Origin of the sequence: Staphylococcus sp. GDY8P119P (assembly GCF_017892075.1) — a bacterium.
Lineage (GTDB): Bacteria > Bacillota > Bacilli > Staphylococcales > Staphylococcaceae > Staphylococcus > Staphylococcus ureilyticus.
Map to the genome: position 1 here is coordinate 173015 of NZ_JAESKJ010000004.1, position 57671 is coordinate 230685.

At 33.4% G+C, this 57671-nt stretch carries 49 protein-coding genes and 1 pseudogene (2 of these 50 running past the window's edge); 22 read left to right on the forward strand and 28 right to left on the reverse strand.

Going from position 1 to position 57671, the window contains the following annotated elements; all coding sequences use genetic code 11:
- The 6 genes from metE to KA830_RS03635 all read left to right on the forward strand — a co-directional run.
- On the forward strand, positions 1 to 608 hold the 3' portion of the coding sequence (gene metE / locus KA830_RS03610) for a 5-methyltetrahydropteroyltriglutamate--homocysteine S-methyltransferase (protein WP_107520574.1). It extends 1639 nt beyond the left edge of the window; 608 of the gene's 2247 nt are visible here — the last part of the coding sequence; its start codon lies off the left edge, out of view; it ends in the stop codon at positions 606 to 608.
- 24 nt (positions 609 to 632) lie between these two features.
- Positions 633 to 1373 carry a cyclase family protein gene (locus KA830_RS03615; RefSeq protein ID WP_064209688.1) on the forward strand — a complete coding sequence of 247 codons (741 nt, stop codon included), beginning with the start codon at positions 633 to 635 and terminating at the stop codon, positions 1371 to 1373.
- 445 nt (positions 1374 to 1818) lie between these two features.
- Complete coding sequence (locus tag KA830_RS03620) at positions 1819 to 3720, forward strand: diflavin oxidoreductase (RefSeq protein WP_204180343.1); 1902 nt, start codon at positions 1819 to 1821, stop codon at positions 3718 to 3720.
- 215 nt (positions 3721 to 3935) lie between these two features.
- Positions 3936 to 4376 (forward strand): LytTR family DNA-binding domain-containing protein, encoded by a 441-nt coding sequence (locus KA830_RS03625; protein WP_052722064.1) that lies wholly within the window; start codon positions 3936 to 3938, stop codon positions 4374 to 4376.
- Positions 4373 to 4843: a DUF3021 domain-containing protein gene (locus KA830_RS03630; RefSeq protein WP_046207138.1), complete on the forward strand. Its 471-nt coding sequence runs from the start codon at positions 4373 to 4375 to the stop codon at positions 4841 to 4843. Before KA830_RS03625 ends, KA830_RS03630 begins: the two co-directional genes overlap by 4 nt.
- Entirely contained in the window at positions 4836 to 5294 is a 459-nt protein-coding gene (locus KA830_RS03635; protein WP_046207139.1) for a DUF4188 domain-containing protein, read from the forward strand. Before KA830_RS03630 ends, KA830_RS03635 begins: the two co-directional genes overlap by 8 nt.
- Positions 5295 to 5498: 204 nt before the next feature.
- Here KA830_RS03635 and KA830_RS03640 read toward each other — a convergent pair whose 3' ends face one another.
- From KA830_RS03640 to KA830_RS03685, 10 genes are all read right to left on the reverse strand, one after another.
- Positions 5499 to 6683: a thiolase family protein gene (locus tag KA830_RS03640; RefSeq protein ID WP_046207140.1), complete on the reverse strand. Its 1185-nt coding sequence runs from the start codon at positions 6681 to 6683 to the stop codon at positions 5499 to 5501.
- Between the two features lie 34 nt (positions 6684 to 6717).
- Positions 6718 to 8973, reverse strand: coding sequence for a 3-hydroxyacyl-CoA dehydrogenase/crotonase FadB (fadB, locus tag KA830_RS03645; RefSeq protein WP_204180342.1), 2256 nt, complete (start codon positions 8971 to 8973; stop codon positions 6718 to 6720).
- 44 nt (positions 8974 to 9017) lie between these two features.
- Positions 9018 to 10226 carry an acyl-CoA dehydrogenase FadE gene (gene fadE / locus KA830_RS03650; protein WP_046207142.1) on the reverse strand — a complete coding sequence of 403 codons (1209 nt, stop codon included), beginning with the start codon at positions 10224 to 10226 and terminating at the stop codon, positions 9018 to 9020.
- Positions 10227 to 10298: 72 nt separating this feature from the next.
- Positions 10299 to 11825 (reverse strand): long-chain-fatty-acid--CoA ligase FadD, encoded by a 1527-nt coding sequence (gene fadD / locus KA830_RS03655; protein WP_204180341.1) that lies wholly within the window; start codon positions 11823 to 11825, stop codon positions 10299 to 10301.
- A gap of 18 nt (positions 11826 to 11843) precedes the next feature.
- Complete coding sequence (gene fadX, locus KA830_RS03660) at positions 11844 to 13418, reverse strand: fatty acid degradation protein FadX (protein WP_204196303.1); 1575 nt, start codon at positions 13416 to 13418, stop codon at positions 11844 to 11846.
- Positions 13419 to 13817: 399 nt separating this feature from the next.
- Entirely contained in the window at positions 13818 to 14165 is a 348-nt protein-coding gene (locus tag KA830_RS03665) for a MerR family transcriptional regulator (protein WP_046207145.1), read from the reverse strand.
- 45 nt (positions 14166 to 14210) lie between these two features.
- Positions 14211 to 14531 (reverse strand): hypothetical protein, encoded by a 321-nt coding sequence (locus KA830_RS03670; RefSeq protein ID WP_046207146.1) that lies wholly within the window; start codon positions 14529 to 14531, stop codon positions 14211 to 14213.
- A 33-nt stretch (positions 14532 to 14564) separates the two neighbouring features.
- Complete coding sequence (locus KA830_RS03675) at positions 14565 to 15323, reverse strand: SDR family oxidoreductase (RefSeq protein ID WP_204180339.1); 759 nt, start codon at positions 15321 to 15323, stop codon at positions 14565 to 14567.
- 194 nt (positions 15324 to 15517) lie between these two features.
- Entirely contained in the window at positions 15518 to 15898 is a 381-nt protein-coding gene (locus tag KA830_RS03680; protein ID WP_103161311.1) for a DUF3021 domain-containing protein, read from the reverse strand.
- Between the two features lie 20 nt (positions 15899 to 15918).
- Positions 15919 to 16377, reverse strand: a complete 459-nt coding sequence (locus tag KA830_RS03685; RefSeq protein ID WP_204180338.1) for a LytTR family DNA-binding domain-containing protein — start codon at positions 16375 to 16377, stop codon at positions 15919 to 15921.
- A 598-nt stretch (positions 16378 to 16975) separates the two neighbouring features.
- Between KA830_RS03685 and KA830_RS03690 the strand changes: the two genes are divergently transcribed.
- Positions 16976 to 17881 (forward strand): PhzF family phenazine biosynthesis isomerase, encoded by a 906-nt coding sequence (locus KA830_RS03690; protein WP_073345423.1) that lies wholly within the window; start codon positions 16976 to 16978, stop codon positions 17879 to 17881.
- Between the two features lie 250 nt (positions 17882 to 18131).
- Positions 18132 to 19675, forward strand: a protein-coding gene (locus tag KA830_RS13880; RefSeq protein ID WP_481906232.1) for an IS3 family transposase whose coding sequence is annotated in 2 segments (ribosomal slippage) — positions 18132 to 18806 and positions 18809 to 19675 — 1542 coding nt in all. Because the reading frame shifts where the segments join, the coding sequence is not laid out codon by codon here.
- A gap of 140 nt (positions 19676 to 19815) precedes the next feature.
- Here the strand turns inward: KA830_RS13880 and KA830_RS03705 are convergent.
- The 3 genes from KA830_RS03705 to KA830_RS03715 form a co-directional block, all read right to left on the reverse strand.
- Complete coding sequence (locus tag KA830_RS03705; RefSeq protein WP_397610380.1) at positions 19816 to 21192, reverse strand: MFS transporter; 1377 nt, start codon at positions 21190 to 21192, stop codon at positions 19816 to 19818.
- Between the two features lie 121 nt (positions 21193 to 21313).
- Positions 21314 to 22114: a Cof-type HAD-IIB family hydrolase gene (locus KA830_RS03710; RefSeq protein WP_204180336.1), complete on the reverse strand. Its 801-nt coding sequence runs from the start codon at positions 22112 to 22114 to the stop codon at positions 21314 to 21316.
- Positions 22115 to 22195: 81 nt separating this feature from the next.
- Positions 22196 to 23083 carry an AraC family transcriptional regulator gene (locus KA830_RS03715; protein WP_204180335.1) on the reverse strand — a complete coding sequence of 296 codons (888 nt, stop codon included), beginning with the start codon at positions 23081 to 23083 and terminating at the stop codon, positions 22196 to 22198.
- Positions 23084 to 23188: 105 nt separating this feature from the next.
- On the opposite strand from KA830_RS03715, the gene KA830_RS03720 reads away from it, so the two are divergent.
- On the forward strand, positions 23189 to 24106 hold the full coding sequence (locus KA830_RS03720; protein ID WP_204180334.1) for a DMT family transporter: 918 nt from the start codon (positions 23189 to 23191) through the stop codon (positions 24104 to 24106).
- Between the two features lie 186 nt (positions 24107 to 24292).
- Positions 24293 to 24964 (forward strand): LPXTG cell wall anchor domain-containing protein, encoded by a 672-nt coding sequence (locus KA830_RS03725; protein ID WP_204180333.1) that lies wholly within the window; start codon positions 24293 to 24295, stop codon positions 24962 to 24964.
- 280 nt (positions 24965 to 25244) lie between these two features.
- On the opposite strand, the gene KA830_RS03730 is transcribed toward KA830_RS03725, so the two are convergent.
- Positions 25245 to 26669: an APC family permease gene (locus KA830_RS03730; RefSeq protein WP_210134073.1), complete on the reverse strand. Its 1425-nt coding sequence runs from the start codon at positions 26667 to 26669 to the stop codon at positions 25245 to 25247.
- A gap of 269 nt (positions 26670 to 26938) precedes the next feature.
- A complete protein-coding gene (locus KA830_RS03735) occupies positions 26939 to 27580 on the reverse strand; it encodes an FMN-dependent NADH-azoreductase (protein ID WP_046207157.1) in 642 nt (213 codons plus the stop codon).
- A gap of 79 nt (positions 27581 to 27659) precedes the next feature.
- On the opposite strand from KA830_RS03735, the gene KA830_RS03740 reads away from it, so the two are divergent.
- Entirely contained in the window at positions 27660 to 28595 is a 936-nt protein-coding gene (locus KA830_RS03740) for a helix-turn-helix transcriptional regulator (protein ID WP_070038525.1), read from the forward strand.
- A gap of 231 nt (positions 28596 to 28826) precedes the next feature.
- On the opposite strand, the gene KA830_RS03745 is transcribed toward KA830_RS03740, so the two are convergent.
- Positions 28827 to 29126 (reverse strand): hypothetical protein, encoded by a 300-nt coding sequence (locus KA830_RS03745; protein WP_046207159.1) that lies wholly within the window; start codon positions 29124 to 29126, stop codon positions 28827 to 28829.
- Positions 29127 to 29514: 388 nt separating this feature from the next.
- On the opposite strand from KA830_RS03745, the gene KA830_RS03750 reads away from it, so the two are divergent.
- The 3 genes from KA830_RS03750 to KA830_RS03760 are packed head-to-tail and all read left to right on the forward strand — an operon-like array spanning position 29515 to position 31900.
- Positions 29515 to 29751: a FeoA family protein gene (locus KA830_RS03750; protein WP_046207160.1), complete on the forward strand. Its 237-nt coding sequence runs from the start codon at positions 29515 to 29517 to the stop codon at positions 29749 to 29751.
- The gene (gene feoB / locus KA830_RS03755; RefSeq protein ID WP_204180332.1) at positions 29744 to 31738 is read left to right on the forward strand and encodes a ferrous iron transport protein B; all 1995 of its coding nucleotides are present in this window, start codon (positions 29744 to 29746) and stop codon (positions 31736 to 31738) included. Before KA830_RS03750 ends, feoB begins: the two co-directional genes overlap by 8 nt.
- Positions 31739 to 31750: 12 nt before the next feature.
- Positions 31751 to 31900 (forward strand): FeoB-associated Cys-rich membrane protein, encoded by a 150-nt coding sequence (locus KA830_RS03760; RefSeq protein ID WP_204180331.1) that lies wholly within the window; start codon positions 31751 to 31753, stop codon positions 31898 to 31900.
- 448 nt (positions 31901 to 32348) lie between these two features.
- On the opposite strand, the gene KA830_RS03765 is transcribed toward KA830_RS03760, so the two are convergent.
- The 11 genes from KA830_RS03765 to rpmH form a co-directional block, all read right to left on the reverse strand.
- Complete coding sequence (locus KA830_RS03765; RefSeq protein ID WP_225792164.1) at positions 32349 to 33944, reverse strand: BCCT family transporter; 1596 nt, start codon at positions 33942 to 33944, stop codon at positions 32349 to 32351.
- Positions 33945 to 34275: 331 nt separating this feature from the next.
- A complete protein-coding gene (locus KA830_RS03770) occupies positions 34276 to 34707 on the reverse strand; it encodes a universal stress protein (RefSeq protein WP_204180330.1) in 432 nt (143 codons plus the stop codon).
- Positions 34708 to 35117: 410 nt separating this feature from the next.
- Complete coding sequence (gene glpT / locus KA830_RS03775; RefSeq protein ID WP_064209817.1) at positions 35118 to 36476, reverse strand: glycerol-3-phosphate transporter; 1359 nt, start codon at positions 36474 to 36476, stop codon at positions 35118 to 35120.
- 239 nt (positions 36477 to 36715) lie between these two features.
- Positions 36716 to 37282, reverse strand: a complete 567-nt coding sequence (locus KA830_RS03780; protein ID WP_064209816.1) for a helix-turn-helix transcriptional regulator — start codon at positions 37280 to 37282, stop codon at positions 36716 to 36718.
- Positions 37283 to 37550: 268 nt separating this feature from the next.
- Complete coding sequence (locus tag KA830_RS03785) at positions 37551 to 39011, reverse strand: carbon starvation CstA family protein (protein WP_204180329.1); 1461 nt, start codon at positions 39009 to 39011, stop codon at positions 37551 to 37553.
- A 261-nt stretch (positions 39012 to 39272) separates the two neighbouring features.
- Entirely contained in the window at positions 39273 to 40109 is an 837-nt protein-coding gene (locus KA830_RS03790) for a ParB/RepB/Spo0J family partition protein (protein WP_046207167.1), read from the reverse strand.
- Positions 40110 to 40144: 35 nt separating this feature from the next.
- Positions 40145 to 40870 carry a 16S rRNA (guanine(527)-N(7))-methyltransferase RsmG gene (gene rsmG, locus KA830_RS03795; protein ID WP_046207168.1) on the reverse strand — a complete coding sequence of 242 codons (726 nt, stop codon included), beginning with the start codon at positions 40868 to 40870 and terminating at the stop codon, positions 40145 to 40147.
- A 1-nt stretch (position 40871) separates the two neighbouring features.
- On the reverse strand, positions 40872 to 42749 hold the full coding sequence (gene mnmG, locus KA830_RS03800; RefSeq protein WP_046207169.1) for a tRNA uridine-5-carboxymethylaminomethyl(34) synthesis enzyme MnmG: 1878 nt from the start codon (positions 42747 to 42749) through the stop codon (positions 40872 to 40874).
- A 16-nt stretch (positions 42750 to 42765) separates the two neighbouring features.
- Positions 42766 to 44145: a tRNA uridine-5-carboxymethylaminomethyl(34) synthesis GTPase MnmE gene (gene mnmE, locus KA830_RS03805; RefSeq protein WP_103161350.1), complete on the reverse strand. Its 1380-nt coding sequence runs from the start codon at positions 44143 to 44145 to the stop codon at positions 42766 to 42768.
- Positions 44146 to 44305: 160 nt separating this feature from the next.
- The gene (gene rnpA, locus KA830_RS03810) at positions 44306 to 44653 is read right to left on the reverse strand and encodes a ribonuclease P protein component (protein ID WP_046207171.1); all 348 of its coding nucleotides are present in this window, start codon (positions 44651 to 44653) and stop codon (positions 44306 to 44308) included.
- Between the two features lie 145 nt (positions 44654 to 44798).
- On the reverse strand, positions 44799 to 44936 hold the full coding sequence (rpmH, locus tag KA830_RS03815) for a 50S ribosomal protein L34 (RefSeq protein ID WP_000240855.1): 138 nt from the start codon (positions 44934 to 44936) through the stop codon (positions 44799 to 44801).
- Between the two features lie 721 nt (positions 44937 to 45657).
- Between rpmH and dnaA the strand changes: the two genes are divergently transcribed.
- The 7 genes and pseudogenes from dnaA to KA830_RS13660 all read left to right on the forward strand — a co-directional run.
- Entirely contained in the window at positions 45658 to 47025 is a 1368-nt protein-coding gene (gene dnaA, locus KA830_RS03820; RefSeq protein WP_046207172.1) for a chromosomal replication initiator protein DnaA, read from the forward strand.
- Positions 47026 to 47265: 240 nt separating this feature from the next.
- Complete coding sequence (gene dnaN / locus KA830_RS03825) at positions 47266 to 48396, forward strand: DNA polymerase III subunit beta (protein ID WP_046207173.1); 1131 nt, start codon at positions 47266 to 47268, stop codon at positions 48394 to 48396.
- Positions 48397 to 49008: 612 nt separating this feature from the next.
- On the forward strand, positions 49009 to 49242 hold the full coding sequence (gene yaaA, locus KA830_RS03830; RefSeq protein WP_174894798.1) for a S4 domain-containing protein YaaA: 234 nt from the start codon (positions 49009 to 49011) through the stop codon (positions 49240 to 49242).
- Positions 49239 to 50354 (forward strand): DNA replication/repair protein RecF, encoded by a 1116-nt coding sequence (gene recF / locus KA830_RS03835; protein WP_046207175.1) that lies wholly within the window; start codon positions 49239 to 49241, stop codon positions 50352 to 50354. Before yaaA ends, recF begins: the two co-directional genes overlap by 4 nt.
- A gap of 12 nt (positions 50355 to 50366) precedes the next feature.
- Positions 50367 to 52307 carry a DNA topoisomerase (ATP-hydrolyzing) subunit B gene (gene gyrB / locus KA830_RS03840; RefSeq protein ID WP_176745302.1) on the forward strand — a complete coding sequence of 647 codons (1941 nt, stop codon included), beginning with the start codon at positions 50367 to 50369 and terminating at the stop codon, positions 52305 to 52307.
- 35 nt (positions 52308 to 52342) lie between these two features.
- Positions 52343 to 55030: a DNA gyrase subunit A gene (gene gyrA, locus KA830_RS03845; RefSeq protein WP_210123005.1), complete on the forward strand. Its 2688-nt coding sequence runs from the start codon at positions 52343 to 52345 to the stop codon at positions 55028 to 55030.
- Between the two features lie 312 nt (positions 55031 to 55342).
- Positions 55343 to 55506, forward strand: a pseudogene (locus tag KA830_RS13660) (IS5/IS1182 family transposase); the annotation flags it as partial.
- 119 nt (positions 55507 to 55625) lie between these two features.
- Here KA830_RS13660 and KA830_RS03855 read toward each other — a convergent pair.
- Entirely contained in the window at positions 55626 to 56441 is an 816-nt protein-coding gene (locus tag KA830_RS03855) for an NAD(P)H-hydrate dehydratase (protein ID WP_371090911.1), read from the reverse strand.
- Positions 56442 to 56815: 374 nt separating this feature from the next.
- On the opposite strand from KA830_RS03855, the gene hutH reads away from it, so the two are divergent.
- Positions 56816 to 57671, forward strand: the 5' portion of a protein-coding gene (gene hutH, locus KA830_RS03860; protein WP_204180326.1) for a histidine ammonia-lyase. The gene runs 647 nt beyond the window's last position; 856 of the gene's 1503 nt are visible here — the first part of the coding sequence; it begins with the start codon at positions 56816 to 56818; its stop codon lies beyond the right edge, outside the window.

The following is a 57671-nucleotide window of genomic DNA, read 5'->3' on the forward strand; positions in this document are numbered from 1 at the left end:
TCTTGAATTGGTCATTTGAACGTGTAGACTTGCCACGCGAAACCGTACAAGACCAAATTGCATTAGCGATTAATGAAGAAGTTTTAGCTTTAGAAAAAGCTGGTATCCAAATTATTCAAGTTGATGAACCTGCATTGAGAGAAGGTTTGCCATTACGTTCAGAATATCATGAAGATTACCTTAATAAAGCTGTGCACTCATTTAAATTAGCTACATCATCTGTTGCCGATGAAACGCAAATTCATACACATATGTGCTATTCTCAATTTGGCCAAATCATTCATGCTATTTATGATTTAGATGCAGATGTTATTTCAATAGAAACATCTCGTAGCCATGGCGACTTAATTAAAGATTTTGAAGATATTACTTATGACTTAGGTATTGGATTAGGGGTATATGATATCCACAGTCCACGTATCCCTACTGAAGCAGAAATCACAGAAGCAATTAACCGAGCGCTACAAGAAATTGATCGTTCTTTATTCTGGGTTAATCCAGATTGTGGTTTAAAAACACGTAAAGAAGATGAAGTGAGAGAATCATTGACTGTGCTTGTAAATTCAGTAGACAAATTACGTAAATCAACAAACCCTGCAACAGTTTAATCATTAATGACGAAGGTGATACCAATGACATATCCACTATGGGAACAGTTAGAACAATTAAAAACTGCAACATGGGTAGACTTAACCCATACTTTTGATGAAACAATTCCGTGTTTTAGTGAATTTGAACGCGCAAAAGTTTCTACACTATTTAATGTTGCCGACGATGGTTTCTATGTCCAAAACTGGAATATTGTGACTCAGTATGGGACGCACATAGATGCCCCGATACATTTTGTCGAAAAAACGCGCTATCTTCATGAAATTGATCTAAAAGAACTCGTATTACCATTAGTTGTTTTAGACTTTTCACAAGAAGTGGCAGCTGATGCTGACTTTATTTTAACGCGTGATCATATTAAACAATGGGAAACTGAACATGGTTCAATCGAACCTGGCACATTTGTTGCGTTTCGCAGTGATTGGTCCAAACGTTGGCCAGATATTGAACATTTTGAAAATAAAGATGCAGAAGGACAACTACACTTACCTGGTTGGGGCTTGGATGCCTTACAATATTTACTTGAAGATAGACAAGTCCAATCTATCGGTCATGAAACGTTTGATACAGATGCTTCAGTAGATGTTGTCAAAAATGGTGATATTGTCGGTGAACGTTACGTATTAGGTCAAGATACCTACCAACTTGAGTTACTAACAAATTTAGATCAACTGCCTACACGAGGCGCCATTATTTATGCTATCAGTCCAAAACCAAACAAAGCACCTGGATTTCCAGTACGTGCCTTTGCTATCAAACCTTAAAACCATAAGCGAAACGGTCCATTTCGCTTCAATAATATGAAACTTATAAAACCTAGCCATTATCATATATAAGAAATTGAGCACTTCTTATATTCATATATCTCTTTTATAAATAGACAATAAATTCTAAAATATGATTATGTTGATACGTAACTATTTGAAATAACGTTACACAAACAATTATCATTAACTGTTTATAGACACCAACATATTACCAACTTAACTGGGGCGGGAATTTGATATCAAATACAATTTTTGATTTCTATCCCGTCCCACTTTTATGGAATAAATACATAGGTCATAAGTTGGATTTTTAATAGATGATAATCTCTATCATTTAAAAAATTAAAATCAATGTTATACTTCAATTAAATTCTATTTTATAAATAGCGTGTTATTGTGCATGCTTTACTATAAATTTTTAATACAATACGAGGTGACCTTTTTGGAATTAAATAAATCAAATTCCCCTTTTGATGAAAATCAATTGGAACTTATACAACAACTTATGCCAACACTGTCATCAAATCAACAGTCTTGGTTAAGTGGCTATTTGCTTAATGCTTCTACAGATGAAGGTGACCCATCGCAATATACCGATCATCCTGAAACATCTGAACACGCAAACGCAACAGCTGAATTAACATCGTCCATTAACACAACTAATTCAGAAGTACCAACAGAAGATACGACGCATTCGACAATATCTACGGATGAGCCTATAGAAGTAAACATTTTATTTGGAACAGAAACAGGCAATGCTGAAGAAATTGCTGATGAATTTGAAACAAAATTAAAAGAACATGATTTTACAGTTCATACTTGGGAAATGGATGATTTTCCTCAAGAGGACTTATCAAAAGTTAACCATGTGTTTATCATTACTTCAACGCATGGTGTAGGAGAACCTCCGATTAATGCGTTGGATTTTTATGACTACCTCCATAGTGACGAGGCACCTGATTTAAGTCATTTAAACTTCTCAGTGCTCGCATTAGGTGACCAAGACTATCCTGATTTCTGTCAAGCAGGCAAAGATTTCGATAAAATCTTAGGTGATTTAGGTGGTCATCGATTAGCTGATCGCGTTGAATGTGATTTTGATTTTGAAGAAGTATCTGAGCAATGGATTATTGACATGCTTGAACTTTTGTCTCAAATGTCTCCTGGTAGTTCAAATAATGAACCTAAAGATGAAGATGTCGTTGTCGAAGAACCGCAAGCAACTTATTCAAAAACACATCCATTTTATGCTGAAATCATCAAAAATAGTGTGTTAACTGAACCAACTGCTACCCGTGAAGTCAGACATCTTGAATTATCTATAGAAGGGTATGGCGAAGCCTACGAACCTGGAGACAGCTTAGTAATTATCCCTCAAAACAACCCAGAACTTGTAGAAGAAGTAATCCAAACATTGGATTGGGATGGCACAACAACAATAGACATAGACAATAGCGGTAATAGTACCACTATACAGGATGCACTTACGAATGAATTTGAAATTGCTAAATTAACACCATCTATATTAAATAATGCAGCTGCATTATTTGGAAATCCTATGCTAAATGCAAATGTTCAAAACAACGAATGGGTACAAGATTATATTTATGGCAGAGATTTTATTGATTTAATTAAAGATTTTACACCTGTCGCGCTGTCACCTGATATGTTAAAAGACTTATTGAGAAAATTGCCGCCAAGAGAATACTCTATTGCTAGCAGTAATCAAGTAAATCCACATACCGTCCATATCACTGTACGCGTAGTTAAATATGACGCACATCATCGTGAACGTCATGGCGTATGTTCTGTACAACTCGCAGATCGTACACAATTAGGTGATAAATTACCTGTTTACCTTAAAAAGAACCCTAATTTTAAATTCCCTTACGATGAACAAACACCAGTCATTATGATTGGTGCAGGTACTGGCATTGCGCCTTACAGAGCTTATCTCCAACAAAGAGCGCATTTAGGATTGAAAGGTAACCAATGGCTCATATTTGGAAATCAAAATATTGATGCAGATTTCCTATATCGCAATGATTTAGAGTCATGGCTTGACCAAGGCGTGCTTAGTAAACTAGATTTAGCATTTTCAAGAGATACAGAAAATAAAATCTATGTTCAACACCGAATTGAAGAAAATGGGGAAGATTTTTATCAATGGTTAACAAATGGTGCAACCATTTATCTTTGCGGTGACAAAGAAGAGATGGCAAAAGGAGTACACCAATCTTTTGTCAATGTACTCATTCAGCATGGTAACTTTAATCAAGCACAAGCAGAAGATTATTTAACAGAACTAATTAAAAATCAAAGATATCAACGTGATGTTTATTAATAGTTGAGCCAATCACTGCATCATCATTACATTGATATGAATCCTACAACCACCTCAGCGATTATTTTTCAGATAATCGCACGGAGGTGGTTTTTTTATACTAAATTGCTGTTAAAAATGCCGTTTAGAATAATATTACAACCACTTACCTATTTTGTATGGTAATCAAATCATTTATTTGTTTTACTTATCAATAAGAAGGAGGCGAACTGAGCATGGATGTGAAGGTAATATATAATCAGCATTTAGACAACAATCAAGTAATCATTGAAGTCAATGAACACACTGAGCACGTGAATGACATTGTAAACTATATTAACAAATTAGCCAAAACGAAGTTATTTCCCGGAAAATATAAAGGGGAAACGCACTTTATAAAACAAGAAGATATTATTTCCTTTCGCATAGAAAATAAAATTCTTACTATGATTACCGCAGACAAACAATTTACAATGAATCAGCGACTATACGAAATCAAATCTCAAATCAACACCTATTTTCTACAAATCTCTAAATCTGAAATAATAAATATTAATTATATTGATTATTTGAAACTCAATAAAAATGGCACAATTGAAATTCGTTTTACTAATAATGATTTCACTTATTCATCAAGAAGGTATTTACCATTAATCAAGGAGGCTTTAAAATTATGAAACGCTTATTACACGGCGCAATCACAGGTATTGCTATTGGAGTTATCATTTCTTTATTTTTTTCAGTTGTTTTTTCACATACTTCATTTCATCCAGTCTCCCCTGTCTCAACAATGGGTCATTTATACTTTCAATATTTAAGCGAATTACAAACAATGTTTATCGCAGTTATCATCTGGGCATTAATTGGTATTACATTTAGTTTTGGAGCACTCATATTTTCAAGTTCTAGAAAATCATTATTATTTAAAACATCTGTGCACTTCACCCTAATGTTCGTTATCATGCTCCCTTTAGCAATACTAGCGGGATGGTTTCCACTTAAAGTTTCAGCTTTAGTATCTTTTATCATTATCTATACAATTGTCTATTTTATCATTTGGTCAATAGAAGCGAAACGTAATCAAAACGATATCAATGAAATTAACGCTATGCTTTCAAAAAGAAAGGGTGAAAAACATGAATAAAGGGAGATACACTGTAATACCCAATGCCTCAGTCACAGTTTTTCTAATAGGACTTCGTATAAATAAATGGTATAAAATTCATAAATGGTTACCTGTACTCTTAGCTATGCCACCTATGCTCAGAGAATTATCAAAAGATAAAACGCTGGGATGTTTATCTTTTGAAATGCTATTTAAATATCGTGGTGTGATGATTGTTCAATATTGGGAATCTAATGAAAAATTACTTTCTTATTCAAAAATGCCGGTACACTTAAAAGCATGGCGACGTTTTATGAAAGAACTTAAGCAAAATGATGCTGTAGGTTTTTATCATGAGACTTATAATGTCGATGCGAATCAATATGAAAATATTTATATTAACATGCCCGATTTTGGTCTAGGAAAAGCACGTAATAACGAAAAAGTAACCAAAGCTACACACACAGCAAAGCAACGCTTACGCTCATAAACCTGACCTATCAATGCTCATCCTGCCTTATCACTTTATATGCGATGAACATATACTAAAATAGTTTTCAGCATAGAAAAGCTCCCTTCAAGTTTCATTTTTTAAATGTCACTTTGAAGGGAGCATATGCATTGTCTATACTCATTCCTAACAGAATATAGTTATTTCAGTGTTTTATTACTTTACTAGCTAATTACTAAACTATTATCTTACATATTCAAAGATACCGGCAGCACCCATACCTACACCAATACACATCGTTACCATACCATATTGTGTATCCGGGCGTTTTTTCATTTCTGAAAGTAATCTGCCAACCAACATCGCACCCGTAGCACCCAATGGATGACCTAAGGCAATTGCTCCGCCGTTAACATTCGTCTTTTGAGCATCTAAACCTGTCTCTCTCATTGAAGCGATTGTTTGAGATGCAAATGCTTCATTCAACTCTACTAAATCAATATCATCTACATTCAAGTTTGCCTGTTTTAACACTTCAGGAATTGCATAAGCAGGTCCAATCCCCATCAATTTAGGATCTACACCAACTGCTTTAAAACCTACGAATCTCGCAATTGGTTCTACGCCTAATTCCTTTACCTTTTCACCTGACATTACTACTACAAAGCCTGAACCGTCAGTTAAGGGTGCCGAGGAGCCTGCAGTCACTGTGCCATCCGCCTTAAAAACAGTGGGTAATTTAGATAATGCTTCTTGATTCGTATCTGGTCTAATCAATTCATCATCTTTAAATACTGCCTGCGATACGACCGGACCATTTTCATCATAATCCACTTTATTCACTTCAATCGGAATAATTTCATCTTCAAATTTACCTTCTGCTTGTGCTTTAGCAGCACGGGCATGACTTTGTACTGCATAGGCATCTTGATCTTCTCTAGAAACCTTGTAAGTGTCAGCCACCATTTCTGCAGTTAACCCCATTGGATAAGATACACCAGAATCTTCGTCTTGCAGTATCGGGTTATTGGTTGGCTCATTGCCCCCCATCGGTACCGCACTCATAAGTTCAATACCTCCAGCAACTAGAATGTCTGCTTGGTCCGCTATAATTTGATTTGCTGCATGTGCAATTGTTTGTAAGCCTGAAGAACAATAACGATTGACTGTTTGACCAGGTACTTCATTTGGCATCCCTGCTAATAAGGCGATTGTTCTAGCAATATTTTGTCCTTGCAAGCCTTCTGGAAATGAATTCCCAACAATGACATCTTCAACCATACTAGGTTCAAATGAACCTCCAACTCTTTCTAAAACACCTTTCAATACTTTTGCAGCTACTTCATCAGGTCTTTCATGAGTCATTGCACCATTTTTTGCTTTACCAGCTGCTGAACGTCCATAAGCTACTATATACGCGTCTCGCATTTAGTTTCACCCTTTCCTCTATAATGTTCGATTATTAGTTGCGTAGCGGTTTTCCTTTTTCTAACATGTGAGAAATTCTATCGTATGTTTTTTTATTTTGAAGTAATTCTAAAAATCTTTCTTTTTCAAGTTTTTGTAAATATCTTTGATTTACATAGGTGTTACGTGGAACATCTCCACCACTTAGTACTTCTGCAATCTTCAATGTTATTTCATAATCGTAATCACTAATAAAGTGACCCACACGCTGTGCATCTAATTGACCTTCCGCTAACGCTTTAAAGTCTCGACCTAAAGCGATATATTGAGTTTTTGGAAGTGGTACATAATTCGCTTCAGATTCATAGCGCGCACGTTTCAATGCAATTTCAATACGTCTTTCGGTATTTAAAATAACTGTATCTGTTTCTTTTAAATAGCCATATCTTTTTGCTTCATAAGCGTTTGTAGATACTTTAGCAAAGCCAATTTGCATTAAAATATTGGTAATAGACGCTTGTTTATCATCTTTTTTATGATTTGTACGCATAATACGATCTGTTAGTTCTGCTAGTCCGCCACCTGCTGGCAATAAACCTACACCTGTTTCTACAAGGCCAATGTAAGACTCACTCGCCGCTACAACAATTGGTGAATGTAATACAAGTTCACAACCGCCTCCTAATGCACGTCCTTGAACAGCTGTTACAACAGGTTTCAACACATGTTTTAGTCTCGCAAATACATGGTGTAATTGTTCGACCGCTTCACCTACTTCAGAAACCACTTTCCCGTCTTCATGTGCTTTCTTCATTTGATATAAATTAGCACCTACACTAAAGTTGTTACCACTTGCGTAAATCACCATGCTCGTGAAGTCTTCATTTTCAAGCTTATCAATTGCTTCTAATAAGTCAGATAAAAAGCTATTTGAAATGACATTATTTTTACTTTGTAATTTTAATAATAATTGATCTTTATTTGCTATAGATAAATTAGAATCGGATCTATCCCACAATTCTGAATCGATATAAGCTGTTACAGGTGTCACGCGTTCAATAGATTCACCTTCAGCATAAAACGGTTCGTTGCGTTGCTCAATCCAATCTGGTAACTGACCTAATTCTTCTTTCATACGAGATTTAACACGTTCATATCCCATTAAATCCCATAATTGGAATGGTCCTAATTTCCAGTTAAATCCCCAAACTAATGCGCGGTCAATATCTTTAAAATCTTCCGCAGCTTTGGGTACATTCAATGCTGAATAATAGAAATTATTTCTCAATGTTTCCCATAAGAATACACCTGCATCATCTTGTGCATTAAAGATAACATCTAAATTTGAGGCAAGGTCTTTACTAAAATGACCTAAAATTTCTAGTTGTGGCTGTTTTGGCTCAACGTAGTCATTTTGCTGTTCATCATAAACATAACGTTGTTTATTTACTTTTTTATAAAACCCTTGTTTTGTTTTATTTCCGAGTGCACCATTTTCGGCTAATTTTTCAGAAAGTGTTACATCTTTGAAGAATGGTTGCTCTTCTGGAATTTTTTGCAATCCTTTGATTACAGCCATAGCAATATCTAATCCTACTAAATCAGACAGCCCATATGTGCCCATTTTAGGTCGACCAATACTGCGACCAGTTAATGCATCAACATCAGTAATAGAGAAACCTTGCTGTTCTGCGCGATACATAATATCATTCATTGTTTGTGTGCCAACTCTATTGGCAACAAAACCAGGTACATCATTTGCTACAATTACCCCTTTACCTAATACATCTTCTGCAAAGGTTTGTACCCGTTCAACAACCGCTGAATGTGTTTGTTTATTGGGGATAATTTCCACTAATTTCATGATTCTAGGTGGATTGAAGAAGTGCATACCGAAAAATCTTTCTTTATCACTATCATCAAATACCTCTGCAATTGCTTCAATTGGAATACCTGAAGTATTTGTTGCAAACACTGCATCATTATTCGCTACTTTTTTAACTTGATCCCAAATTTGATGCTTTATGTCCACTTCTTCTTTAACCGCCTCAATATATATATCTGCATCATCATCTTGTAAATCTTCATTGAAATTACCGTATGATAAGTTTGAGGCAAATGATAAATCAAACAGTTGTGGACGTTTAGGATTTGTAATTGCTTCATAAGCCTTTTTCGAGATTTTGTTAGGATCATTTTCATCAATGACAATATCCAATAATTTAACTTTTAAGCCTGCATTTACAAGTAGTGCAGCAATTTGACTACCCATTGTTCCTGCACCTAGCACTGTTGCTTTTCTTATCGTCATACTAAACCCTCCAATTTTTTCATTAACATCTTACACATAAATCTTTATATAAATGCGGAATCTCCTGTAATTGCTCTACCGATAACTAATGCATTGACTTCGTGTGTACCTTCGTATGTGTATATTGCTTCTGCATCTGCAAAGAAACGAGCGATATCATATTCTCCAGCTAATATACCGTTACCACCATGAACACCACGACCCATGGCTACAGTCTCTCTCAATCTTAATGAATTCATCATCTTAGCTGTTGAAGTCGCTACTTCATCATATTCACCGTTAGCTTGCATACGTGCGAGCTGTGCACATGTAGCCATGGCTTGTGCTAAGTTTCCTTGCATCATTGCCAATTTTTCTTGAATAAGTTGGAATTTACTAATTTCTTTACCGAATTGTTTACGTTTTGTTACGTAATCTGTCGTTGCTTTCAATGCGCCAGCCATTGCACCTGTCGCCATATAAGCCACACCTGCACGTGTTGAATATAAAACTTTCGCGATATCTTTAAAGCTATTGATATTTTGTAAACGCTGTTCTTCTTTAACGACAACATTTTTCAAACGAATTTTTGCATTAGGTACGATTCTTAGTGCAATTTTATGTTCTAACAGTTCAATTTCTACGCCTTCTTGACTTGGCTCAATTATAAATCCTTTCGGTTTGCCAGTTTCAACATCTACGGCATAGACTGGCATGACATCTGAAACATTTGCTCCACCAATCCATTTCTTTTCTCCGTTAATAATCCATTCATCGCCTTGACGTTTTGCAGTTGTTTCTAACCCTCCTGCGACATCAGAGCCATGTTCTGGTTCTGTCAGCGCAAAACAAGTACGTAATTCATGTGATTGTAACTTGGGTAGATAATAGGCCTGTTGTTCTTTACTACCGCCAAACCAAAATGAATTATGTCCTAATCCTTGATGCACACCTAACAATGTTGCTAAAGATACATCAAATCTTGCAATCGTATATGACATGAAAAACTGGAACATTTGACTCGGTGTACGGGCGCCTTCACGACCTTCAAACAGCAATGGATTATTAAAATAGTTAAGTTTTCCTAACTCGTCAAAATAACCTTCTGGCTCAGTGGCATTTAACCAATGTTCATTCACAGAATCACGATATTTTTCTTCTAACATATCATTCAATTGTTTTAATAATTTCACTTCGCCTTCCGTTAAATCTTTTCCAATACTTAAAATATCTTCTGGGTACAATGCTTTTAGTGTTTCTTCTTTTGTTGGCATAATTAAAACCTCCATTTTTTGATAGCGCTTACATTTATAGTAAAAAAATTTTGTGCTTTTCAGCATTTTATTTTAATTCAAATCGTCAACACCTTTGGCTTCTTGTTGAGCTTTCTCATTCATGTATTTCTGAAGTTCTAATTTGTCTGCTTTTGATGTAGAGTTCAATGGCATGTGTGTCAATTTCAAATATAATCTCGGTATTTTATAACCAGCAATATTTTCACGCATATGCGCATCTAATTTTGCTTCAAAATCCGGATCATCTTCGGTAAGCACAACTGCTGCAGCAACTGATTCACCATATTTAGGACTATCATATCCAACGACAACCCCTTGAGCTACGAGTGGGTGTTCTGCTAATACCGTTTCCACTTCGGAAGGTAGGACATTCTCACCACCAGTAATAATCATTTCTTTACGACGATCAACGATATAGACATCACCATCTTCGTCTATTTTTGCTAAATCGCCTGTTAAGAAATATTCGCCATGAAATGTTTTTGCAGTTTCTTCCGGTTTGTTCCAATAACCAGGTGTTATATTATTACCACGAACGCCAAGTTCACCGATTTCACCAACTTCTACCTCTTCAAAGTTATCATCGAATATGCATATATCCATAAACATGACTGGTTTACCAATACTGCCTGGTTTCTGCGCACCATTTTCCGGTGTATTGACCATTACGAGCGGTGCTTCAGTTAAGCCATAACCGTTAATAATTGAATAGCCTAAACTATTAAATTTCTTTTGCACCATTGGTAAAGGTGATGAACCACCTTGAATTAAGAAATCGATACTTTCAAAGTTTTTTAAGTCGAAATTTTCTGCTACCAACATGGCATAATACATCGTTGGAATCTGAATTAAATAATTTGGTTTGTACTGAGCCATTAAATCATTTAGCGCTTCGCCATTAAAATAACGCTGTAATATCAGAGTGCCTCCAGCCATTAATAAAGGCAGCGTCAAATCGTTAAATCCTAAGACATGGAACATTGGTGTGGAAATAATTGTTGTATATGTCGAATTAATTTTATAAGTCAGTGCAATATTGATTGGATTATTTACAAAAGAATCGTATGAAAACATAACTCCTTTAGGTAATCCCGTTGTACCGCTTGTATACATTAACGATGCTAAATCGTTTCCTTCCACATTAACAGTATTGAAAGGACGGTGTTGCGAAGGATCTACTATATCATCATATACTTTTGAGTCAATATCCATGTGCAGTAAGTCATCTGCAATACCTTCTAAACTTGAGACATGCTTCTCAGCGTAAAAAATGAGTTTGACATTTGAATCTGCAATCACACTTTTTATTTCCTGTGTTTTCAAACGCCAGTTAATTGGTAAGTATACAGCCCCCAATTTAAATGAAGCGAACATCAAATCTAATAATGCTACGTCATTAGGTGTAAATATACCGACGACATCGCCACGTTTTACACCTTGATCTTGTAAATGATTAGCTAAATTTTCTGCACGAATATTTAAATCTTGATAAGTCCATTCTGTGCCTTTGAATGGGTCAATCACTGCGGCTTTTTCATCATCAAATGTCGCTCTTGTTTTAATCCAGTCGTAGTTCATATTTTTCTCCCCCTTAGTTTAAATACGATAATCCGACTTTATTGCATCAGACAATCCTCCCCACTTATCTTGATAAATATCGCTATTTATTTCTTTCAAATGCGTTGCAATGAGCGGCTTGAATTCCATATTTGCTAGAATATCTCGCTCTAAATCAAGACCAGGAGCTATTTCAATGAGCATTAATCCCTGTTGTGTGAGTTCAAATACAGCCCTTTCGGTGACAAAGTAAATCTCTTGTTCAAGCAAAAACGCATTTTCAACATTGAAATCAATATTATCAATTTCATTGATAAATTTTGGTATGTGACCTTCTTGTTCTACATTAACCTTGCGCTGTTCATAACTTAGTTGACCCCCGACAACTAATGAACCGGAAAAGACAATTGTTTTTACCGTTTGACTTATGTCGATAAACCCACCACAGCCATTCATTTTATTGCCAAATTTTGAGACATTTACATTACCCTTGGAATCTACTTGAGCAAAGCTTAGAAAGGCTATATCAACGCCTCCGTTATAAATGAAATCCCAAGTCATATCGTGTCTCATACGTGCACTTAAGTTATAGTTCATACCAAAATATTTTCCGCTGCTAATCAAACCACCAAACACGCCTGTATCTATATTGGGCTGTACTAAATTATTAACCCCTTCTTCAGTTAAAACATTGGATAACTCATTATTTATGCCAAAACCAATACTGATGACATCACCTTGAAGTAAAAATTGAGCAGCACGTCTCAAAATTACTTTTCGAGTGTTCAATTCTATATATGGTTCTCGCATCTCTGTAATTTGATAATGTCCTGAAAGTGCCGGATCATAGTACGTTTGAATCACTTGTCTATGATATTTTGGATCACGGTTCACTACAATATAATCTACTAATTTGCCAGGTATAAACACTTCATTTGGATTGAAACGACCACTTTGAATCACTTCTTTCACTTGAACAATGACCTTTCCCTTATTTTTATGCGTAGCTGCTGCTAAACTAAAACCTTCTCCTAAGTGTGTCTCATGCTTCATATAAATATTGCCTGCTTCATCAGCATATGTACCTCTTAGTATAGCTACATCAATTTCTGGAAACTGATATTTCAAATAAGTGTCATCATTGATATTTATTAAAGAAACCAAATCCTCAGTCGTACATGTATTGACTTTTCCACCAGAATAGCGTGGATCCACATTTGTATTTAAACCAATTTTAGTAATCGGTCCTGGAAAAGCTTCCGTACTTCCTCGATAATGTGTGGTTATAACACCTTGAGGAAGGAAATAAGCCTCTATTTCATTGTTCTGCATTGCTTGAATCGTTGCTGGTGAACCAGTAATAATACTCGTGATTAATCGTTTAACCATACCCCTTGAAACGAATGAATCTAAATCATAACTGTCACCTCTATAGTCACTAATATCATTAGCAAGCATGAACGTTAAATTATTAAGTGATTGATCCTCATCATATTGTTCGACTAACGTTTTAAGTATCTCAGCTGGTAAATTTGCTGTAGATAAGGCTGCCAGAGCTATAACATCACCTTCTTTTACGATGTCTTTCAAATCTGAAAATGGAATAATTTTCATACAGTTTCTCCTATCTATGTTTAATCCAACTAATAAAATATTGAGTGATAAATATCTCCTTTCTTCATGTATGTAAGCCCTTACATGTAATATACCATTATTTTTGAAATTTATGCAAAAATTTTAAATTTTACGATTATAGTGAATTGTGAAAATATACACAACATCTGCTATGACGGTTTCGGAAGTGTGTGAAGGAAAATATGAAAATCATTGAAAGAGAACCAGGCAGACAAAATGTTTTATCAAAAAAAGGATATATCCGAGGACAATAAAAAATCTGGGACATCATTGCTTTGTCCCAGACGTATTCATTACATTTTCTGTTGTAGGGTACTATAAAAAAGGAAACAGTCTTTTGTATTTCACTTGCTGCTACCACTCGCACTGTGCTTTTATCTATTCATTCTCCAACAATTTAAATTTTTCTTCTAATGTTTGAAGCCCTTGGTCTATAATCTTTTTTTGTTCAATTAAATTTTTTTGATGTTCCAAAAATATATTTTTTCGCTTCGTTTTTGTGTCACTGCCTTGATGATATAACTCCGCAATTTCTTTTAACTTTGATATGGGCATATGTGTCTGGCGCATACATTTTATAAATTCAATCCAATATAAGTCTTCTTCTGAAAAATCTCTATAGCCATTCTTATTTCTCTGAACAAAAGGAAAGAGCCCTGCTTTATCATAATATCGAATGGTGTGTTCACTGATACCTAAATTATCGGCAACTTGTTTGACTTGCATAATTTACCTCCTAAAAAAGGTGACCTTATAAAGTCACCTTTTTGTCTATTTCATAAGTTGAACTAGCAATTCTTCATAGTCATTGTCAATGATAGCTTCAAATCCAAATGTTGATGTCATATCATGTTTTAATGACGCCACACTGTTATAACCAATGTGTTCAGGATTATCTATACTTAAACCAATACTTTTAATATCATTATGGAATAAATTATTTTGATGCGATAGCTCAATAATCTCTTCGGCTAATGCTTTAACGTAATTATGACTTGGCACAGATACATTCTTTTCATCTATTACCTTGGCTTCTGTAATAATTTTGATATCTGTTTCTTTCCCTTTAAATATTGCTAAAAAGTAATACATATCAAAATGACCTCCTTATGATTAAAAAGTAAACTAGCGAGTCGTATAACCACCATTTGCAAATAATGTTTGACCGTTGATCCACCATCCATCTAAAGTTAAGAAAGTAATAATCGGCGCGATGTCTTCTATTTTTGTAAGTTGGTTATGAAGCGCTTGAGATTTATGGAATGCTACAGCATCTTCGCTTTCCTGTGGGTAGAAGAATGGTGTGTCCATTGGTCCAGGAGCGACCGCGTTTACTGAGATGCCTCTATCCATAAACTCTGCTGAGGCTGCACGTGTATAATGCTCAACAGGCGATTTGCCTCCAGCATAAGTTGAATAAAAGCCTGTGTATGCAGCAAGCAACGCAGTGGCTAAAGTGATGATTTTACCATGATCATTCATAGATTTTTCAGCATATTTAATAAAGAAATAAGCTGACTTTGCGTTGATGTCCGCCATGCTATCAAATTCTTCTTCAGTCGTTTCTGAAATAGGTTTTTTAAGCACTTTTCCAACAGTATTTATTGCAATATCTACTTTTCCAAACGTTGCTTCAGCATGCTGAAATAAAGCTTTGACATTGCTAACCTTGGTCAAATCACCAGAAAATAATGTACCTTCTCCACCCAGATTTTCAACTTTTGTAAGTGTCGCTTTTGCATCATCTAAAGAATTTTCATCATGGTGATGGATTACTAATTTAGCACCTTCTTTAGCGTAAGTAGTGCTTAATAAGCCACCAAGGTTCTTAGCACCACCAGCAATAACTACAACTTTGTCCTGTAGACTATCAAATTTACCCATATTATATAACCTCCTTTGAATATAATTCAATCGTAAACCTTAGAGCGCGATATCAAGCAAGTGATTGCTGAAAAATGCTAATATTTTTAGTGGCGTCTTTGTTTCATTAGAATGTGCTGTATGTGAAGTAAAATGATGATATTACTTTGTTCTGTTGGCTTTTATATCGTTATTTGCTGGCAACCTTCATCTCCTTACTTTTTTAGTTGCGCGTTAACTTTTTTACTGTGTAGTAGATTATTAATAAAAAATAATAACCATAATATTAGAAAAATAATCACAAATATAGTAATTGATGAAACCACTGTGGAAACCTCCATCGGTAACCAATGATTAAGATAAGCTACAACAATAAATGAAATAACACTACCACTTAAATGAATGAATAATTGCAGTAATAAAGGTATACTTTCTACTACATAAATACTAGATAATAAGCCACAAACAGCTCCAAAGAAATATATTCCTAATACATCACCAAAACCAATGCTCATGTGATTAGCTGCGAGAAAGATAATCGTGATGCTACTGCTAAATCCGACACCTTGTAACATTTCTTTTAAGGTTCTTTTCATTATAATCCTCTCCTTATATGTTATATGCCTAATGCTTTATTTAAATTTTTGACGTATCTTCGAGATATAGACACTTTCTTGCCATTCGTAAGTGTAGCTATTAGATTACCTGAGAAGGATGGATTAACTTTCTTTATAAAATGAACATTAATAATTGATGATTTAGATATTTTTATAAAGAAAGCGCCGGCCAACTTATGTTGTAATGTACTTAAAGCCATACGTGTTGTAAGTTCTTTTTCTGTTGTCGTAATTGTGATTTCTTTATCAAATATTTCAGCAAACATGATATCTGATTTAATGATCATGAATATACCTTCTGATGTTTTAATCCCTAGTTTATCTATATTTGAAAATGTGAAATTATTAATGTGTTCTAATAAACTTTCACCTGTTTTTCTATCAAAAGTATTGATGTTTACTTCTGTTATAGTGCGAACTTCGTCTATTTTCAGATGAACTCGTACGTCACTTTCCATAGTACCGCCCCCCTCTTTTTACTTATACTATATAATTCTCAGCTATTTTGTCAGTACTTTTATCGTAAGAGGTCACCAATATAACGTAACCGGTTGAAAACATAATTATAAAATTCAAACTCTTTTTCTAATTCCATTCATAGTTTCCTTTTTAATAATATCAATAATAGTTATGTCTATTGCGGAACACATAATTTTGTATTCTTACCCATCAAAATGTAATAATCCACTTATAAAACAATAGCTGTGTTTAATTCACAAAAACCCCTCATTACTGAAAATAGTAAGGGAGGTTGGAATGTGTCTTATTCGACTAATTTTATTCATCATTACGTAGAGGAATCCATACATAAACAACGCGACATAACACCTAATGATTAACTAAAAACTATTTTATATGCGTACAAGCAGTAAAAAAATGATAAGTCAAAGTTTAATATAAAGGCTAAAAAGCATCATAACCTCTATATAAAGAGATAATAAAGTTGATAAATCAATTAAAATTCTTTTAAAATAATAGCTACAAGTAAAATTGCTAAACAAACTCATGTAAATTGTTCTACAACTTATAGAGAATTTAAAAATCAGGAGGAATGAAATGGTTAAATCCGTGCAGGTTTATCATTATGACTCATTCAGTATAGAAGCCAATAAAGGGAACCCTGCTGGCGTTGTATTGGATACAGAAAATTTAACAGATTGGGAAATGCAAGAAATTGCATCAAAAATTGGCTTTAATGAAACTGCATTTCCTGTTAAATCTGATAAGGCAGACCTTAGAATACGTTTCTTCACGCCAGGCCATGAAATGGACCTTTGTGGTCATGCAACAATTGCCACGATTTATGCTTTAAAAGAAAAACAATTACTAAAAAATAAAAACGAAATTACAATTGAAACTAAAGCAGGCATTTTAGCTATCGGAATGAATGTATCTCATAATGACCAAATATATATCACTATGCAACATGCCACACCACAATTTGAGACATTCAATGGCTCTAATAAAGATTTAGCTCATGCACTAAGTATCGAAGAAGAAGATATCGTCGATAATTTACCAGTTTTATATGGAAGTACAGGCGTTTGGACACTTCTGGTTCCAGTGACAAGTCTAGCTGTTTGTCAGAAAATGAAACCCAACAATGACCAATTCCCTTCTATATTAAGCGAAAAGCCTAACGTGTCTATTCATCCATTTTGTTTTGAAACATATCATCCAGATGCTAATATGCATGCACGTCATTTTTCTTCACCTTTCTCTGGAACAACAGAGGATCCAGTTACTGGAACAGCTTCTGGAGTTATGGGGGCTTACTTTGTTAAATACATACATAACAATTCAGACCATCCACTCAATCTTATCGTTGAACAAGGTCAAGAAATTGGTAAAAACGGTAAGGTGAAGGTTAGCGTTACTTTTAATGACAATGAATTGGATATAAAAATAACTGGAACAGCCGTTAGCGTTAAAACATTTATTGTTCATTTAACTGATTCTTAATTGAAATCAACTTAATAAATATATGTAATTGACTTAGTGATAGCTATAAAGTTCGCATTATAAATAATGTAAAATAAGCATCAACAACTGTAACTAATCGGTTAAGTAGTTAAAAAGTTTAAACCGTTCGCTGATTAAACATGTATATCAAATTCATAATAACGGCAATATAAAAGGACCAATCCATGATTATGATATGCTCCCTTCAAAGTAGACACTTAAAAATGTAAACTTTGAAGGGAGTTTTTTTATGACTCATAGAAAATTATCACCTGAAACTTACCAAAAAGCTTTCAGCTTATATGAAGAAGGATATAGTATGAAAAATGTAATTCAAAAATTAAATTTAAATTGTTCTCCTAGAACATTATTGATTAACTATTATAAATTTAAGAAGCATGGAATAAAGGTGCTTTTACCAATTCAGAGAAATAATACCTACTCAAATGAATTTAAGCTTAAAGTTGTGCACGAATATATAAATGATGGCCTATCTTTAACTGATTTAGTAGTTAAATATAATATCCCCACTACTTCAACTGTAAACAAATGGATTTCAAAGTATTTATCGGGTAAAATATTAAAAACATATTCTCCAAAACCCGAGGTGTATCAATTGAAATATAAATCATTAACATTTGAAGATCGTGTAGAAATCGTTGATTATTATATGAATCATGGCCAATCGTATAAGACAACAGCAAATCATTTTAACATAAATTATAGCCAAGTATATAACTGGGTAAAAAAGGACAACTTGCATGGGTATGATGGACTTAAAGATGGACGTGGAAAAGGGAAACCCCAGTCTGTATTAACACCTGAAGAGGCATTAAAAGCTGAAATTAAGATACTTAAAGAGAAAAATAAATTTCTTCAAATGGAAAATGACGTTTTAAAAAAGGAAGAAGAAATAGAAAGGAAGTTGATGAAACAGGCATCAGACAAAAAGCATCATACCAAACGGTAAAAGCATTTAAAAACCTTTATCCGATAGCTTGGTTATGTTCAGTATTAAAGATATCACGTTCAAGTTACTATAAATGGTTACATCGCAAACCATCAAATAAAGAAATTGAAAACCAAAAATTAATCAAAGATATCGTTGATATCTACAATAAATACAAAGGCATATATGGATATCGTCGTATATACATATATTTAAGACTTAAACTACATCAAAAAGTAAATCATAAACGTGTCTATAGATTGATGAATCAACTTAATCTAAAATCTACTATCCGCCCTAAAAGAAAACGATATATTAAAACAACACCTGAAATTACAGCACATAATATATTAAATAGAAAATTTGAAGAACAAATCCCAAATAAAAAATGGTTAACTGACGTTACAGAATTCAAACTCAGCAATGGTAAAAAACTTTACTTAAGTGCTATTTATGACTTAGGCAGCAAACAGATTATCAGTCATAAATTAAGTACCTCAAATAACAATAAATTTGTATTAGATACGCTCAAAAAAGCAGTCAAACTTGTGCCGAATACCGAAGGTATACTCTTGCATAGCGACAGAGGATATCAATATACAAGCAGATTATTTAAAGTTACGTTAGAGCAACTTGGTATAAAACAAAGTATGTCACGACCAGGATGTTGCATAGATAATGGACCTATGGAAGGAGTATGGGGAACTATTAAAAGTGAATTGTTTAGAGGAAGAAAAAAAGTGATTTTTAAAGACAAGGCTACAGCAATAAAAGCAATTAATTCATATATAGAATTTTTTAATCAAGAAAGAATAACATTAAAAATGGCTACCCTTATATCGTAAATATAAGGTAGCCATAAACATTTTGTTTTTTTTCACTGTCTACTTGACAGGGTGCAGTTCAATTATCTTACGGATTAGTCCTTATTTTAAATATGAGATTTATAGCGCGGTATCATTTATTAATGAATTTCAATATATGCTTAAGCCTTTACATTTTTAGGAATGATGATTTGAGTCAAAATCACACCTATAATCATAATCAATAAGCCTGTTAAAAATGAAGTCGTCGCAGCTACACTAGCACTATGGTTGACTTGCACTGCTGCAAAAATAGTTGTGTTAAGCGCAATGCCTAGCGCACCACCTAGTGTCGCACACATTTTGTAGATACCTGAAGCTAAACCAACTTTTTCATCAGGAATTGTTAAAATTGCAACTGTAATTCCTGGTGTAGCACATAAGCCATTTCCTATAGCACAAATGACAAATCCAAACACGACAATGCCTACATACCAATCTGTTGGTAATACAGTTAAACTGATAAACATAATTCCTATTGCTGGAAATAGTGGTCCTACCAATAACAGTGGCTTGCCTCCAAAACGTAAGGATAATTTTTCTCCTAAACGGATCATCACAACTGCCATAATGACATAAGGAACAGTCACAAGTCCTGCTTGAAAGGCGTTTAATCCTAATTCTGTCTGCGCATACATATTAAATACTGTCGTCGTACCTATGCCAGAATTGAGTACAACATTGATCATTGAAGAACCAACAAAACCACGGTTTCGGAACAATGAAAAATCAATGAACGGTGCATGTTTTTGCCTTTCAAAGAATATAAAAATAACTGTAGAAATTATAAAAATCACAAAACATGTAATTGAAAAGGTACTGAACCAACCTTGTTCAAACCCTTGTGTGGCAAACAATGTAATACTTCCTATTAAAACTGCAAATAAAAACATCCCAATATAGTCAAATGGTCTTGTGTCAATTTTTTCTTTTTCTACTTCTTCTGTTCCCCACAATAACCAAAATGCAATAATTGAAATAATGATAGAGATGATAAAGTTAGATTGCCAATTGACATATGTCGCTATCAATCCCCCAACCATCGATGCTAAACCGATACCACCAACGCTACCGATCATCAAGTAGCTAAATGCTCTACGCATTTCTTTACCTTTAAATTGCTCATTAATCACGCCTACGGTAGAAGGAAGTAAAATAGCCGCCGAAAGCCCTTGCAACATACGTCCTACCAATAAGAACGCTGTCACACTAGACACAATAATAAGTAATGAACCTAAAATACTAAAAATGATACCAATATAAGTCATTTTTAGTTTTCCAATTTTATCAGAAACGTCACCTGCACCGACCATAAAAATACCAGTAGCAAATGATGCTAAACTGACAGATAAGTTAACAACACCTGGCGTTGTTTGATAGGTATGTTGAACCTGTGTAGATATATTAATAAACGATTGAGCAAAAAGCCAATACGTTAACACACTTAACACAATAGCTAAAATCAATTTGTTGTTTGATTGTTGCTTTGTACTCACGATGCATGAACCTCCTCATCTAAATATTGCATATAAAAATACGCACTAGATAGATATTATCATACAAAGTACAATTTATTTTATGAATTCTTACTATTTTTCCAATTCATATAAAAATCTACTTTTATTTAAATCCTAAAAGTAAGTTTAAAGTTTGTACAACACCATCTTCATTATTATTAATTGCAATTAAATTTGCCTCTTTTTTTAATTCAGGATAAGCATTATCCATAGCGACTTTATATTTCGCCGCTTTAAATAAATCTAAATCATTATACCCATCACCAAATGCAATAGTTTCTGAAGGTGTAATTTGAAGTAAATTCTGAATTCGATTAATTGTAGTTCCTTTATTCACGCCCAAGTCTGCAATGTCAATCCATGATTCATCTGAAGCTACGATATAAACATCTTTTTCAAAATGTTTTAGACGGTCGGCAGTCTCTTTACAGTGAGCACTTGCGTCATGAACAGTAATTTTCAATAAATCATCTTCAATATCGTTATAATCTTTAATATAGTGCACATGTTGATAAGAACCAAGCACGTGCCTTTTCTCTGATTCAGAAATATTGTCTAACACGTATGCACCGGTTTTCGAACAAGCCAAAATGGTTTGTGTATCATCAATTGCTCTTATCGTATCAATAATTTCTTTTGCTTTTTGATTTTCTATCACTGCATTGTAAATAAAATCCCCATTGTATTTAATTCGTGTTGCACTGTCGCCTACAATAAATGTATTCGTTGCGAGATCATCTACAATCGTTTCTACACGCTCACATTGCTTACCAGTACAAAAGACAAAGCGAATATCTTGATTTGCACAATTTTCTTTTAACAATTGAAAAGTCTCGTAATTAAATTGGCTATCATCAGTTAAAAATGTGCCATCCATGTCCACGACAATCAGTTTAATATTCATAAAAACGACCCCTTTATTTGGCATTTAACTTATTGTATCTACTTATCATTATAATTAGCAATTTTTCTAATCCGTATTGAGTCATGACGTCACAGTTATTTGCTTTTTCTGAAATTGTTTTGGGGTGAGCTTGTATTTTTCTTTAAAAACTTTAATAAAATAACTCGTTGTTGAAAAACCACATGCCATTGCAATCTCAGTAATCGTATATGGATGTTTACTACGCAACATTCTTATGCTGTGTTCTAATCGTAAATTCACCAAGTATTGCATAGGTGTCTGATTTACATAAAATTTGAAACATCTAACAGTTTCAGACTTACTCATATGAATCTCTTCACTTAGCATTTGTAATGAAATTTTCTTGTGAAAATGATCTTGTAAATACGTTATCAGTCTTTTAATACGATAATCAAAGTAGTATCGTTTTTGTTCATTTACTTCTGCCAAATGCAGTAATAACCATTTTATTGCTTTATAATATTTGGCAGTAATATCTAGTTCAAAGTATGAGTTTTGTTTCTCATAAATTTGCCCAGCTGAGTTAACCATCTCTAAGAGTTCTCTTTGCTGTTTGTCATCTTGGGATAAATATATATAGGGAACATAATGTGCTTTATTTATAATTTCTGATACATAATTAAATTCTAAATAATTAATCGTTTCTGGTATCTCAATATTCCAACAAAAATACTCTGTTTGTGAAAATTCACTTGTTAACTCATGCACAACATTTGAATTGATAAAAAGCCCGTCTCCTTTTTTAATATTAAATGTGTCGTCACCAATTGAAACATTGAGTGTTCCATTAACCACATACATGAATTGTAATGCGTGGTGCCAATGTATAGGAATATAGCCAAAAATCGTGCGATTTAAATGTGTATGTAAAATAATATGTTTCCATTGTTTATCAGGAAATTGTATTAATTCTTCTCTTGTATTTTCTACGATAATTTCTTGATACATAAATGAGACACCTCAATATTTTGCTATTTTATGCTTATTTTTATATATTATATCGCTTATTTTCTCGCTATAGTATAAATATATTAATATTTTACAGGTGATGATATGGTAAATAAAACAAAATTTCGAATCATAGGTATTTTATTAGCTATTGTAGGGGCGTCATTTTGGGGCCTCGGTGGCACGGTATCAGATTTTCTTTTTCAACAAAGAGACATTGATGTCAATTGGTATGTAACTGCGAGGTTATTAATCAGTGGCTTCGTCTTATTAATGATTTACAAAATAATAAATAGAAAATCTTCATTATTCGATATATTTAAAAATAAGCATAGCTTATTTCAACTTATCATTTTCTCAATTTTTGGTATGTTACTCGTTCAATATGCTTACATGGCGTCTATCAATTTTGGTAATGCCGCAGTCGCTACTTTACTGCAATACATAGCACCAGTATATATCATTATTTGGTATGTGATTAGACGTAAAGAACGCTTTAAACCTTTTGATTTGGTTGCGATTATCCTCACATTATCAGGTACATTTTTACTACTAACCAACGGCTCTTTTAGTAAGCTTGTGGTATCTACACCAAGCGTAATTTGGGGAATTATATCTGGCTTAGCACTTGCTTTCTATACACTTTACGCAACACAATTATTAACTCGGTTTCCATCTATTTTAGTTGTCGGCTGGGCCATGTTAATTTCAGGCATTGTCATGAATTTCAAAGCACCTATATGGCAGTTTGACTGGTCTCATTTAACAGGATCGACTGCACTTTATTTAACTTTTGGTATTATTGCTGGAACCGCTATAGCATTCTTTTTCTTTATTGAAAGTTTAAATTACTTATCGGCAAAAGAAACAACGCTTTTCGGCACAATTGAACCTGTTATGGCCATATTAGCAAGTGCCTTTTGGCTTAATGTTACGTTTCGTAGTTTTCAATTAATTGGCATTCTACTGATTATCGTACTCATTTTGGCTTTATCATTAAAAAAACAACATAACATAGAATAATTTCTATAAAGCAAAAATTTAATATGTACTTGTAACACTATTGATCTTAGCAATAAAAAGGTTATCGCTAGCAAAGATAAAAAATTCTATAGCAAACATTATTAATTTAATTTTAAAATGTTTTGAACAATATTGATGAGGGGGTTATATTTGTGATATCAATATAATAATAAAGGGGGATAATTAATGAAAAAATCAAACATTTTACTTACGTCATTATTAGCAAGTTCAATAGCAGTGACGGGCATCAACGGCACAGCTAATGCTGAGGAAAATGGTGCTAAAACTGTTACAGGAGAAACGCTACCAAGTAGTACTGACCCTGACGGTGATGGTTGGGCAAACATGGACTTTGATATCTCTGCTCTACCACAAACATATCAAGATAAAATAACACAACTTACTCAGCAAAAAGATTCTGGCGAGTTATCTCAAGTCAATTATAATGAAAAAGTTGCAAGTATCTTTGAACAAGCAAAAGAAGAACAACAAGCACATCAAACTACGCAAGGTAATAGACCATATGGTGGTGTAAAACCTGATGGTATGTCTCACGAAGACTATCAACAATTAGAAAATAACGTACCAAAACGAACAGAAGTTTCACCAGAAGCATACGAACAAGCTATAGAAAATGAAACACAAAAAATTGCCAATAAAAATAATCAATCAATTAATACACCACAAGGAGTCGTTACACCAAACGCTCAAGATAACCAAATGGAACAACAAAATTTACCAGATACTGGACAACAGAATAATGCTGAAATTTTAAGTATTAGTGCTGGTTTATTAGCATTAACTGCTGGACTTAGTCTACTAATGTTTAAAAATCGTTTTGTTAATAAATCTAAATAATGATATACATATCACTACTCAATAAAATTGAGTAGTGATATGTATATTTTAAAACTTAATTAAAACGCATTTTCATATCAATTCCTACCAATTAAACCCATATTATATTACATTTTAGTCTGAGATTTTAACATGTTTCCTACTTTTCACTTTAAGACAAGCTATAAAAAAGAGTAGAAACGGAATTAACAATGTCGATTAATTCCAAATTTCTACTCAACTAAGAAATAACACATACTATAATAATCAATGCTTAGATTTTGTCTAAACCATAATGTGTTTAATTTTTGATGTTTTTAAGATTCTTTAAAATATACAATACATAATAAATGATGCCGACACAGAACCAAATTAATGTATAGATTTTAGCCTGACCACTTAATCCCCAGAACACAATAAATACACAAATAAAAATAATCACTGGCATCACTGGATAAAAAGGCAATTTAAATGCCGGTTGTGGTAGATCATGACCTTCTCTTTTACGCAATGAGAAAATACCTACTGTAACAAACATAAAAGCTACAAGCGCACCCGCTGAAATTAATTGTGCTAAAAAACCAAACGGAAATACAGAACCAATAATAATTGCAACAATCGATAGTACGATTAACGCACGGTTCGGCAAATTCTTATTATCTAATTTTCCTAACCAAGACGGTAAGATGCCATCCCTACCAAATGAATAAAGTAAGTGAGAACCCGCCATCATCATACCAATTAAAGCAGTAAACATACCAATCACTGAGACTGCCTGCACTATAACCGCAACGGTACTATGACCACTCATACGCAAAGCCCAACCTACTGGTTCAGCATTATTTTTATATTGCGCATAGTCAAACATTCCCACTAATACAAGTGAAACGATTATAAACAAAGTAACCGCAATCAGTAAAGAGCCCAAAATCCCTCGTGGCATTGTTTTTTGTGGATTAATCGCTTCACCAGAGTTTGAAGCGATAGAATCAAAACCGATATAAGCAACAAAAATGACAGAGCTACCTGCATATATTCCCTGCCAGCCACCAAATGCACCTGCTGCAGTTTCACGGTACTCTGGAATAAAAGGTATGTAATGACCAATATCAATCACTGATAAACCTACGATAATAAATAAGAAAATAGCCAATACTTTGAGAATCACGAGTGCATTTTGAACACGGGCCGCTTCTGACGTTCCTCTATATAGTAATACCGCAGTAATAATGACTACAATAGCTGCTAATAAATCAACGATACCTCCGTCTGTACCGAGAGAGTTAGATAATGACTGAGGTAGTGATATATGAAAAGGCTCTAATAAACCTCTCAAATTAGCTGAAAATCCTGATGCCACAAATGCAACCGCAATTAAATATTCAGCAATTAATGCCCAACCTACAATCCATCCAAAAAATTCTCCAAATAATATGCTAATCCAAGTATATGCTGATCCAGCAAAAGGCATGACAGATGCCATTTCTGCGTAAACAAATGCTACCAATGCTGCCACAATAGCTGCTACTAGAAAGGATAAACTGACTGAAGGACCCGTGTGATCTGCAGCTACAACACCAGGCAACGTAAAAATAGCAGTAGAAACAATTGTACCGACACCTAAAGCTAAAAAGTCTCTTATTCTTAATGTACGCTCTAAATGAGCATCTTTATTTTGAAATTTAGCAATATCTTCCTTTTTGAAAATTTGTTTTAAAAGATTCATCAATTTTCTCCTTGTTAATAATGTACAAACACGTATTACAGTATAGTGATTTTTAATTGTAATGTACATATCCTTTTAAAAAAGAATCTTTTACAAATGCATGATTATTTTAAATATTTCTTAGCTGAATAAACACATTTTAGTAATTTCAAAACCTATATAAACATACTTTTTTCATATATTTATCATACAACTATCTCTTATATGGTACGTATATAATATGAAAGATATGATCTTATTTTTGTCTTAATCTCCTTATTACAATCAATTTATTTTGCATAAAATGATGGCAATACTTGCTTTAAATCTAATTTTGCATCATTTAAAATGTCATTTTCAGGTAATATCGCAGTTCCTTGAGCTCTAACTACATAAAATTCTTCAAACCCCATAATATCTTCAAACATCGCTTTCAAATAATGATAAGAAAAATCTAATAATTTATAACGATCATCATTTGTATAAATTGAACCACTTGCTTGTAAGTATAACGCTTTATAATTATCTGTCATTAAACCTACAGATCCATTTTCAGTATATTTGAACGTTTCACGTGCAATCATAATATTATCTATATAATCTTTAAGTCGTGACGTAATATTAAAATTGTGTAATGGTGAAATAATGACAATTCTTTTATACGCTTTAAATTGTTGTAGTAACTCTGATGTTTTGGTTGAAATCAGTTCTTCTACTTCGGATAATTTTTCTCCTTCACGTTGCTTGTGCCATACATTCAGTAATTGATTTTTTTCAATACGAGGCAACTGAATGTCATATAAATTCAAAACTTCTGGTTGTTCATTTGGATACAATTGTCCATATGCTTCAAGAAACATTTCTTTTAATTTAAAAGAAAAGCTATCTTCTTTTTTAAAATCAGGATGTGCATTAATCATTAAAGTTTTCATATACATTCTCCTTAAAAATTTGTTAACCTAAGTATATATTTCAATGGTGTCTAAATAAGTCACCTTTAAAGGAGAAAATATGAAAAAATCTGAACGATTAAATCAAGAGCTTATCTTTTTAAGTAACAAACATGCTTTTCATTTAATTGATTTAATGAGAGAATTTAATATTTCAAAAAGAACAGCGTTAAGAGATGTACAAGAATTAGAAAACATGGGACTTAGTATATATGTAGAAAACGGGCGCTATGGCGGATATAAAATCATTTCACAGAATTTGTTAACACCCATATATTTTAATAATGATGAAGTATTAGCAATCTTTTTTGCACTTAAAGCTTTAGATTTATTATCTACAACACCTTTTCAAAAATCTTATACACAAATCAGTGAAAAATTATTAGCTACAATACCAACGGAACAGCAACATAAGATCTTGAAAACATTAGATTTTGTTACTTATCATAATGTACCACCTGTCAGTCATGTAAAATATTTATCTAGTATTTTAAAATCTATCATCTATGAACAAACCGTTCACATCCGTTATACACAATACAAAAAAATTGATACAGAATTACAGATTTATGAGTTGTTTTATAGAAACGGCATATGGTTCTGTAGCGCATATGATATAAAAAATGACAAATGGGGTACATTTCGATGTGATTATATCGAACAATTAACAATCAATCTTTCGAGAAAAAATAACTATACAAAAGAACAACTTGCTGAATTTCAAAAACAATATGAAAGCACCTATCATAATGTCACATTTAAATGTCAGCTCACACCATTTGGAGTAGAGCAATATTCCAAAAACAACTATCCCAATATGAACTTAGAATATATAAAAGGTACACCTTATATTACTGGTGGTTATAATATTGAAGAACTGGATTATATGGTGAATTATTTAATTGCTTTAGGTGAAAATGTCCATATCATATATCCTAAGCAACTAAAAGAAGCTTATTTAAATAAATTGAACAATATCATCGACAAATACGAGTAATATATCTGTGTTGCATGGCTTTTTATAGCTGTATACCTTATAGTTGATTGTATTATCGTGGTTGGCCTAATTTAATTTGAATATTATTTCACTTCTGCAGCACTTAATTTAGCGTACCCTAAGTCTTACCTATGTTTAAATATTAAAAAGACTATTGATACAACTGTAAATAGTTATATCAATAGTCTTGGTTATCTTCTTATTTATTAAATCTTGGTTTAAATACAATATTTATGATTTCATTCGGTTTAACACTTCTTGCTGAATTGTCTTTAACGCCTCACTATACGCTTTATTCGTACTTTCTTGCGCATTTATAATTAATAAATCAATCAGTTCAGCATTATTTTTTTCACTTACTTCATGTTCAAATTGATGTAAGTGTTCTTCAGATGTTTTCGCATTTTGCTTTTCTATTTGATAATATTGGTCAGCTCCCAAACCACCTTCTTCAATCATGACAGAAATCCCACTTGAGCGCGTTTCATTTAAACGTTTTACTTTTATGCGTTTATTATCACGGATAACCATTTGAATCCCTCCTATCTCAATATGTAATTCAATTTTTAAACACACATATATTTTCATATAACGATTTATGATTCATATCCGAAACTCAAAAGCATTGAACACCAGTTAATCTTCCAAACATCTTTTGACTGAGTTATTTCATCTCATACTTAGTATAGTTATTGTTTAATTTAAGTGTAATATTACATCGTCGTGATAGCAATTTCTTTGCTCAATGATTTGTCTTTTTATTTTTTAAAATCAAAAAAACAAAGTAATATATGTTACAGGCAATAATGCTTAACAAAACATTCACAGAATTATATTAAAATTTACTTCTATTATATTTGACATAATAGTATAATTGATAATGATTATTATTATCTCATTATAAGAAAGAGTGAGTTTTATGTTAAGCATAAAAAGTGGAGACTTAAAAAAGAGTTACAAAATCAAAGAAATGAACATTAAAAATCAACACATGCGTCACCGGTTAAATGCACTTGGTTTAGTGAATGGTACGAAGTTAAAAATTAAACAAAAGTGCTTGTTCAAGGGTCCTTGTATATTAGAAGTGAATGGTCAATGCTTAAGTATTCGTGGCTGTGATGCATGTCAGATCGAATTAGAGGAAGCCAATGACTAACAGTTATTGTATTTTAGGGAACCCTAACGTTGGAAAAACATCATTATTTAACGCATTGACTGGCACATACGAATATGTAGGAAACTGGAGTGGTGTAACTGTAGAGAAAAAAGTAGGTCGTCTCAAACAACATATTGGAGACCTCGTTGATTTACCAGGTATTTATGAATTATCACCTATATCAAAAGACGAAATGGTTGTTACTGATTATTTATTGAATAGTCAATTTTCTGGCATGATTAATATTATAGATGCCAGCCAACTCAAACGTAATTTGCAGCTTACAGTTCAACTAATGGAATTAGGTGCACCTTTAATTATTGGATTAAATATGGTTGATGTTGCTACAAAACGTGGTATTCGTATCAACCAGCAAGCACTTATGAAAAAATTAAAATTGCCACTACTACCTATAATAGCAAGAAATGGAAAAGGCACACATCAATTATTAGATTCTTTGAAAGACAATGGCTTATCCAAAAATAGACCGTTAAAATTAAATTATGGTAAGCACATTGAAGCTACAATATCACAAATTGAATCACATTTAACATCTAAAACCTCTATTGATAAACAATTGGCACGTTTTATCTCAATACAATTTTTATTAGAAAATCCAAAAATTCATGACTTTTTAGATGACGCTGTTTTGAAAGAAATAACATTATTGCGTCAAAATTTATCAGAAGAATTAGATAATTCTATACGAGATGAAATACAAGCAACACGCAATACATATATAGACAATATTTTAAAAGATACAGTTGAATATCCTGATGAAGAACGACAATATTTCACTCATCGTATAGATCGTATTTTAACAAATAAATATTTAGGTATCCCAATCTTTTTAATCATTATGTGGCTTATTTTCCACGTCACATTCACTTGGATTGGAACACCTATATCCGATGCATTAGATGAATTTTTAGGCGGTACCTTTACAGATACAGTATCCAACCTGATGGATAAGTTAGGCCTCGTTCCATTTTTACAAGATTTGATCAATGACGGAATTATTGCTGGTGTGGGTGCAGTACTTGTATTTGTGCCACAAATACTGGTGCTTTTCTTCTTCATTTCTCTGTTAGAAGACTCTGGTTATATGTCTCGTATTGCAATATTAATGGATCGTATTATGGAATACTTTGGTCTTAGTGGTAAATCTTTTATACCAATGATTATTGGATTTGGTTGTAACGTGCCAAGTATTATGGCGGCGCGTAGCATTGAAAGTGAAAAAGAAAGACTTACAACGATTTTGATTGCACCATTTATGTCTTGTTCAGCGAGATTACCCGTTTACGCACTGTTTGTAGGTGTGTTTTTTGAATCTCATCAGGCGCTCATCGTCTTAAGTTTATACGTACTTGGTATCGTCGTCGCTTTATTAACAAGTGTATTACTAACGAAAACAGTATTAAAAAATGATGATTCTGTATTTATTGTCGAATTACCTACTTACCGATTACCTTCAGTCAAAACACTGTGGAGAAGTACATGGGAAAAAGCTAAAGGTTTTGTTAAAAAAGCAGGAACATTTATCTTTGCTGGTTCAGTAATTATTTGGCTATTGAATTATACCGGTCCCGGTGGTTTCAATGTCGATGTTAATGATAGCTTTTTACATTCAATTGGAAGTTTCTTTGCTGTATTAGTTGCGCCATTAGGTTTTGGTTCATGGCAGGCGGGTGCTACGTTAATACCTGGATTCTTAGCAAAAGAAGTTATCGTTAGCTCGATGGCAATTATCTATGCATCAGACGAAGCTGGTCTTGTAAATATTATACAAAGTCATTTCACACCACTATCAGCATATTCGTTTATGATTTTCATCTTGCTATATATTCCTTGTTTATCTACGGTTGCGACCATTCGTAAAGAAACATATTCTCTTAAATGGACTATATTGGCTGTAGCATATCCATTAATCACTGCATATTTACTTTCATTTGTCTTTTATCAAATTGGATTATTATTTTATTAAGGATGTGATTTAATGACGATTATTATCAATGTAATTATCTTTCTAGCTATTATTAGTTATGTTGTTTTTACATTATTCAACTTTTTCAAGAAAGCCAAAGCAGGTAAATGTAATTCTTGTGTCTCTAAACGTGGATGTAGTACAGGAAAGAAAACATTATGACGCTCAATCAATTTTGATAGATTCATCAATTTTTGTAAAAATGACAGCATGCTAAAATCTTTTTATACTGTTCGATTCACATCACAAAGATAAAATAAAAAAGTTCTACGTTTTAAAATAGCTGTAAAGATGAGTATTTAATATTTTTGTATTAAGCCTAAACGTCAACACCTATTTCTATAATAGATGTTGACGTTTGTTTTGTTGTTATACAATTAGTTACTCATTTTGAACGATTGTTTTGCTGAGTCGCAATTTTGCATTGTAATGTAATCCTGGAAAATAATATGAGCGAGAGATTACAGGCTCGAGTCATATCCCAAGGCAAGCATGCACGAACAAAATCAAAACATTTTTCATACAAAAAGGACTAATTCGTTTGAAAAACGAATTAGTCCTCTATTTTGAGATTGAAATTTATGTCCCAGTTATTTCTTATATTTAATAATTACTCTGATTTATTGCCGCTTCTATTTTCTGCAATTTTCGTATATTCTTCTAATCTATGTTTGTTTGGTGATAGTGTTAAACCTAAGAATTTACGCTCTTTATTCGCATCTTTATAGAAGCTGACCATCATACAAAGTATGATGATAGAGAATGGTAAGGCGGTCATGATTGCCATATTTTGTAGAGCATTTAATCCATTATCTCCACCTGAGAATAATAAGATAAATGCAATCAATGCTTGCGCAATACCCCAAACCACTTTAATCATAGCTGATGGGTTTAATGAACCAAATGTTGTTTGCATTCCTAATACGAATGTCGCTGAATCGGCTGACGTAATAAAGAATGTTGCTATTAATAGCAATGTCACAATGGACAGCACAAAGCCTAACGGTACTTCATTAAACACACCAAATAATGCAGTTTCTGGAGGCATATCAAATATTTTTGGATTATCTTTCGCAGTTTCGATACCTAGAACACCGAATGCTGCAAACCAAACTAGACTTACAAGTACCGGTGCTAACATAACTCCAGATACGAACTCTCTAATTGAGCGTCCTTTAGATACACGTGCAATAAATATACCAACAAATGGACTCCAACTAATCCACCAAGCTAATTGGAAGAACGTCCACGATTTCATCCATTCATTTTTCTGTGGATCTAATGGTGCCGTATCAAACATGTTAAATAATAACGTATTTAAATACTCACCTGTTGAACTTGTTAGCATATTTAAAATAAGAACAGTTGGTCCTACAATAAAAATAAACAATAAGATTATGCCAGCTAGACCAATATTAGCGTTACTTAAATATTGGATACCACGGCTTAAACCTGACCAAGCACTCGCTAAGAATAAGATTGTAACAATCACAATAATAATACCTTGTGTCACAATATTATTCGGAATATCAAATAGGTAGTTTAGACCACCTGCGATTTGCATAGCGCCTAAACCTAGTGATACTGCAACACCACCAATTGTGGCAAAAACTGATACTACGTCAATAACAGTACCAAGCGGACCGTCTACTTTATTTCCGAAAATTGGACGTAATGTTTTTGAAATTAATGCAGGTTCATTTTTTCTAAATTGGAAGTAAGCTAACGCTAATGCTACAACACCATATACTGCCCATGCATGGAAGCCCCATTGCATAAATGCGCCTCTTAAAGCTTCTTTATAAGCATGTGCTGACTGTGGCTCTCCAGATGGTGGTGATACAAAGTGACTGATTGGTTCAGCTGCTCCCCAGAATACTAAACCAATTCCCATACCAGCACTAAATAGCATCGCAAACCATGAAATTGTGTTAAATTCAGGTTTATCTTCAGGTTTTCCCAATTTCAATTTTCCGATTGGACTAAATATTAAGAAAACACAGAAGAATATCATGAGTGCTACAATAACCATATAATACCAACCAAAGTATTCAGTAATCCAACCAGTAATATTTGTCCCTATTTCATTAAACTGAGTTGGAAAGATTGCACCCAATAATACAACTATTGCGGTAATAATAATACTATAAGTAAAAACAGAAGACAGTTTCTTCCCATTAGCATTATGTTGTTTATTTTCCAAAATTAGTAACCTCCCTTATAATTGAACATTAGGCAGAATAACAGACTTTATATATTAAAACAACAGCAGCAAAGCTTGTTTTAATATAATAAAATGCGGTTAAAGCCGTCATCAAAGGGTTACAAAACTAAAACTAAAAGTTCAATATTTCTAAAAATATATTTATGAAAGATAAAATCATTTACTTTAAAATAAACTTGTGCATATTTTAATTTCAAAACAAAAGACTAGAAAATAATTTTAGCATTACAATCTAGTCTTAAAAATATGATGTTTTTGAGAAATTATAACGCGTGTTACTACATTAAAAGCATTTCAATACATAATTTTGATGTTATTTCACTATCAGTACTGGTACAGGACTTCTTTTAGCAACTTTATGCGTAACATCTCCAAGTACATGTTTGATATCGATACTCACGCGATGGTTACTCATTACTACTAAATCAAAATCACCTACATCCATATCCCCAAAACTAATTCTCTCAAGTATGGTATCTTTTACAGGTCCAAATTCGATAGCGACTTTATAATTAATATCTTGTGCTTTTAATTTTTCAAGAAATGGAGAAAGCTCTTCTTCTTTTTCTTTAATGATATCTTCTTTATGTTTATTTTCATAACGTACACTCGCTAATAGATCATTTTCAGTCATGACATTATGAACAACTACAGTGGAATCTTCGCCGACTAATTTTGCTAAGTTTTCAGGAATGTTATCGAAATCATTATCAAAAGAGTATGGTAGTAAAATATTTTTATACATAATCAATCACCTTTCTTAATTAAACTGATACAAAACAGCACATGCAATTTTGCTCGTTTAAATATATTTTTGGTGCCTTAATGCGTATTTTACTAATGAAATAACTAACGTATTGAGCCGCATTTTATATTGAAACAATGAAGTATCGATACCATAGAAATTTTTAGTGTACTCACTTATTATTTAATTACCACATTTTTATATAAATTATTCATTAAATAACCATTATTAACATAATATTTCAATTATTAATATTCTTCTTTTAATAATACCTATGATTTATTGCTTACATGAACAACTAACCGTTACTCGAATAGTTTCTAAAATGATTTTCGTTTATAAAAATAGGCGCGACTATGAAGTCAATATCACTCAGTTGACCTCACACTCGCGCCATATATTGCTTATTTTTAATGTACTTGTTCTTGTCCTCGTTTATTCCAAGTTAAAATAAAACTTAGCATCGCTAAAATACTAATAATGGTTAATAAAACAAAACCAAAATCCCATCCAAAATGTTGTACGACAAAACCTAAAACAATGTTAGCCATCACAGCTCCAAATAGGTAACCAAATAAGCCTGTTAGACCGGCAGCTGTTCCTGCTGCCTTTTTAGGTACATAATCTAAAGCTTGTAAACCAATTAACATCACTGGTCCATAGATTAAAAATCCTATTGCAATTAATGATAAATTATCTAACCATGCATGACCTGGTGGATTCAACCAATAAATCAATACAAAGATTGTAACGCCTAGCATAAAGAAGAAACCTGCTGGACCACGACGCCCTTTAAATACTTTATCGGAAATATAGCCACACAATAGTGTTCCTGGAATGCCAGCCCATTCATAAAGGAAATAAGCCCACCCTGATTCGTTTAAATTAAATTGTTTTTCTTCACTTAAATAAGTAGGTGCCCAATCTAATACACCATAACGTACAAAATAGACAAAAATATTAGCAAAGGCGATCGCCCACACCCACTTGTTATTTAATACATATTTAAACAATATCTCTTTTGTTGTTAACTCTGTTTCAAGTGTTTCATGCGTCGTCGTTGAATAATCTTTGTTAAAACGTTCAATAGGTGGTAAGCCTTGTGATTGAGGAGTATCTCTGATCAAAAAATATGCAATAATTGCAATAACAATCGCCAATAACCCTGGATAAATAAAAACGCCTTCAAACCCTCTTAAATAACCAAAATTATAAAGCGCAGTCATAGAAATGCCCCATGTTGCAATCGGTGCCATTAGACCTCCTCCAACATTATGCGCTACGTTCCAAATAGACGTTTTACTACCACGCTCACTTACACTAAACCAATGTACGAGTACACGACCTGATGGCGGCCATCCCATACCTTGAAACCATCCATTTAGAAATAACATAATAAACATGATTGTAATACTAGAAGTAAAGAATGGTACGAATCCTAGCAATAAATTAACAATTGCTGTCAGTAACAAACCTAATGTTAAAAATACACGTGCATTACTGCGATCACTTACGGTGCCCATTACAAATTTACTAAAACCATAAGCGATTGAAATCGCTGAAAGTGCGATACCAAGTTCCCCTTTACTGAAACCATCTTCAATTAAAGAAGGCATCGCTAATGAAAAGTTTTTTCTCAACAAATAGTAACCTGCATAACCGATAAAAATACCTAAAAAAACCTGTAATCGTAATTTTTTATATGTATCATCTACCTTATCAGATGGTAAAGGATCCACATGCTTTGCCGGTTTTAAAAAACGAAACATATAATCACCCCTAAATTAGCAATCATTTTTCTTAATATTTTATTTACAAATTATTTACTTAATATTAATATTTCCCGGGTGGTAAAGCAATACTATTATTAAAATTTGAATATTATTCTATAAGAAATAATATTTGCTCATGCGTAGTGTATACGATTGAAAAAATCATATATTTAATAAATAAAACACCTCGTAGTTATAATAAATCTTTAACTACAAGGCGTTACGAAAAATAACTATTACAATACATCAAAAAAATACATACTTAATAGCACAAGTATTATAAATAACCCAACACAAAGTATAAAACTATACATAAAAGTTACGGTATTACGTAATTTACTACTATAGATATCATTAGGGTCTTTTCCATGCATAAAAGCAACTATCCTATCATACGTTTGTATTCTATACGATTTTTTTAATGATTCTACTTTAAATGATGAAATAATCATTGTCGCTAAAAGTATAGTTTCAGCTATAATCCATAATGGCGTCCAATAGTAGAGGGTTGGACCTGCTAAGATTGCGGATAATAACATAGGCCAAATCATTAAATGACTCCATAAATTAAATTTGCTCTGTTTTAACTTTTGTTCCATAATCTCTATGTCTCCTTTAACTAAGTTATCTAAAGAAACTTGAAACAAAGAACTAAGCATTAACAAATTATGTATATCTGGATAACTTTTATCATTTTCCCAATTTGAAATTGTTTGTCGTGAAACATACAATTTTGCGGCTAAATCTTCTTGTGATAAATGATCGCGCTGTCTAAAAAATTTAATTTGATTACCTATGTTCATTTGCCAAGCTCCTTTAACTTGAGACTATAGTGTGTTTCTAATTTAGACTACCAAATTATATTGACATACGCACATTTAATTATGTAAAAACTTTTTGTCATGCTGCTATTACAGCATTTATTAGACATCCCTTAGTCTTACATAAAACAAGAGTAAGACCACAACTAAATTATGTTTTAATTACGTATCTTACTCTCATTATTGTCATTCATCTTTAACTCGCTTTTATCACTGATTTTAAAAATCAGCATCCATCATCGTTTTATACTTACGTCACAGTTTGTTGTTGTTGATACGGTATAGGATGATCTAATTCAAATGAAGCACCTGCAGTAATTTTTTTATATTGATAAGTAAAGTAACCAATCCATAAAACTGTGAATACAAAGGCGAGAATATAACTTAAATTAAGATCCAAACCTAAACCTATCTTCTGACTTAAAATATAAGTAAAAATATTCCAAGTCATAAAGACTGCCGGAATTGCTGCCACCCAAAAATTCTTTTTCGCGATAAGTAAGTACATTGCACCTACCCATAAGGCTACGACAGCTGTAGTTTGATTTGCCCAAGAGAAATAGCGCCATAAAATAGTAAAATCTACCTGAGTCAAACCAAAGCTTACGATAAATAATGGTGCAGCTACAATCACTCGTTTTAACATACTACGCTGACCATAATTTAAATAATCAGCTATAATCATACGTGCACTACGGAAAGAAGTATCACCGCTGGTAATTGGTAAGATGATAACACCCAGTACTGCAATCGTTCCAAACACAGAACCTAACAATAGATGTGATGCTTCACTTACAACAAGTGCCGCTTCACCACGTGCTAAAACATCATTTAATCCACTATATCCATTAAATAAACTCATGCCTGCAGCAGCCCAAATCATTGCTATAATACCTTCAGCAATCATCATGCCGTAGAATATAAAGCGACCATTTTTCTCTTTGTTTGTCGTTCTCGAAATAATAGGCGTTTGTGTAGCATGAAAACCAGATAAAGCACCACAAGTAATTGTAAAAAATAGTAGTGGAAATATGGGAGCACCGTCTGGATGCATATTTTTCAAATTAATTTCAGGTATCGGTGCACCTGTTTGAATAAGACGGAAACCTATACCTACTGCGCTAATGAGTAATAATGCACCGAAAATTGGATAAATGCGTCCAATGATTTTGTCTATAGGTAAAATTGTAGACAAAATATAATAAACAAAAATCACAAAGATAATGATACCTAATGCAATGCGACCATCTAATAAATTATGTAGTAACAACGCTGGACTTGTCACAAAAACTGTACCAGTAAGCAATAATAATAAAATTGAGAAGATATTTACAAAGTGTTTCATGACCTGACCTAAAAATTTACCAGCAAGCTCCGGTAAGTGTGCCCCTTTGTTTCTAATTGAAATCATTCCAGTCAAATAATCATGTACTGCACCTGCAAAAATACATCCCACAACAATCCATATAAATGCTACTGGTCCATATAATGCGCCCATAATCGGTCCAAAAATCGGACCTACACCTGCAATGTTCAATAGCTGAATGAGTGAATTTGATGACGTCTTCATAGGTAAATAATCAACATTGTCACGTTGATTATATGCCGGCGTTGGCCTATCTTGTTTCGTTCCGAACATTTTATCAATATACTTCCCATAAGTGAAATAACCTATAACTAATAATATAATAGATACAATAAACGTTACCATTTTAAATCCCCCTTTAATATGTAAGCGTTTTCTTAATTTAATCACATATTTTATTATTCTACAATCCTACAAACGTTTTTTTATTTATTTATTTTTAATTTTTAGGGAATATAAAATAAATAATACTTTTAAAATAATCTTTGTATTTAAATGATAACTAATTCATAAATATTTATAATAAATAAAAAAAGTACAACCTCATTTAAATGAAAACGAAGTTGTACTTTTTGCGGAGGTCATATGTTTAATTAACCTCAAATGTTATTTTTTATAAAGTTTAATTTTGATTTCATAATAATCATCATGGTCTTTCGCTTGATGTTCAAACTTGATACCACTTTTTTCAAGTTCCTCTAAACTTTTGCCTACCGCTTCACGTGCATCCGTTAAGTCTTTTTCAAATGCAAAACTTTGCGCTTTCACTTTTTCAGGGCCAACTTTTTGTTTTACTCTTGCTTCAGTTTGTTTCACATTTAACTTTTGGCTTATAATCGTTTCCACCAATGTTTCTTGATCTTCATCTGATAAACTTAGCATCGCACGTGCGTGACGTTCTGTAACTTTGCCTTCACGCAAACGTTCTATCACTTTAGGCGCTAATTTTAATAATCTCAATTTATTTGCTATAAAACTTTGACTTTTACCTACACTTTTAGCTAATTCACTTTGTGTCGTATCGCCTAGTTCTAAAAGTTTCTTATAAGCTTCTGCCTCTTCTACAACAGATAAATTTTCACGTTGAATATTTTCTATTAAAGCTACCACTGCAGTTTCTTCATCGCCTAAATCTCTGATAATGACATCTGCGTATGTCTTATTCAACGATTGTAAGGCTCTAAATCTACGCTCTCCAGCAATAATTTCAAACATATCCTCTTCTATAGGACGCACTACAATCGGTTGTAACAATCCATGCTCATCTATTGATTCTGCGAGTTCTTTAATCTTATTTGGCTCAAATACTTGTCTTGGTTGATAACGATTTGGCACAATACGTTCAGTATGAATAGATTCAACACTATTATGATCCTCTTCAATATAACCAACAATGTCATCTTTATTTTTCAAACCAAATAATTTAGAAAAAGGTTTCTTCATATTTTATGCGCTCCCTCTAAATTAGTTGTATTAAATCACTTTTCTTTTTCAAGTAATGGAGACTTATTGGGCATTCCTGGTTTTCTTGGATATTTCTTTGGTGTCTCGCTTCTCTTATCTATCTTGATTATTTGCCTTTCACCAGCATCTTCTGGTAATTCATATGAAATGACATCCTGAAGTTTACCACCGAGGACTCCTATACCAAAACGCGCTTCTTCCAATTCTTCTTCGCCTTTAGCTGATTTTAAAGCAATGAATTGTCCACCCTTTTTAACTAACGGTAAACACAATTCGCTTAATACGGAAAGTCTAGCAACTGCACGTGCAGTTACAATATCATAAGACGCCCTGTAGTCTCCCTTCCCGTATATTTCTGCGCGATCATGTACAAAACTCACATTTTCTAAATCTAATGCTTCTGCTAACTGATTTAAAAAATGGATGCGTTTATTTAATGAATCTACAATTGTAACTTTTAAATTAGGATAAATAATTTTTAATGGAATACTTGGAAAACCAGCACCAGCACCAATATCACAAATTGTTTGCGCTTGTGTCAAATCCGTATAAAAACTGAGTGCAATCGAATCATAAAAATGTTTCAAATACACCTCATGTTCTTCAGTAATGCTTGTTAAATTCATTTTTTCATTCCATTCAACGAGCATTTGAAAATACGTTTGAAATTGATGTTGTTGATTCTCTGTAAGTTCGATACCTTGTGTGCTGAGTTGCTCAGTTAACCATTTTACACTCATCTTAACTTTCCACCCTTTGTATTTTACCTTGTTCTAGGAACACTAATAAGATCGAAATATCTGCTGGATTCACACCTGAAATCCGAGATGCTTGCGCAATATTTAACGGTTTAACTTCCGCTAATTTCTCGCGTGCTTCAGTCGCTAAACTATCGACTTTACTATAATCTAAGTCTTCTGGAATTTTCTTTTCTTCCATACGTTTTACTTTTTCAACTTGTTGTAACGACTTATTGATATAGCCTTCATATTTTGTCTGAATCTCAACTTGTTCTGCTACATCACTTGGTAATTGATTTTCTTCTTCTAAAATTTCTAGAATTAAGTTATACGTCATTTCAGGTCTACGCAATAATTCCAAAGCTAATATACCATCTTTCAAACGAGAACCGCCTTGCGCTTCAATAATTTCTTGTACGCGTTCGTGAGGTTTTATTCTAATTTCATTTAAGCGTGCTTGCTCATCTTTTATCATTTGACGTTTTTCATTGAAACGTGCATAACGTTCTTCAGAAATCATACCTAATTTATAACCTAAATCTGTTAATCGTAAATCTGCATTGTCATGTCTTAATAATAAACGATATTCTGCACGAGATGTTAATAAACGGTATGGTTCATTTGTACCTTTTGTTATAAGGTCATCTATTAAGACACCAATATAAGCATCTGAACGACTTAAGATGACTTCTTCTTCGCCTAATACTCTTGACGCTGCGTTAATTCCAGCCATGATGCCTTGTCCTGCCGCTTCTTCATAGCCAGAAGTTCCGTTGATTTGTCCTGCAGTATATAGATTTTTAATTTTTTTAGTTTCTAGTGTTGGCCACAATTGTGTTGGTACAAGCGCATCATATTCAATGGCATATCCTGCACGCATCATATCCGCTTTTTCTAAGCCTGGGATTGTTTCTAACATCTGACGTTGAACATGTTCAGGTAAGCTTGTTGATAGTCCTTGTACATATACTTCATTAGTATTTCTACCTTCTGGTTCTAAGAAAAGTTGGTGTCTAGGTTTATCATTGAATCTTACAAATTTATCTTCAATTGATGGGCAATATCTAGGTCCTGTACCTTTAATCATACCGGAGTACATCGCAGATAAATGTAGATTGTCATCTATAACTTGGTGTGTTTCTCCATTCGTATATGTTAACCAACAAGGTAGCTGATCTAAAATATATTCCGTTGTTTCAAAACTAAACGCTCTACCAACATCGTCACCTGGTTGTATTTCTGTTTTAGAATAATCAATCGTTTTGGCGTTAACACGTGGTGGTGTACCTGTTTTGAATCTCACTACTTCAAATCCAAGATTTCTAAGATTATCAGCTAGTGAAATAGATGGTAATTGATGGTTTGGACCACTTGAATATTTCATATTACCTAAAATGATTTCGCCACGTAAAAATGTACCGGTTGTAATAATGACTGCATCTGCCCAGTATTCTGTACCAATGTTCGTACGTACACCTTTGATCACTTCATCTTCAATGATTAAGTCATCTACCATGCCTTGCATAATATCAAGGTTTTCTTCATCTTCAATGACTTGTTTCATTTCTTGTTGATAAAGTACTTTATCTGCTTGTGCGCGAAGTGCTCTGACTGCTGGTCCTTTACCCGTATTTAACATACGCATTTGGATATGTGTTTTATCGATTGTTTTTGCCATTTGGCCACCTAATGCGTCTATTTCACGAACTACTATACCTTTAGCCGGGCCACCAACTGATGGGTTACATGGCATAAATGCAATATTATCTAAATTTATTGTTAACATTAACGTTTTGGCACCACGTCTTGCTGAAGCAAGTCCAGCTTCTATACCAGCATGTCCGGCTCCAATTACTATTACATCATATTCTTGAGCCATATTTTTTTCCTCCCTTTTATTTCCCTAGACAGAATTGACTAAATAACTGATTTATCAATTCTTCACTTGCGGATTCTCCGATAATTTCACCTAAAATTTCCCAAGTTCTCGTTAAGTCTATTTGAACCATATCCATTGGCACACCAGCTTCTGCAGCATCTATAGCGTCTTGAATTGAATTTCTCGCCTGTTTTAACAATGAAATATGTCTTGAATTCGATACATATGTCATATCCTGATTTTGGACATCTCCTGCAAAGAACAAATCTCTAATTTGTATCTCTAACTGATCAATACCTTCTTGTTTTAGCATTGATGTTTGAATGATTGGCATATCTCCAACCATTTCTTTAACTTCTGAAATATCTAATCGTTTGTCTAAATCCATCTTGTTAATTATGACAATGGCATCTTCGTTTTTAATAACTTCATATAGCTTGCGATCTTCTTCTGTTAAAGGTTCGTTGTAATTTAACACAAACAAGATTAAATCCGCTTCACCTAAAGCTTTGCGTGAACGCTCTACACCAATACGCTCAACGATATCTTCTGTTTCACGTATGCCAGCAGTATCTACTAACCTTAAAGGTACACCGCGGACGTTTACATACTCTTCTAAAGTATCTCGAGTCGTACCAGGTACCTCTGTTACAATCGCCTTGTTGTCTTGGATCAGGTTATTTAGCATGGATGACTTACCAACATTAGGCTTACCAACTATGACCGTTGCCAAACCTTCTCTCATTATCTTCCCTTGTGTACCTGTATCTAATAACTTATTAATTTCTGACTTGATTTGATTCGATTTTTCTAATAATACTTCTGTTGTGGCATCTTCCACATCATCATATTCTGGATAATCTATATTAACTTCTACTTGTGCAAGGATTTCGAGAATGGATTGTCGCTGTCGCTTAATCATATCACTTAAACGACCTTCAATTTGATTCATTGCAACTTTAGATGCACGATCGGTTTTAGAACGAATAAAATCCATCACCGCTTCGGCTTGAGATAAATCAATACGCCCATTTAAAAACGCACGTTTTGTATATTCACCAGGATCTGCCATTCTAGCACCGTGTGTCATCGTCAACTCTAATACCCTGTTGATGGTTAAAATACCACCATGACAATTAATTTCAACGATATCTTCTCTAGTAAATGTTTTCGGTGCACGTAAGACAGACACCATTACTTCTTCTACCACTTCATTTGTCTCAGGGTCAACAATATGTCCATAATTTATTGTATGAGAAGGTACATGTTCTAATGATTCCTTCCCTCTATATAATTTGTCTGCAATATTTACTGCGTCAACACCTGACAAACGTACAATACCGATAGCACCTTCACCCATAGGTGTGGATATACTCGTTATCGTATCTAAATCCATCATCCATCTCGCCTCCTTTTATTCTAAAATTTATCATTATAATATTGTAAATAGTTTTGGATTAAAAAGCTAACATCTTGTTTAAAAAATCTAAGAAGTTGGCCTAAGGGTTGTCTGAGGTAAGACTTACGTAAGTCTTAAATATTCAATCTCCCCTACCCTATTTAATTCGTTTATTAAAAACTTTAGCGATTTTTAAAACATGTTCTAAACTTGCTTGGATTTGAAGAGTATCCATATCTTTAGCTGGCTGCCTAGCTATGACAATAATTTCCATTGGTAATATATTTTGCTTATGCACCTTGAAGCTTTCACGAATAGCACGCTTAATTTTATTTCTAACAACAGCATTACCTAATTTTTTAGAAACACTAATACCCAGTCTAAAGTGTTCTAGTTCTTTATTAGGTTTCGTATAGACTACAAATTGACGATTTGCTACTGATTTTCCTTTTTTGTATATAAATTGAAAATCACTGTTCTTTTTAATTCGGTATGCTTTCTCCACGAAACATCACTCGCTTATCTTTTCATTACATTCATTATTATATATCAAGCCATAACATGTATTGAATTTTTAATAATAACAATAATTTTGCTATTAATTTACGTTATTTTAAACCAAAAAAAAGACCACTGATGAGTCAGTGATCTTATGCTGATAATACCTTACGGCCTTTACGACGACGACGCGCTAAAACTTTACGACCGTTTTTTGTGCTCATGCGTTTTCTGAAACCATGAACTTTACTATGTTTACGTTTATTTGGTTGATAAGTACGTTTTACCATGCAAAAACACCTCCATCTGTATTCGGTTATCTAATTATTATAATAGATAAATTAATATAAGCTTTTTGCTTCAAGTCTTGATTTAATATTATTAATTTCTAGTCATAATTCAAGCAACTACTACAATATAACAAAATCTTTTTTATAAAGCAAGCATCAATTTCAAGCATATTTTCATCTTGCTAATAATACAAATCAGCACTTGATACTTAAAAACTGTATTAATAAATACATCTATTAATATAGTAGATTCACTTTAGCATATAAATATTTTTCGCTTCAAATCTATCGATTTTTCAATTATACAAATTTCATACACTTTTATAAATTATTTCCCAAAACCACAAATTGGTTATCTTTTGATATACTATTCATTCTTGTAAGTTATCCACTTATTCACAGATATACACGCTTATTTTGTGGATAATATTCCATCTATACACAGGTTTATTGACGATTTAACAACATATTCACATCCATTTGACAGAGGTGTTTGTTAAAAAGTATAATTGTGTGGATAAGTTATGTAAATATTGATAAATAAGGGATTAATTTATAAAAATATATCCTAAATGGTTGTGTATAACTTATAATTCACTGTGAGTTATCCACTGAATGTGTGTAACTTGTGGATAATTATTAACAGCTTGTGATTATGTTTATTCACACATGTTATTTCTGTGTATAACTTTTAAAATATAGAAAGTTGGAGTTTGCTATTATGTCAGAACAAGAAATTTGGGAAAACGTTTTAACTTTAGCTCAAGAAAAAGTCAGCTATCCTAGCTATCAAACTTTTTTGAAAGATACAAAACTTTATTCGTTGCAAAATGATGAAGCTATTGTAGTCATTGACGATCCCTTTGTAGCTAATTGGTTAAAGACACATTATGTTGAAATCGTACAATCTGCATTATATGAAGCTATTGGTCATGAAATTACGCCAGTATTTTACTCTGAAGATGAATTAGAAAGTTTAAAATCTGAAAAAAAGCAAGATGCTAATCAGAGTACTGATGAAAAAGAGATAGATCTTGATACAGTGGATGTAGCAAAAATGGGTGATGAACAATTCAATATCAATAATACATTTGAAACATTCGTCATCGGCCCCGGAAACAGATTCCCACATGCTGCAAGTTTAGCTGTAGCTGAAGCACCAGCCCAAGCATATAACCCATTATTTATATATGGTGGTGTGGGATTAGGTAAAACCCATCTAATGCATGCTATTGGCCATTATGTATTAGATAATAATCCAGATGCCAAAGTAATCTATACATCTAGTGAAAAATTTACTAATGAATTCATTAAATCTATCCGAGACAATAAAACTGAACGTTTTAGAGAAAAATATCGTAATATCGATGTGCTCTTAATAGATGATATACAATTTATTCAAAACAAAGAGCAAACTCAAGAAGAATTTTTCCACACATTTAATGATTTACATCAAGCGAATAAGCAAATTGTTATTTCTAGTGATAGACCACCTAAAGAAATTGCTAAATTAGAAGACAGATTACGTTCTCGCTTTGAATGGGGATTAATAGTAGACATTACTCCACCGGATTACGAAACAAGAATGGCAATTTTACAGAAAAAAATTGGTGAAGAAAATATAAATATTCCTACTGAAGCCCTGACGTATATCGCTAATCAAATACAATCTAATATACGTGAACTTGAAGGTGCACTTAATCGCGTATTAGCCTTTTCAAAATTACAAGGACAACCGATCACAACTGAATTAACAGCAGCTGCGCTAAAAGATATCATCCAAGCACCTAAATCTAAAAAAATTACTATACAAGATATCCAAAAAGTTGTTGGAGAATACTATAGTGTGAGAATAGAAGACTTTAGTGCCAAAAAGCGTACAAAATCAATTGCATATCCACGTCAAATTGCAATGTATTTATCACGTGAATTAACCGACTTCTCACTACCTAAAATCGGGGAAGAGTTTGGTGGACGTGATCATACTACTGTTATTCATGCACATGAAAAAATTGTGAAGGATATCAATAATGATCCGACATTTAAACAAGAAGTCGAAAATCTTGAAAAAGAAATTAGAAACCAATAAAACAATCTGTACTATAACAGATTAATGAATCAATTTAGAGGTATAACAAAATAACTTATTTTTTAACTTTGTGGACAATGTGCAAAAGTAGTACACACTGTGCACAAGTTATCCACAGTCGTCAAACAATGACATGATTGTATTAATTTGAGTTATCCCCTAATCCACAAGCCCTACTACTATTACTACGGGTTTAAAACCTATATAATTATTATATAAACGACTGGAAGGAGTTTAAAAATGGAATTTACAATTAGAAGAGATTATTTTATAAATCAATTAAATGACACATTAAAAGCAATCTCCCCAAGAACTACATTACCAATACTAACGGGTATAAAAATTGAAGTTAAAAACAATGAAGTCATACTTACTGGTTCAGATTCAGAAATCTCAATAGAAATTACAATTCCTAAACAAGTAGATGGAGAAGATATTATTGAAGTTGCAGAAACTGGTTCAGTTGTACTCCCTGGTCGTTTCTTTGTAGATATTATTAAAAAACTACCAGGAAAAGAAGTTAAATTATCAACAAATGAACAATTCCAAACTTTAATAACTTCTGGACATTCAGAATTTAATTTAAGTGGTTTAGATCCAGATCAATATCCTTTATTACCACAAGTTTCACGTGATGATGCGATTCAATTATCTGTAAAAGTCCTTAAAAACGTGATAGCACAAACAAATTTCGCAGTGTCCACCTCAGAAACACGCCCAGTACTCACTGGTGTTAACTGGCTTATACAGGATAATGAATTAATATGCACAGCGACTGACTCACACCGCTTAGCTGTGCGAAAAGTAGCTTTAGAAGATGAATCTGAAAATAAAAATGTCATTATTCCAGGTAAAGCTTTAGCAGAATTAAATAAAATTATGTCAGATAGTGAAGAAGATATCGATATTTTCTTTGCTTCAAACCAAGTGCTATTTAAAGTCGGAAATATAAACTTTATATCACGTCTCTTAGAAGGTCACTATCCAGATACTTCACGTTTATTCCCAGAAAACTATGAAATTAAAATAGGCATCGATAACGGAGATTTCTATCATGCTATTGATCGTGCCTCTCTATTAGCACGTGAAGGTGGAAACAATGTTATTAAATTAAGTACAGGTAATGAATTAGTTGAATTATCCTCTACATCACCAGAAATCGGTACTGTAAAAGAAGAAGTAAAAGCGGATAACGTTGATGGTGGCAATTTAAAAATTTCATTCAACTCTAAGTATATGATGGATGCACTAAAAGCAATCGATAACGATGAAGTGGAAGTTGAGTTCTTTGGTACGATGAAACCATTTATTTTAAAACCAAAAGATGATGATTCAGTTACACAATTAATTTTACCAATCAGAACATATTAAACTTTTGTTTAAAGAGATAGAACCTGAGACAAATTGATGTCTCGGGTTTTTATAATATGGATATTTAAAACATAGTGAGACAACTTAAGTAGAAAAGGTTAGAATTTTATCTTGTCTTAAACTCTGTCACATTTAAATCATTGTCTCACTCTTTTTTTAGAAGTAATTTCATAAAATGAAACGTGTATATTGATAAAGATATATTAATAATAAACATTCAAAGATACGTACAAGCTACTTAGAGCTTAAATATAAGCAACTTAAACTTTTTTAGACTTATGATACCTAAAATTAATAATTAAGCTGAGAAAGTCTTTAAAATTCAAAATCACAATATTAGCCATTCGCTTTATATAAAAATACTTTTATGAAGTATTGCGTAGTTAAAAACATTAATAAATAATTATTTATTTAGAATATTTTTAAAAGAAATAGAATAATACGAATAAAAGTTTGTTATAATATATGAGTATTACATTGTTAAAAGTACCTTTATAAATAATTTTCAAAAATAGTAAAAATCATACATAAGAAAACGCTTTCCATCTGCATTTTGCATGAAATTTTTCTCGAAAAAAGGTATAATATATAGATGAGTTTAAAAGGAATGGAGTGATTGATTTGGTTGAAGAAGTAATTGTTGATGGAGACATTACTTTAGGGCAATTTCTAAAGACAGAAGGTATTATTGAATCTGGTGGTCAAGCGAAATGGTTCCTGCAAGATTTTGAAGTAATGATCAATGGTGAGCGCGAAATACGTCGTGGTAAAAAATTAAACCATCAAGATAACATCGTTATACCAGAAGTCGGTTCATTTTTGATTATACATCAAGGTGAAGAATGAAACTAAAGACACTCCAGCTAGACAATTATCGTAACTATGAGTCAATTACCCTAAATTGTCACCCTGAAGTCAATATATTGATTGGTGAAAATGCACAAGGGAAGACTAATTTATTAGAATCTATTTATACATTAGCATTAGCCAAAAGTCACAGAACATCAAATGATAAAGAACTCATACGTTTTGATCGAGACTATGCTAAAATAGAGGGTGAACTCAGTTATAGATATGGAGAAATGCCTTTAACGATGTTTATAACTAAAAAGGGTAAACAGGTTAAAATCAATCACTTAGAACAAAGTAGGCTAACACAGTATATAGGCCACTTAAACGTTGTCTTGTTTGCACCTGAAGATTTAAACATTGTCAAAGGGGCACCTCAAATAAGACGTAGATTTATAGATATGGAACTTGGACAAATTTCAGCTGTTTACTTAAACGATTTGTCTCAATATCAAAGAATTTTAAAACAAAAGAATAATTATTTGAAGCAATTGCAATATGGTCAAAAGACTGATAGCACTATGCTTGACGTCTTAAACCAACAATTTGCAGCATATGCACTCAAAGTTACATTAAGACGTGAACATTTTATTAAAGAACTAGAATCATTAGCCAAACCTATTCATTCTGGTATTACGGATGAGAATGAAACACTGTCATTAAAGTACCTTCCTAGTATCAAATTAGATGCTGAAGAAAAAAGTGAGACGGAACGCTTAGAGGAAGTCTTAACTTTACTAGATGATAACAAAGAGCGTGAAAAAGATAGAGGTGTCTGTTTGTTTGGCCCTCACAGAGATGATTTAGGTTTCAACGTAAATGGTATGGATGCTCAAACTTACGGTTCGCAAGGACAGCAAAGAACGACGGCGTTATCAATCAAACTTGCAGAAATTGAACTGATGAATATTGAAGTAGGCGAGTACCCCATTTTATTGCTAGATGATGTGTTAAGTGAATTAGATGATTCACGTCAGTCTCATTTATTGAGCACAATTCAACATAAAGTACAAACATTTGTGACGACAACATCAGTTGATGGCATTGATCATGAAATTATGAAAAACGCTAAACTTTATCGCATTAATAATGGCGAAATTATAAAGTAACGGAAAGTGAAGGTGGAAGCATTGTCAGATGTGAACAACACGGAAGATTATGGTGCTGGTCAGATTCAGGTATTAGAAGGTCTAGAAGCGGTTCGTAAAAGACCAGGTATGTATATAGGCTCAACTTCAGAAAGAGGGCTACATCACTTAGTTTGGGAAATTGTTGATAACAGTATTGACGAAGCACTTGCTGGTTATGCTGACCAAATCGAAGTTATTATTGAAGAAGATAATTGGATAAAAGTTACAGATAACGGCCGTGGTATCCCTGTTGGTATACAAGAGAAAATGGGACGTCCTGCCGTTGAGGTTATTCTAACTGTACTACATGCCGGTGGTAAATTCGGTGGAGGCGGTTATAAAGTCTCTGGTGGTCTCCATGGTGTGGGGTCTTCTGTTGTAAATGCTTTATCGGAAGATTTGGAAGTATATGTATATAAAGATGAAAATATATATCACCAAGCATACAAAAAAGGTATCCCTCAGTTTGATTTGAAAATCATTGGTAAAACCAATGAGAGTACTGGTTCTACTGGTACTGCGATTCGTTTCAAAGCTGATCCTGAGATATTCACTGAAACAACAACATACAATTATGAAGTATTGCAACAACGTATCAGAGAACTAGCATTTTTAAATAAAGGTATTTCAATTACTTTAAGAGATGAAAGAGAAGAAGAGGTTCGTGAAGATACGTATCACTATGAAGGTGGTATAAAATCTTACGTTGAAATGTTAAATGAAAATAAAGAACCTATTCATGAAGAACCGATTTATGTGCATCAATCCAAAGATGATATTGAAGTTGAAATAGCGCTTCAATACAATAAAGGTTATGCTACGAATCTTTTAACATACGCAAATAATATACACACTTATGAAGGTGGGACTCATGAAGAAGGCTTTAAACGAGCGCTCTCACGTGTGTTAAATAGCTATGGTCTTAACAGTAAAATTATGAAGGAAGATAAAGAAAGACTTTCAGGTGAAGATACACGTGAAGGTTTAACAGCTATTGTTTCAATCAAACATGGTGATCCACAATTCGAAGGACAAACTAAAACGAAATTAGGTAATTCCGAAGTACGTCAAGTTGTTGATCGTATATTCTCTGAGTTATTCGAACGCTTTTTATATGAAAATCCACAAGTAGGTCGAACAATCGTAGAAAAAGGAATTATGGCTTCACAAGCACGTCTTGCAGCTAAAAAAGCGCGTGAAGTGACACGTCGTAAATCCGCATTAGAAGTTTCTAGTTTACCAGGAAAACTGGCTGATTGTTCTAGTAAAGACCCTTCTCGTAGTGAAATTTTCATCGTCGAAGGTGACTCTGCCGGGGGGTCTACAAAATCTGGACGTGACTCAGAAACGCAAGCCATCTTACCTTTACGTGGTAAGATATTGAACGTTGAAAAAGCACGTTTAGATAGAATTTTAAATAATAATGAAATACGTTCTATGATTACTGCTTTTGGTACTGGTATTGGTGGAGAATTTGATTTAAGTAAGGCACGCTATCACAAGATTATCCTTATGACAGATGCCGATGTTGATGGTGCACATATTAGAACATTATTATTAACATTCTTCTATCGTTTTATGAGACCGTTAATTGAAGCGGGCTATGTTTATATTGCACAGCCACCATTATTCAAGTTGACACAAGGTAAACAGAAATACTATGTGTTTAACGAACGTGAACTAGAAAAACTTAAAGCTCAATTAGATCCAAGTCCAAAATGGTCTATTGCACGTTACAAAGGTCTTGGTGAAATGAATGCTGACCAATTATGGGAAACTACTATGAATCCTGAAAATAGAGCTATGTTACAAGTATCATTGGAGGATGCGATTGAAGCTGACCAAGTTTTTGAAATGTTAATGGGCGATGTTGTTGAGAACCGTAGACAGTTTATTGAAGATAATGCAGTCTATGCAAACTTAGATTTCTAAGACAATGAACTGAATTTTTGAAGGAGGATATCTTGATGGCTGAATTACCTGAATCAAGAATAAATGAACGAAATATAACGAATGAGATGCGTGAATCGTTCCTAGATTATGCGATGAGCGTTATCGTTTCACGTGCGCTACCAGATGTTAGAGATGGTTTAAAACCAGTACATCGACGTATATTATACGGCTTACACGAACAAGGCATGACACCTGATAAATCATATAAGAAATCTGCGCGTATTGTTGGGGACGTTATGGGTAAATATCACCCTCACGGTGACTCCTCGATTTACGAAGCTATGGTTAGAATGGCGCAGGACTTCAGCTATCGATATCCTTTAATTGATGGCCAAGGTAACTTTGGTTCTATGGATGGTGATGGAGCAGCGGCGATGCGTTATACAGAAGCGCGTATGTCTAAAATCACACTCGAAATGTTGAGAGATATTAACAAAGATACGATTGATTTTGTTGATAACTATGACGGCAATGAAAGAGAGCCGGCAGTCTTACCATCAAGATTTCCAAATTTACTCGTAAATGGTGCATCAGGTATCGCAGTAGGTATGGCTACTAATATACCGCCACATAACTTGACTGAAGTGATTAATGGTGTATTAAGTTTAAGTCATAATCCAGACATTACGATTTCAGAATTAATGGAAGATGTCCAAGGGCCAGACTTCCCTACAGCAGGGATTATTCTTGGTAGAAGTGGCATACGCCGTGCATTTGAAACTGGACGCGGTTCAGTTCAAATGAGAGCAAGAGCTGAAATTGAAGAACGTGGCGGCGGTCGTCAACGTATTGTTGTTACTGAGGTTCCGTACCAAGTAAATAAAGCACGCATGATTGAAAAAATTGCCGAATTGGCACGTGATAAAAAAATTGACGGCATTACAGATTTACGTGACGAAACAAGTTTACGTACTGGTGTACGTGTTGTGATTGATATACGTAAAGATGCCAACGCTAGTGTTGTATTAAATAACTTATATAAACAAACACCATTACAAACATCATTTGGTGTTAATATGATTGCTTTAGTTGATGGTAGACCGAGATTGATTAACCTCAAAGAAGCATTAGTTGAATATCTTGAACATCAAAAGATAGTCGTAAGAAGAAGAACGGAATACAACTTGAAAAAGGCACAAGACCGTGCACATATTTTAGAAGGATTAAGAATCGCATTAGACCACATTGATGAAATTATTCGTGTGATTCGTGAATCTGAAACAGATAAAGTTGCAATGGCAAGCTTGCAAGAACAATTTAAACTTACTGAACGACAAGCGCAAGCCATCCTTGATATGCGATTAAGACGTTTAACAGGTTTAGAAAGAGATAAAATTGAATCTGAATATAATGAATTAATTGCATATATAGAAGAATTAAAAGCGATTCTTGCAGACGAAGAAAAACTATTACAACTTGTTCGTGATGAGTTAATTGATGTTCGTGAACGCTATGGAGACGAACGCAAAACAGAAATTCAAATGGGCGGTCTCGACCACATTGAAGACGAAGACCTAATACCAGAAGAACAAATCGTCATTACATTAAGTCACAATAACTATATTAAACGCCTACCCGTTTCAACATATAGAGCGCAACATCGTGGTGGTCGTGGTGTACAAGGTATGCAGACCTTAGAAGAAGATTTTGTAAGTCAACTTGTTACGTTGAGTACGCATGATCATGTCTTATTCTTCACGAATAAAGGTAGAGTGTATAAACTTAAAGGATATGAAGTGCCGGAACTCTCCCGTCAGTCTAAAGGTATACCAGTAGTCAATGCGATTGAACTAGATAATGATGAAACAATTAGTACAATGATCGCCGTCAAAGATTTAGAAAGCGAAGAAGATTACTTAGTATTTGCAACGTTAAATGGTATCGTTAAACGTTCAGCATTACGTAACTTCTCACATATTAACAAAAATGGTAAGATTGCGATTGGTTTCAAAGAAGATGACGAATTGATAGCTGTGCGTTTAACAGATGGTGAAGATGATATATTAATCGGTACAGCTCACGGTTCTTTAATCCGCTTTAATGAGTCTGCATTACGTCCTTTAGGTCGTACAGCTGCCGGTGTTAAAGGTATTACATTAAGAGAAGGCGACAAAGTCGTCGGATTAGATGTTACTAAAGCAGAAACAGATGATGAAATTCTAGTTGTGACTGAAAATGGTTATGGTAAGCGTACGCTAGTTAGCGAATATCGTTTATCTAACCGTGGTGGTAAAGGTATTAAGACTGCTACGATTACAGAACGTAACGGTCAAGTGGTATGTATCACATCCGTTGAAGGTAAAGAAGACTTGATGATTGTTACAAATGCCGGTGTAATTATCCGCATAGGCGTTGAAGATATTTCACAAAATGGACGTGCAGCTCAAGGTGTGAGATTGATTAAATTAAACGATGATCAATTTGTTTCTACTGTTGCTAAAGTAGATGAAGAAGAAAAAGAAGCTGAAGAAATTGAACTACAAGAAGCAGATAATGAACAAATTGAAGGCGCTACAAGTGACAATCAACAATCAGAATCTGTAGTATCAGATGAACTATCAGAAGGCATTGTGCATACCGAAGTTGAAGAAGATTCAGATGAAGATGGTCGTCAAGAAGTGAGAAAAGACTTTATGGACCGTATCAATGAAGATATTGATAATAGTGATAATGAAGAAACTGAAAACGAAGACGACGAATAATCTCAATTTTTAGCAGTAATCAATAGCTGTATTCAAAATTGAAACATTTAAATACACAAGTGAGTTTGGGACATAAATTCCCATTCTCAAAATATAAGAGGGTCAATCCTTAATATGGATTGACCCTCTTTATATTTAAAGTCTGACGATTGACTGTACATGCTTGCCTAGGGCATGGTGCGAGCCTATAGTCTCTCACTCATAAGATTCCCTCGGGTGTCAGCACATTACAAAATCGGTACAATTTATATTTTGTTATTCCAAAAAGCCTTTACGTATAATTTAATCAGCACTATTAAATTAACGAGAGGCATATATAAAGATGATAACTTGACTCAACATATACTACCAATAGAAACTTAAGATCAGTATCCCACAAATGATATGTCACGATATGTGAATGAAATCGTTGAAACAATCCCTGAAAATGTATTCGATGCATTTAAACATCACGTAGTGCAACATCATATCACCCCAATTGAAAAAGGCAATTTCTATATGATTTCAATAGAAATTGCCTTTTCATTTGTCTAAGCATTTTATGTCTCAGATACATTTTATTTTGGTTTTAAAAATTTTTATCACCGATGTTGATTTAACTTTCCAATGCTTTCATAGCATATGGGATTTCACTAATTAAATGGGAAGGTGGGACTACATACATTTTGTTTGATAGTTCTTCACCGATATAACTATGTGTATAAGTGGCACTCGTAACCGCTTCTTTCGTGTCGTCGAATTGACCTACAAAACTTGTAATCATACCAGCAAGTGTATCCCCCATGCCACCTGTTGCCATCGCAGGCGTGCCGATTGGCAGTTTGTAATCCTCATCTTTGAAATAGATTTCAGTGCCATGCATTTTTAATACAATTGTTGCCCCAATTCTATCAGCAGCTTCGCGATTACGTTCATATGTTTGTTCTTCTATTGCGATCCCACTTAAGCGTTCCCACTCTTTTTGATGTGGTGTGAAAATAACATTGCAAGTTGGAATATCTGGTTTTAATTTACTAAATATAGTAATAGCATCTCCATCCACTATAAGCGTTTGATGTGGTTGAATGTTTTGTAATAAGAACGTGATAGCATTATTTCCCTTGAAATCACATCCTAATCCAGGACCAATTAAGATACAATCTGTATTTTCAATCATTTTAGTGAGCATTTTAGTATCGTTGATATCAATCACCATTGCTTCAGGGCAACGTGAGTGTAGCGCTGCATGATTTGTTGGGTGTGTAGCTACTGTAATTAAGCCACTACCACTATAGACACAAGCGCGTGCAGCAAGCATGATTGCCCCACCTAGATTCGCATTTCCTCCAATTAAAAGAATTTTGCCATAATCACCTTTATGCGTTTCATCTTTACGTTTTGGAATGCTTACTGATGAAATTGTTTCCAACATTGAAACCCCCTTTAATTCTATTAGTTATTTCAACTTTTAATTTGTATATTTGATCATTATATTGTTGATTTGTAATTTTGTGTTTTCTGAGAAAAATTGTGTGTTTATAAGCATTATGAAAGCTTTTCTCTGTTGCTATTTTTAATTTATTTTTTAAATACAATAGAAAATATTATACCTGGTTTGCATTTTAGTCAATAGGTAAAAGCATTAAGAATTTGTTTATTTTTAGAAATAATAAATTTGCCATCTTTATCTTAGTAAAATACTAATTTAATACCATGTTACGGATATGGATGAACCTATTGTTCTTAAAAATATGGAAGCGTATACTCTAATTAATTGAAAATCATCAGAAGTCAGGAGATGGGGAAATGACATTACAGCTTAATGGTGAAAATTTAACAATAAATGCAATTAAAGATTTTTTATATCAAAGTGATGATGTAAAAGTAACAGAGGATGCTTATGAACGTGTAAAACAGAGCCGTGTAACAGTAGAAAAGATTATAGATGATAAAGAAACAATTTATGGTATAACGACTGGATTTGGTTTATTCAGTGATGTACGTATTGATGAGGGAGAATACAATCAATTACAAGTCAATTTAATTCGTTCACATGCATGTGGTATCGGGAAACCTTTTTCACAAGATGTCGCGTTAGTGATGATGGTTTTACGTCTAAACACATTGTTAAAAGGTCATTCTGGTGTGACAATCGATTTAGTAGATCAAATCATATATTTTATTAACAACAGAATTATTCCAGTTATTCCACAACAAGGATCTCTTGGTGCATCGGGTGATTTAGCACCACTTTCACATTTAGCTTTGGCGTTGATTGGAGAAGGTAATGTCTATTATAAAGGTGAAGAAGAAGACAGTCGGTATGTCTTAAATTTATTAAATCGTGAACCTTTGAGCTTACAGGCTAAAGAAGGTCTAGCTTTAATTAATGGTACGCAAGCTATGACTGCACAAGGTGTAATTAATTATATAGAAGCGGAAGATATTGGTTACCAAGCAGAGTGGATTGCTGCATTAACACATCAAGCTTTAAATGGCATTACGGATGCATATCATGAAAAAGTGCATCACGCTCGAAATTTTCCAGAACAGATAGATGTTGCTTCACGCATGTTAGACTGGCTCGAAGGTTCTAAATTAACAACGACACAAGGAGAAATTCGCGTTCAAGATGCTTATACATTACGCTGTATTCCACAAA

Bases quoted from the DNA above. Each gene is read 5' to 3' on its own strand.
- KA830_RS03685 (WP_204180338.1), bottom strand. From the start codon at position 16,377: ATGGAAAGTGACGTACGAGTTCATCTGAAAATAGACGAAGTTCGCACT.
- fadB (WP_204180342.1), bottom strand. From the start codon at position 8,973: ATGACGATAAGAAAAGCAACAGTGCTAGGTGCAGGAACAATGGGTAGT.
- KA830_RS03855 (WP_371090911.1), bottom strand. From the start codon at position 56,441: ATGTTGGAAACAATTTCATCAGTAAGCATTCCAAAACGTAAAGATGAA.
- mnmG (WP_046207169.1), bottom strand. From the start codon at position 42,749: ATGGCTCAAGAATATGATGTAATAGTAATTGGAGCCGGACATGCTGGT.
- KA830_RS03680 (WP_103161311.1), bottom strand. From the start codon at position 15,898: ATGAAAAGAACCTTAAAAGAAATGTTACAAGGTGTCGGATTTAGCAGT.
- KA830_RS03730 (WP_210134073.1), bottom strand. From the start codon at position 26,669: ATGAATCTTTTAAAACAAATTTTCAAAAAGGAAGATATTGCTAAATTT.
- KA830_RS03780 (WP_064209816.1), bottom strand. From the start codon at position 37,282: ATGAACATAGGTAATCAAATTAAATTTTTTAGACAGCGCGATCATTTA.
- KA830_RS03785 (WP_204180329.1), bottom strand. From the start codon at position 39,011: ATGGTAACGTTTATTGTATCTATTATATTATTAGTTATAGGTTATTTC.
- KA830_RS03750 (WP_046207160.1), top strand. From the start codon at position 29,515: ATGTTAAGCATAAAAAGTGGAGACTTAAAAAAGAGTTACAAAATCAAA.
- KA830_RS03690 (WP_073345423.1), top strand. From the start codon at position 16,976: ATGGTTAAATCCGTGCAGGTTTATCATTATGACTCATTCAGTATAGAA.
- KA830_RS03665 (WP_046207145.1), bottom strand. From the start codon at position 14,165: ATGCAAGTCAAACAAGTTGCCGATAATTTAGGTATCAGTGAACACACC.
- recF (WP_046207175.1), top strand. From the start codon at position 49,239: ATGAAACTAAAGACACTCCAGCTAGACAATTATCGTAACTATGAGTCA.
- rpmH (WP_000240855.1), bottom strand. From the start codon at position 44,936: ATGGTAAAACGTACTTATCAACCAAATAAACGTAAACATAGTAAAGTT.
- KA830_RS03615 (WP_064209688.1), top strand. From the start codon at position 633: ATGACATATCCACTATGGGAACAGTTAGAACAATTAAAAACTGCAACA.
- fadX (WP_204196303.1), bottom strand. From the start codon at position 13,418: ATGAAAATTATTCCATTTTCAGATTTGAAAGACATCGTAAAAGAAGGT.
- mnmE (WP_103161350.1), bottom strand. From the start codon at position 44,145: ATGGATTTAGATACGATAACGAGTATATCCACACCTATGGGTGAAGGT.
- KA830_RS03635 (WP_046207139.1), top strand. From the start codon at position 4,836: ATGAATAAAGGGAGATACACTGTAATACCCAATGCCTCAGTCACAGTT.
- fadD (WP_204180341.1), bottom strand. From the start codon at position 11,825: ATGAACTACGACTGGATTAAAACAAGAGCGACATTTGATGATGAAAAA.
- feoB (WP_204180332.1), top strand. From the start codon at position 29,744: ATGACTAACAGTTATTGTATTTTAGGGAACCCTAACGTTGGAAAAACA.
- glpT (WP_064209817.1), bottom strand. From the start codon at position 36,476: ATGTTTCGTTTTTTAAAACCGGCAAAGCATGTGGATCCTTTACCATCT.
- KA830_RS03630 (WP_046207138.1), top strand. From the start codon at position 4,373: ATGAAACGCTTATTACACGGCGCAATCACAGGTATTGCTATTGGAGTT.
- rsmG (WP_046207168.1), bottom strand. From the start codon at position 40,870: ATGAGTGTAAAATGGTTAACTGAGCAACTCAGCACACAAGGTATCGAA.
- KA830_RS03675 (WP_204180339.1), bottom strand. From the start codon at position 15,323: ATGGGTAAATTTGATAGTCTACAGGACAAAGTTGTAGTTATTGCTGGT.
- KA830_RS03715 (WP_204180335.1), bottom strand. From the start codon at position 23,083: ATGTATCAAGAAATTATCGTAGAAAATACAAGAGAAGAATTAATACAA.
- KA830_RS03640 (WP_046207140.1), bottom strand. From the start codon at position 6,683: ATGCGAGACGCGTATATAGTAGCTTATGGACGTTCAGCAGCTGGTAAA.
- KA830_RS03770 (WP_204180330.1), bottom strand. From the start codon at position 34,707: ATGTATAAAAATATTTTACTACCATACTCTTTTGATAATGATTTCGAT.
- KA830_RS03720 (WP_204180334.1), top strand. From the start codon at position 23,189: ATGGTAAATAAAACAAAATTTCGAATCATAGGTATTTTATTAGCTATT.
- KA830_RS03625 (WP_052722064.1), top strand. From the start codon at position 3,936: ATGGATGTGAAGGTAATATATAATCAGCATTTAGACAACAATCAAGTA.
- KA830_RS03740 (WP_070038525.1), top strand. From the start codon at position 27,660: ATGAAAAAATCTGAACGATTAAATCAAGAGCTTATCTTTTTAAGTAAC.
- KA830_RS03670 (WP_046207146.1), bottom strand. From the start codon at position 14,531: ATGTATTACTTTTTAGCAATATTTAAAGGGAAAGAAACAGATATCAAA.
- dnaN (WP_046207173.1), top strand. From the start codon at position 47,266: ATGGAATTTACAATTAGAAGAGATTATTTTATAAATCAATTAAATGAC.
- KA830_RS03725 (WP_204180333.1), top strand. From the start codon at position 24,293: ATGAAAAAATCAAACATTTTACTTACGTCATTATTAGCAAGTTCAATA.
- KA830_RS03790 (WP_046207167.1), bottom strand. From the start codon at position 40,109: ATGAAGAAACCTTTTTCTAAATTATTTGGTTTGAAAAATAAAGATGAC.
- gyrA (WP_210123005.1), top strand. From the start codon at position 52,343: ATGGCTGAATTACCTGAATCAAGAATAAATGAACGAAATATAACGAAT.
- KA830_RS03710 (WP_204180336.1), bottom strand. From the start codon at position 22,114: ATGAATATTAAACTGATTGTCGTGGACATGGATGGCACATTTTTAACT.
- KA830_RS03735 (WP_046207157.1), bottom strand. From the start codon at position 27,580: ATGAAAACTTTAATGATTAATGCACATCCTGATTTTAAAAAAGAAGAT.
- dnaA (WP_046207172.1), top strand. From the start codon at position 45,658: ATGTCAGAACAAGAAATTTGGGAAAACGTTTTAACTTTAGCTCAAGAA.
- fadE (WP_046207142.1), bottom strand. From the start codon at position 10,226: ATGCCAACAAAAGAAGAAACACTAAAAGCATTGTACCCAGAAGATATT.
- KA830_RS03745 (WP_046207159.1), bottom strand. From the start codon at position 29,126: ATGGTTATCCGTGATAATAAACGCATAAAAGTAAAACGTTTAAATGAA.
- KA830_RS03760 (WP_204180331.1), top strand. From the start codon at position 31,751: ATGACGATTATTATCAATGTAATTATCTTTCTAGCTATTATTAGTTAT.